General features: G+C 43.5%; 31 protein-coding genes and 3 tRNA genes (1 of these 34 running past the window's edge). 24 read left to right on the top strand and 10 right to left on the bottom strand.

Translation table 11 applies throughout. The features are described 5' to 3' along the window. The 10 genes from C4F40_RS18505 to C4F40_RS18460 all read right to left on the bottom strand — a co-directional run. Window positions 1-848 carry the 5' portion of a SusC/RagA family TonB-linked outer membrane protein gene (locus C4F40_RS18505; RefSeq protein ID WP_231390133.1) on the bottom strand. It extends 2,269 nt beyond the left edge of the window, so only the first 848 of its 3,117 coding nucleotides appear in the window; the start codon lies at window positions 846-848; its stop codon lies off the left edge, out of view. 41 nt (window positions 849-889) lie between these two features. Beyond that, window positions 890-1,891: a DUF4961 domain-containing protein gene (locus C4F40_RS18500; protein ID WP_231390132.1), complete on the bottom strand. Its 1,002-nt coding sequence runs from the start codon at window positions 1,889-1,891 to the stop codon at window positions 890-892. Window positions 1,892-1,896: 5 nt separating this feature from the next. After that, complete coding sequence (locus C4F40_RS18495; RefSeq protein ID WP_196940910.1) at window positions 1,897-2,334, bottom strand: DUF5004 domain-containing protein; 438 nt, start codon at window positions 2,332-2,334, stop codon at window positions 1,897-1,899. An 18-nt stretch (window positions 2,335-2,352) separates the two neighbouring features. Beyond that, the gene (locus C4F40_RS18490) at window positions 2,353-4,080 is read right to left on the bottom strand and encodes a RagB/SusD family nutrient uptake outer membrane protein (protein ID WP_196940909.1); all 1,728 of its coding nucleotides are present in this window, start codon (window positions 4,078-4,080) and stop codon (window positions 2,353-2,355) included. Between the two features lie 249 nt (window positions 4,081-4,329). Beyond that, window positions 4,330-6,600 (bottom strand): GH92 family glycosyl hydrolase, encoded by a 2,271-nt coding sequence (locus C4F40_RS18485; protein WP_196940908.1) that lies wholly within the window; start codon window positions 6,598-6,600, stop codon window positions 4,330-4,332. A 35-nt stretch (window positions 6,601-6,635) separates the two neighbouring features. After that, entirely contained in the window at window positions 6,636-9,689 is a 3,054-nt protein-coding gene (locus C4F40_RS18480; protein WP_231390131.1) for a galactose-binding domain-containing protein, read from the bottom strand. A 9-nt stretch (window positions 9,690-9,698) separates the two neighbouring features. Then, a complete protein-coding gene (locus tag C4F40_RS18475) occupies window positions 9,699-12,032 on the bottom strand; it encodes a GH92 family glycosyl hydrolase (protein WP_196940907.1) in 2,334 nt (777 codons plus the stop codon). 7 nt (window positions 12,033-12,039) lie between these two features. Beyond that, on the bottom strand, window positions 12,040-14,592 hold the full coding sequence (locus C4F40_RS18470) for a glycoside hydrolase family 38 N-terminal domain-containing protein (protein ID WP_196940906.1): 2,553 nt from the start codon (window positions 14,590-14,592) through the stop codon (window positions 12,040-12,042). 16 nt (window positions 14,593-14,608) lie between these two features. Next, the gene (locus tag C4F40_RS18465; RefSeq protein WP_196940905.1) at window positions 14,609-16,003 is read right to left on the bottom strand and encodes an SGNH/GDSL hydrolase family protein; all 1,395 of its coding nucleotides are present in this window, start codon (window positions 16,001-16,003) and stop codon (window positions 14,609-14,611) included. A gap of 432 nt (window positions 16,004-16,435) precedes the next feature. Then, entirely contained in the window at window positions 16,436-18,046 is a 1,611-nt protein-coding gene (locus tag C4F40_RS18460) for a DUF6377 domain-containing protein (protein WP_196940904.1), read from the bottom strand. 200 nt (window positions 18,047-18,246) lie between these two features. On the opposite strand from C4F40_RS18460, the gene C4F40_RS18455 reads away from it, so the two are divergent. The 24 genes from C4F40_RS18455 to C4F40_RS18340 all read left to right on the top strand — a co-directional run bounded on the left by C4F40_RS18455 (window position 18,247) and on the right by C4F40_RS18340 (window position 57,409). Further along, window positions 18,247-20,982: a family 78 glycoside hydrolase catalytic domain gene (locus tag C4F40_RS18455; RefSeq protein ID WP_231390130.1), complete on the top strand. Its 2,736-nt coding sequence runs from the start codon at window positions 18,247-18,249 to the stop codon at window positions 20,980-20,982. Between the two features lie 88 nt (window positions 20,983-21,070). Further along, complete coding sequence (locus tag C4F40_RS18450) at window positions 21,071-21,790, top strand: 3-ketoacyl-ACP reductase (protein WP_196940902.1); 720 nt, start codon at window positions 21,071-21,073, stop codon at window positions 21,788-21,790. A 131-nt stretch (window positions 21,791-21,921) separates the two neighbouring features. Beyond that, window positions 21,922-23,232: an ATP-binding protein gene (locus C4F40_RS18445; RefSeq protein WP_196940901.1), complete on the top strand. Its 1,311-nt coding sequence runs from the start codon at window positions 21,922-21,924 to the stop codon at window positions 23,230-23,232. 161 nt (window positions 23,233-23,393) lie between these two features. After that, window positions 23,394-24,467, top strand: coding sequence for a tRNA wybutosine-synthesizing protein 4 beta-propeller domain-containing protein (locus C4F40_RS18440; protein ID WP_196940900.1), 1,074 nt, complete (start codon window positions 23,394-23,396; stop codon window positions 24,465-24,467). Window positions 24,468-25,109: 642 nt separating this feature from the next. Continuing rightward, window positions 25,110-28,190 carry a SusC/RagA family TonB-linked outer membrane protein gene (locus tag C4F40_RS18435; RefSeq protein ID WP_196940899.1) on the top strand — a complete coding sequence of 1,027 codons (3,081 nt, stop codon included), beginning with the start codon at window positions 25,110-25,112 and terminating at the stop codon, window positions 28,188-28,190. Between the two features lie 4 nt (window positions 28,191-28,194). Beyond that, complete coding sequence (locus C4F40_RS18430; protein ID WP_196940898.1) at window positions 28,195-29,832, top strand: SusD/RagB family nutrient-binding outer membrane lipoprotein; 1,638 nt, start codon at window positions 28,195-28,197, stop codon at window positions 29,830-29,832. Between the two features lie 391 nt (window positions 29,833-30,223). Beyond that, a complete protein-coding gene (locus C4F40_RS18425) occupies window positions 30,224-31,459 on the top strand; it encodes an exo-beta-N-acetylmuramidase NamZ family protein (protein ID WP_231390129.1) in 1,236 nt (411 codons plus the stop codon). Window positions 31,460-31,669: 210 nt separating this feature from the next. Next, on the top strand, window positions 31,670-35,167 hold the full coding sequence (locus tag C4F40_RS18420) for a SusC/RagA family TonB-linked outer membrane protein (protein ID WP_196940897.1): 3,498 nt from the start codon (window positions 31,670-31,672) through the stop codon (window positions 35,165-35,167). A gap of 20 nt (window positions 35,168-35,187) precedes the next feature. Then, window positions 35,188-37,002 carry a RagB/SusD family nutrient uptake outer membrane protein gene (locus C4F40_RS18415; RefSeq protein ID WP_196940896.1) on the top strand — a complete coding sequence of 605 codons (1,815 nt, stop codon included), beginning with the start codon at window positions 35,188-35,190 and terminating at the stop codon, window positions 37,000-37,002. Between the two features lie 29 nt (window positions 37,003-37,031). Then, window positions 37,032-38,489 carry a DUF4623 domain-containing protein gene (locus C4F40_RS18410; protein ID WP_196940895.1) on the top strand — a complete coding sequence of 486 codons (1,458 nt, stop codon included), beginning with the start codon at window positions 37,032-37,034 and terminating at the stop codon, window positions 38,487-38,489. 13 nt (window positions 38,490-38,502) lie between these two features. Further along, on the top strand, window positions 38,503-39,996 hold the full coding sequence (locus tag C4F40_RS18405) for a glycoside hydrolase family 10-like protein (protein WP_196940894.1): 1,494 nt from the start codon (window positions 38,503-38,505) through the stop codon (window positions 39,994-39,996). A 211-nt stretch (window positions 39,997-40,207) separates the two neighbouring features. Then, window positions 40,208-43,357, top strand: a complete 3,150-nt coding sequence (locus tag C4F40_RS18400) for a SusC/RagA family TonB-linked outer membrane protein (protein WP_196940893.1) — start codon at window positions 40,208-40,210, stop codon at window positions 43,355-43,357. Between the two features lie 12 nt (window positions 43,358-43,369). Beyond that, complete coding sequence (locus C4F40_RS18395) at window positions 43,370-45,235, top strand: SusD/RagB family nutrient-binding outer membrane lipoprotein (protein ID WP_196940892.1); 1,866 nt, start codon at window positions 43,370-43,372, stop codon at window positions 45,233-45,235. 31 nt (window positions 45,236-45,266) lie between these two features. Continuing rightward, on the top strand, window positions 45,267-46,133 hold the full coding sequence (locus C4F40_RS18390; RefSeq protein WP_196940891.1) for a hypothetical protein: 867 nt from the start codon (window positions 45,267-45,269) through the stop codon (window positions 46,131-46,133). A 76-nt stretch (window positions 46,134-46,209) separates the two neighbouring features. Next, window positions 46,210-48,048, top strand: a complete 1,839-nt coding sequence (locus C4F40_RS18385; RefSeq protein WP_196940890.1) for an outer membrane protein assembly factor BamB family protein — start codon at window positions 46,210-46,212, stop codon at window positions 48,046-48,048. A gap of 4 nt (window positions 48,049-48,052) precedes the next feature. Further along, window positions 48,053-50,512, top strand: a complete 2,460-nt coding sequence (locus C4F40_RS18380; protein ID WP_196940889.1) for a glycoside hydrolase family 9 protein — start codon at window positions 48,053-48,055, stop codon at window positions 50,510-50,512. An 87-nt stretch (window positions 50,513-50,599) separates the two neighbouring features. Further along, on the top strand, window positions 50,600-51,418 hold the full coding sequence (gene murQ, locus C4F40_RS18375; protein ID WP_196940888.1) for an N-acetylmuramic acid 6-phosphate etherase: 819 nt from the start codon (window positions 50,600-50,602) through the stop codon (window positions 51,416-51,418). Window positions 51,419-51,421: 3 nt separating this feature from the next. After that, entirely contained in the window at window positions 51,422-52,915 is a 1,494-nt protein-coding gene (locus tag C4F40_RS18370) for a sodium:solute symporter (protein ID WP_196940887.1), read from the top strand. 683 nt (window positions 52,916-53,598) lie between these two features. Then, complete coding sequence (locus C4F40_RS18365; protein WP_196940886.1) at window positions 53,599-54,414, top strand: purine-nucleoside phosphorylase; 816 nt, start codon at window positions 53,599-53,601, stop codon at window positions 54,412-54,414. 41 nt (window positions 54,415-54,455) lie between these two features. Beyond that, on the top strand, window positions 54,456-56,438 hold the full coding sequence (locus C4F40_RS18360; RefSeq protein WP_196940885.1) for a putative porin: 1,983 nt from the start codon (window positions 54,456-54,458) through the stop codon (window positions 56,436-56,438). 110 nt (window positions 56,439-56,548) lie between these two features. Then, a tRNA-Val gene (locus C4F40_RS18355) sits at window positions 56,549-56,623 on the top strand. 12 nt (window positions 56,624-56,635) lie between these two features. Further along, a tRNA-Val gene (locus C4F40_RS18350) sits at window positions 56,636-56,710 on the top strand. A 127-nt stretch (window positions 56,711-56,837) separates the two neighbouring features. After that, window positions 56,838-56,912: transfer RNA gene (locus C4F40_RS18345), tRNA-Val, on the top strand. A gap of 131 nt (window positions 56,913-57,043) precedes the next feature. After that, complete coding sequence (locus C4F40_RS18340) at window positions 57,044-57,409, top strand: ISAon1 family transposase N-terminal region protein (RefSeq protein WP_196940884.1); 366 nt, start codon at window positions 57,044-57,046, stop codon at window positions 57,407-57,409. Window positions 57,410-57,671 lie beyond the last annotated feature (262 nt).

Genomic DNA, 57,671 nt, shown 5'->3' with positions numbered 1-57,671 from the left:
AACCCAGTTTGGGCGGAGAATGAGACACGCGGTACCCCCTCTTTACCACGCTTGGTCGTGATCTGTAGCACACCTCGGGAGCTTCGTTGCCCGAGCAGAATCGACGATAACGCATCTTTAGCGACGGTAATCGATTCTATACTTTCGGGATCAATGGAATAAATTTCCCGTTGTACTCCGTCAATTATGGTGATCGGACTTTGTCCACGTAGTTGGAAGGAAATTTCGCTATTGTCATGCAGGCTAGAGCTGTATCTAGTGGCTTCACCAGGCAGAGACCCCGCCAAATCCACATACGAAATCGGTGCAGTTCTAGGTGACCTGAAGCCACTTATCTCCTGCGTATAAAATCCAGAAAGCCTACCCGTCAACGCGTTGAGGTATAAAGGTGTTGGCGTACTCTTTAGCTGGTTGTTATTTACCGTAGACACCGCACCCAAGAGGCTCCTTTTATCCCTTCTTTCGTAAAGCACCTCAATCGTATCAGTGGTTTTTAAATAGTTGGCAACCATCGCGACTATACGGGTCGAACCATACTTTACCGTTTTAGGGTAGTATCCCGGATGCTGCACAAAGATATCCAAATCGGCTACAGAAACGGAGATAATGGCTTCTCCAAATTCATCTGTAGTAGCCAGTAGCTCCTGTTGCCCAGTGTATATTTTAGCTCCTATCAGCGGCTTACCGTATTCATCGACGACCCTGATCGGCTCGTCTTTTTGAAATGCATAACGCAAAGCTGAACCGTCTATTTCAGGAAGGGATCCTGCATAGCCCATATAGGTTCCGGAGCAAAGCAGCAGTAGTCCCAGCGTCCTTAGTTTTATATAGTGATATAACATATTCATAATTTTGATGTGTATTCGATCATCTGTATCCCACACTTGGGCTATTCGCAACGAAATGTATAAGTGAAAGGTTCATCTGTATTTCCATATCCTACCTTTTTTGTACCGGTGGCATCCGTATAGAAATATTCAAGTTTGGCAATTCGCGATTCTTTCTGTATATCGAAATAACCACGGGGCCATAGATCGAGGATGAACTTCTTACCTCCCACGCCTGTGAGCTTCGTTTTATCATCTCGCGTACTTATTTCGTCGAGGAGCTGCCCGGCTGCATCAAATGCCTTTGCACTTAAATATATCTCGTCCATATCATCCAAATCGGTGTGTGTCACTCCTGCATCAAACGTTAAGGTGACGATGTCGTTATCTAGGCTTTTTACGGGCTGTACGGTGCCCAATTGGGGATTAACAAAATCAATCAAGTCGCCCTCTCCGTCGATAATCTCCAATGGATCCGAAAAGGTGAATTTTTTGTAATCGGTGTCTTCAGGCCGTAGGTTCTCGATCGAAGATCCTACGTAGAAGCCCAGGCTGACCAACATATTTTCAGATCCGACATTACATTCCACCTTCACATCGAAGCTCAGATCGGCGGTTTCGTGCTCATTGTTGACAAACGTAAACGATTGTGTGCTCCGGTAGATGATCCATTCGAAATCGTCAATCAGATTTGGTCCAATACCAAACATTTTTTTTGCAGCTTCGTGCCAGCTCAAGCCCGATACCGGTTCAGTTTCCGAATCTGGTATCATGCGTAGGGTTCCATTTCCTTTGGAACTCGTATAGGTGAGCACCGCATTTCTTCGCGCGTTCCAGCTTTTTGGCACCATAATTCCGGCCAGCAACTGCGTGGTATATGTATTCGGCTCCTCGATATTAGGTTCCGCCCCACTGTGCATATAAAATGTTGCGGTCTCATTAGCCTTTGCTTCCTTTGGTACGGTTACCGTCAACGCCGTGAGCCCACAGTGCACCAAGAATAAGGTCATACCTAGTCCAACCAAGAGATATAGGTAAGTCAATTTTTGAAATGGTCGCTTCATAATTTTTAATTTTGTCGTTCAAAATCGAATTGGTACGTATTACTAGAACAGCCTAAACTGAAACTTAAGCTCAATTGCCGTTTGCCTTTGATGATCGGAAACTGGAACTTTACCTGAACCTCGGCAGCATCACCTTGAGGCTGCAATATCAGGCCGAATGGGTATTGCGGATCACTCAACCTATAGGTGCCTATGTCGTTCACGACAAAGGGTAGCTGTTCCGACAGGCTATAGGTGCCGTCTGCTTTAAAACTGATCTGAAAATCATTAAGATCCAATCGTTTGCTGAGGTCTTCCCCATTACGTGTAAGCTTCAGTACCTTCCAGTCGCCCGTCACATCTTTCGCTGTTTCGTCGGTTACTATTTTCGGCGTTTCCTCTTCGCAGGAAGAAAGGGTTATCAGTGAAAGCACTGTAAACACCCAATGTGATAATCGTTTCATGCGCATCGTTATTTTCTTTTAATATCCTGGATTCTGTAATAATTCTACCGATTTAGCCACTTCAGACTGCGGTATAGGCCATAAATACATACGGTTATTGAACACACGCTTCCTAACATCTATCGTGTTATAGGTCGTGCCCGCTGTAGTGCGGACAGGCTCTGTACCGTGCAGTTGACTATTTTCCACGACCTCGGCAATTTTCCAGCGCCGTACATCAAAGAAACGATGTCCTTCAAAGGCCAGTTCTTTCCGCCGCTCATTACGGATGATGGTCCGCATTTCCACCTTCGATAAGTCCGTAGGCAAGACAAAAGGAGAGAGACCTGCGCGCTCCCGAATGGATTCTACGGCATCGTATACCTCATCATCAGGCGAGGCTAGCCTTTCATTACGTGCTTCCGCATAATTCAACAAGATTTCCGCATAACGTATAATCGGCATACAACGTGGTGTCTCCGTGCTAAACCAGTCCGCCCCCACGTCGCGGTGTACCATCTTATACGTGTAGTAGCCTGTGGGTGTACCTCTATAGATAGCGTCCTGACCGGAGGTGACGTTGCTTGGGTTCGTTTTGTCAATGTAAATATTAACAGGCCGTCTCGCCAATCCATCTCTATGAAAGACCAGTGATTGATCCCGAGTAACGGTATTTGCCAAACGAGGATCCCGGTCTTTATAGGGCTGCGCAGGATCATAGCCCGATTGTGGATCGTCAATGGATAGTCCGTTCTTCATGCCAAAGGCGTTCACTGTCTCGAGATAAGGATATGCACCCGGGCTCCCCAGCCCAAAGGTTGGCGGATGCCAGATGCCTTCTAAATCCCTGTTTGCATCCTGCATTCTTGCCAATAGGTATTCTGAATTTTTTCGCAAATGAAAAAGCCGGTAAAATCCATATCCTGGCTCCGTGTTATTGTCAACATGTAAAGCATATTGACCTGATTCCATAATTTGAGCAGCAGCATCTTCAGCCCGTTTCCACCGCGTTTGATCGGCATCAGGGTAGCCTACGATAGCCTGCAATGGTCCAGTCGTTACTAAGCCCTCACCGTTAAACAGCGGACTCGCCGCATAGAGTAGTACACGCGATTTTAAACCGTAACAGGCGGCCTTATTAATCCGGCCATAATTTTCTCCTTCCTGTATCCACGGAAGATCTTCCGCTACCGCGTCACATTCCGAGACAATATAATTTACACAATCTTCGTAGGTGTCGCGTGCAAAAGGAATCTGATCACTGGCCCGGTAGACACTATCACCCATTAAGGGCACTCCTCCATAATGTTCTAGCAGGATAAAATAATAGTATGCTCTTAAAAAACGCGATTCCGCTTTTACCCTCACTTTTATATCGTCCCCAAATTTCGCTTGTGGTAGATTTTTCAGCATAATATTGACTCGTCGGATATTGGTGTAGCTATTCGACCAGGCGTCTTTGGTAATCAAATTCGAATTCACCGTACCGGTCGCAAACTGAATAAACGTATTGATGCTGCCCAGCCCCGCACCTTCGGCTTCGTCCGTACTGGCGTCCAACCCGCCGCCCCCAAATCGCCTTGGCCAGGTCGAAAAGCCAATATCGGCATATATGCTCGACAGAAAGTTGATCGTGTAGACACTATCAGAAAACACGACCTGCTCATTCAAATCGGTGGATTGTGTCCGATCCAGAAAGCCCTGTTTGTCGCAGGACGCGAATACAAGGGTAGCACATGCTACCATGAGTAAATACCTCTTTTTCATCTGTATATAATTTCTCTTTTAAATGTGATGAAGCTATCAGGCTTATTCATCCCCCGTGTGGTTTATTCATTGAATGTCTGTCTTTCATTGGCATTCATGAGCTCACTACGTTCGGTTTGAATAAACCATGATGGTTTCATAACTTGATCTATAATAATGATAATTACAATGGTTTATATTGACAATGTATTAATGTTCAAGCCATTGGCTTTTGCAGTACTAATTTTTTGAATTAAATCCCCATACTTATTAATTTAGTTTACGCAATGAAAACGGCCTCGCTTCTTTAGCAACACCCCGGCTAAGATTAGGCGTGTCGCTCATTACGAATTCCAATTCTCCTCCGTTCATGATATCTCCATATTTAATAAAATTTTTATCGTAAAGCCTTCCATTCAAATGCGCCGAGTGGATATAGACATTTTCCGCGCTATTATTTGCTGCCCGGATAATGAAACGCTTTCCATTTTCTAATGTAACGGTTGCCTTTTCAAACACCGGACTACCGATCACATACTCGTCCGTCCCCGGGCAAACACTATAGAACCCTAAAGCGCTAAGCACGTACCAAGAGGACATCTGACCTTGATCTTCGTCTCCCGGGTAGCCTTTTTCGGTTGCGTTGTATAGATTTGACATAACCAGGCGAACCTGCTTTTGCGATTTCCAGGGCTGTCCGCTATAATTATAGAGGTATGCGACGTGTTGTGTAGGTTGGTTCCCATGGGCATATTGCCCCATTTTTGCCAACAGCATCTCCCGCATTTCATGGATCTCCTGTTTGTAACTTCCATATTTAATCGTCTGTTCCATGGTAAAGAAGGAATCGAGTTTTGCATTAAAGCGTTCTCCGCCTCCAATGAGATCGATCAGTCCGTTTATATCGTGCAAAACAGACCAGGTATATTGCCAGGCGTTAGCTTCAGTAAAGGGGCCACCCCACTCCACGGGATCGAAGTCGGGAAGCCAGTTCCCATCGGCCAATCGTCCTCTCACAAAATTGACGTTCTGATCAAATACGTTTTTATAGTTATACATCTGTCGGGCAAATATATTTTCATAGAATGTATTCCCCGTTAATTTGGCCAATTGATACGCACAAAAATCGTCGTATGCATACTCAAGTGTCTTGGCTGTGCTTTCATGGATGTCGCCGTAAGGGATATACCCCTTCGTAAAATAGTCTTTCCACCCCTCTCTTCCGTTAGAGCCTCCCCAGGGGCCCTTGTTCGTCACTTCATGATAGTAAGCTTCTAGTGCAGTATCCGCATCGAATGTACGGATGCCTTTTACCCAGGCGTCGGTCAATAGCGAGATAGCATGGTTTCCGATCATGACTCCGGACATACCCGGATTAGACCAGGTAGGGAAGAAGCCAGCTTGCTGTTGCGCATCCAACAAGGATTGCATATATCTGCCCTGCATCTCCCGGTGCAGGATATTACTCAGTGGAAACTGCGCCCGGAAGGTATCCCAAAAGCCATTGTCGGTATACATGTATCCGGTATGTACCTTTCCGTCATAAGGGCTGTAGTAATACGGCTCGCCATTTGGATCCATCTCGTGAAATTTTCGCGAGAAGAGATTCGCACGGAATAAACAGGAATAAAAAGTAGCTTTATCCTGTTCTGTACCCCCCTCTACAACCACACGATTCAGCAAGGTATTCCAGATATTGAAGGCTTTGGTCTTGGTAACTTCAAAATCCTTGTTGCCGGCAAGTTCTTGCTCAAAATTCAGTTCGGCCTGAGCAGGGCTGATGTATGATGATGCCAATTTCACCTCCACTTTTACTCCAGGTTTAAATTCCAGATAGGCGCCTATACCTTTACCAGCATTATATGAACTCCCTTGTTTTATTTCTCCATTTACATTTTCCCAAGTTCCGTACGCTTTAAAATCCTGATTGAAAACCAACACAAAATAGTTCCTGAAATTTTCGGGTACAAAGCGGCCGTTATTGACATAACCTACAATTTTACGCTCGTGGGGAATGATTTTTATTTCGCTGTCTTTCAAAAAACCGTCTACTATTAACTGGGCTTTTTCTTTTTTGGGAAAACTGAACCGCATATGCCCACCTCGCTCAACAGGACTGATCTCCGCTATTATACCGTTATCGAATTTTACGGAATAATAATTTGGTTTGGCAATTTCATTGTTATGACTGAACGTCAATGCCCTTGCATCTTCGTTGGTTACTAGATTTCCTATACCCGGCATCAGCGAAAAAACGGCATAGTCGTTCATCCAGGGACTGCATTGATGGACTTGTTGGAACCCCCTTATCGTGTTGTCCTGATACCGATATTTCCAACCATCTCCGTTCTTTCCGGTCTGTGCCGAAAAGAAATGTACTCCGAACGGCAAACCGACTGTAGGGTAGGTGTTTCCATAGGATAATGCCCATTCTGAATCCGTGCCCTGTAACGTATTCACATACTTCACCAAATCGCGCTCTTGCGTATAGCCAAATCCTATCCCCAACAAAACAACAGTCATCCAAATTAAAAATTTCATACGTATCAAATATTATATTTTGTTAGCACCTCGGTTTATTTCGTTTGTATCTCTGCATGCCCGTATTGTTTCCACAACAAGCTAGCATCATCAATATCATCATTTTCTAGACCTTGTACGCTTACGACCTTTTCCTCTCCGGGCATCAATGTAAAATAATTGTCCGAAAAGAGCACCGGTAATATCCGTTCCTGGGTATTTTTGCGCACAAGCCGCAGACGATTTCCAAAAGAAACAGACTGGCCTTCATTCTTCACCAGGATCTTTTTTACGCCATTGTCCCCTTTATCTAAACGGGTAAAAGATAACTGCGCGTTAGGCAATTCATTCAGCGCAGTATAGTTCAGGTCAATCCGCCCGTTTCTCCAATAAAAGTTTTCCGAAAGTAGCTTGCCCAAGCTATCTTTCAATTCGAGTTTTACAAAATGGAGCGGAGTAAGTTCGGGATCGTGTCTTTCTTTACCATATACTTCTAACTCGAAAATGGAGAATCCGAATTCGGTCGCGCGTTTTGTTCCAACGACCTTAACATAACGTGCTTTTACACCTCCCATATGAATCTCCTCGGTTCCGCCCTGTGTATTTGTAGCCCGTTCAACGGTTTTCCAAGTCTTCCCGTCGTTAGAAATCTGTACATCGTAAGAAGCGGCATGAGCATCTTCCCATTTAATCACCACTGTCTGCACCGTCTGACGTTTCTCCAGATCAACATAAATCCATTCCTGATCCGTCATATCGCTCTCCCATCTTGTCCCTGCGGCTCCGTCTGTGGCAAAAAAAGCATGTCTTTCATTTGCTTCAGATGAAGAATAGGCCCGTTTTCCAAACGCCAAATTGAAGGGATTAAAGTTTAACCGGTACACCTCTTCCATATTACTGGCCGACACGTCAACTCGTTTACTAATACCATATCTAGGCAATTCTTTTCCTTCGAGATTGAAAATCCGCGTCACAGCTACAGCTCCTTTGAGATTGTCCGATGTCGTGTTAATTGCTTTCACACTATTATTCGACGAATTCCACTGTATATGCACGGGCTCGCAGGCATATTTTGCTCCCCAATAGGCCCCTGTCGCGTCGTAATAATAATCATAGGTTTGCCACACGAAAGAAGGATAGGCAGATTGGCTCATCCAAATCAATAAGCCCGATGCATCCTCCCACATCTTGTCGTTCCACGCTTCATATATCCCTTTCATGGTTTCTATATTGAGATACTGTGCTTTTTCGCAAAAGGATTCGAGGTTATCGGACTCACCAAATTGAGTATTGACGGCTCTTTTGTAATTAATGGGGTTTGCGTTCGACGCTTCTTTTCCAAAATAGTGTTTGTTCCACACGTTGTCATCGTCTTTTTCCAATTGCTCATCCGTCGGTAAGGGCCATAATTTATCTGCCGGAATAAATTCTTTCACACTTTCATAGTTAGGAAAGGTCGCCATACCGATTTCGGTCCGTAGTCCGTAACCGCGATCCGCGCCATAAGGATAGGGCGGGTCATTCCACGCTAGGTTACTACCCGAATTCTCAAAATGATGTTTTGGCGGTTGATTTCCCCACCATCCACTACCGGAAAGACCGTCCTGATTTGAGCTGGATTTATACATCCGGTCATTATGGTCTTCCAGGGCGATAATAGAACGGAGGTAATTGTCCAATTCTGGTTTGGGATGCGTCTCATTCGCCCCGCACCACAGCGCAATACTGGGGTGGTTTCTGAGCCTTTTGACCTTGTCGAGCGCATTTGCTTTGAAATCTTCATCATTTGCCACATCATTGTATGCGACATAGAGCCAAAAATCATCCCAAATCATCATACCGTGACGATCGCAGTAATCATAGAAGGCGTCATCCGTAACACAACCTGTCCACAAACGGATCATGTTATAATTCATGTCTTTGTGCAGCTTGATCTTTGTTTCATATTCCTGTCCCTGACATCGTAACAGATATTCGCTCATACCCCAATTGCCTCCCTTTAGAAATATCTTCTGCCCATTGATTAAAAAAGTAAGAACGGGCCAACCTGCTTTGTTTCTTACAAATTGATACTCGTATTTACGGATTCCAAAGTTCACCTCCTTTTTGTCGGCTAGCTCACCCGCTATACTGGTGGTCAAAGAGCAGGTATAAAGATGCGGATCGCCGTAGCCATTTGGCCACCACAATTTAGGTTGATGAATAATAAAATCCTTTACATCACTTCGATCGAGATATACTTTTAACGAGCTATTCCCCTCGATATTTACTTTTTTGGAAAATTCGATGTTTCCCGGCTGGATGGTACCGGAAAGTACCACTTCTTTTCGCACATTGGATGAGTTTCGGAGTGTTGTGGATACAAACAAGTAGGCGATATCGTTTGACTCCAATTCTGATCTAATCCACGGGTCTTCCATTGTGACCTCTCCGGTGATGTTTAACGAAACGTTACCAGTAATACCCGCCAGTCGTCCGGGTACATAGGGCATCCAATCCCAGCTTGCTGCGGATAAATAGGTCGGACTTGCAACTACTCCAAACGGATCCTTGCCGCCTCTTATTTTGGTTTGATCTGCATCGGTAATCAGTACAGCTACGGCATTTTCCTGATCAACGTTGACCAAATGGCTAATTTCATATTTCGTACGAAGCATATGGCCACTGATATCTTTCGTTGATTCGGCTGTCCCTGAAAGCTTGACGCCATTCACGTAGAAATCCGCATACCGGTTTGTATTGTCAAACTGGAGCCAAACCCGTTGTCCGGTTTTGAAATCCGACGGTAGACGAAAAGTTGTCCTGTACCAAAATGGCCGGTTGAAATACGATTCATCGATTTTGTGTATATTATCAGCATAGTTGGGATCTGGAACAATTCCGGCGTCGACATAGGCTGTGAATACGATACCCGGCACCACACCTTTGACGGAGCTATTCATCTGAAATCCCGACTCCGAAATTTCAATGCCGGAGGCAGACACCTCAGCCTGCGGCTTTACTTGCCAGATGATATCCTCCGAACTATTCAACGATATGCTTCTAAGTTGTCCGAGACATCCCAGCGTTAATAAGACCAGATTTATAATTAAAATGATTATCCTCATCATATGTACGCTTTAATTGTTTTTACCCCACTCTGGATTGGGCTCTTTGCCCATAAACAGTTCGAGTTTGCTGCCTGATACGATATCCTGAAAATCTAAATAACATTTATCATGTGGTTTTCCATTCAACAATGCTTTTTGTATGTATATATTTTCGGTTGAATTGTTGTGCGCCTTGACCGTAAAAGGTTTTCCAGAAAAATAATGTGGGTCTGTTCTGAACGTTATTTCGTCGAAAAGCGGGCTGGTTATTTCGTAGCGCGTACTTCCGGGGCAGGAGGGATGTATCCCTGCAGAAGCCAATACATACCAAGCCGACATTTGCCCTACATCTTCATTTCCGACAATTCCTTCCACCGAATTTTTATAAGCCGTTTCGCAGATATGGCGCGTCCACTTCTGGGTCATCCATGTCGCATCGAGGTGATTAAAGAGGAAAGGAACTAGATGTACCGGTTCATTGGCGTGGTTATAATAATCGTTCCACCGCATATGTTCAGGAGTCTTTTCGAAAAAATTCGTCAAATCTGCTAAGGTCTTGTCACGACCACCCATGAGCGCAATCATTCCCTGAATATCGTGCGGTACAAACCATCCCTGTTGGTAGGGGTTTGATTCGATAGCGCCGTACCACTCCTTCGTTCGCCCCTGTTCAGGCCAGGCTTCCCACGAGCCATCGTTCATTTTCGGACGAAACCACCCTTTTTCATGATCGAAAATGTTTTGGTACGCCAGTCCCTTCTTACGGAAAAGCGCGGCCTCCTGTTTCTTTCCGAGACCCTCGGCCAATTGTGAAATACACCAGTCCGTATAAGCATATTCTAAGGTATTGGAAATACTAAATGGCGGCCCTGTGTATCCCAGCTCATCGTTGCCAAATTTCTTAGATGTCTGTACAGCATATTGATACGCTTTTTCCAAGTCATAGTCGCGAATGCCTTTCACATAAGCATCGGCCAGTACCGATAGCGCAGGGTTGCCTATCATACATCCGGAATAAGCATTTAGCAGTTCCCAACGTTCATAGTACCCTCTTCCAGACTCGTCTGCAAGCGTAATCAGGGAATTTAACTGATCGCTCACCAACCTTGGGTTTATAATTGTCTGCAAGGGAAACTGACTTCGGAAAACATCCCATCCGCTGAATATTGTTCGTTTTGTAAAATGTGCATTTTTTCGTATTTGCTTGTCGCCACCCACGTAACGTCCGTCCACATCGGTGAACGATCGGGGGTCGATCATAGTATGGTAGAGGGCTGTATAAAAAATAGTCTTTTGCTCTTCCGTACCTCCTTGTATCTTAATCCGGCTCAACTCCTGATTCCATAATGCGGTAGCTTCTGCTTTCACGGCGTCAAATTCCTTACCGGCCAATTCACTTTTAAAGTTCTTTTCTGCTCCTTCCATATCTACGAAAGAAATACCGACCTGTAAGGTAACCTCCTCATCAGTTTGTGTCTCAAACCCAGAAAAGAACCCCAAATGCTTGCCTTCTAACTCCGTTTGTCCCGTCACGATGTTTGCTTCTTCTACCTTCATTAAATAAGGAATACTAACAATGTCATCTCGTTTGCGACTCCAGTCCTCGTTAATATCAGCGCTCCAAAAACCGTAATTATCCAGCGGCTTACTGAAACGAGCATAAAAATATACTGTATAATCGGCGTTGCCTTCACCATCTCCCCAGCCGCCTCCTTCGGGTGTACACTGCATCCATCCCTGGATAGAGTGGCTATCTGCTTTGCGTATGTACTGTTTGGTGGATGTACCACCAACACGGCGTGCCAAATCGATTTGTATGCGCGATTCCTTATTTTGCGGGAAGGTGAATCGAATCATGCCGCTATGTGGAGCAGCCGTGGTCTCGACTTTTATATGGTAATCGGTCAAATTTACGGCATAATAACCTGCTTGCGCAACTTCCGTACTTTTGCTGTAATGCGAGCGATAGCCTGCTATACTTCCATCTTCTTTTCCAGCTACTGTTTTCAATTTTCCCGTGGTAGGCATTACCAGAAAGTTACCCAGATCACCAGACCAGCCCACACCGCTCATTTGGGTAAACGCAAAGCCTTCGATCGTTTGATGTTCATCGCTATATCCCGAGCCATTATCACCGCCAGTAATCGTATTTGGGCTCACTTGCACCATTCCATAGGGCGTAGTGGCACCGGGAAACGTCTTGCCTAGTCCATGGTAAACTCCGGCGGCCCCCACACTGGTACTTGCCCCGATAAATGGGTTGACATACTGTGCAGGTAAGAAATCAGGCTTTTTTGGGTTAGAGCAGCCGCTCAACCAAAACCCGAAAAAGATGAGGCTACAGAATACAATTTTGTGTGTCATTATATTATTAATTGTCTAATTTTTGTATGGACAGGGTTTTTATTCCGAAACGCGGCATACTGATGGATACCGTAGAGCGATCCCCGTGCTGTTCGAAAGGTACCTGCTGTACTATTTGTTCATTTAATAAGACTTCTTGAATGCGTGATACGGGAAAGTGCAATGTTATCCGTTGCGGTTTGTGATTGCCGGTGGAATTGAACAGACGAAGCAAGATGTTGTCTTTCTCCACTTTCATTGTGCTTATTTCAAAACCCGATTCATGCGTATCGACAAATGTTCTGTCTTTCATGGCTACATTGATGTGGTACCCCGCTAGCAGGGGTTCGTTCCAAGAGGCGCTTTCGAGCGGGATATTGGCCTCATCCCATTTCCCGGTGTGCGGTACCAGTGCAAATTTCATATGCAACGCCTCCGTTATACCATAATTTACACCCCACAGTCCGATACCCGAATATTGCGCAGTAAGGCTTAATGGGTATTCGGGGCCATAAACGTACGAGGTTGTATGATCAGACAATACTGTCAATCCATATTCATTATCTTCCTCCGTTAAGTCAATCCAGTTCAGGATAACGTTATGCTTTATTTCATCCCACTTTCCAAAGAATGTACTGTCCAGTCTACTTTCACATACATCAAAGGGTGCATTCTTATATAGCGTAGGTGAATTTAAGCTATTGGGAAACATGATTTTTAACTTATACCGATCATCGGTATACGCTCTTCTGTTGTCGGTCCAGTTGTGTTCCTGTTTGTACTCTCCGATCCCTACATTACCTTCCCAATCGATTTTCAAGTCAAAGTCTATACGCTTTTGACCGGCTTCAAGCGTTATTATTTGCGTAAAAGGATGTGAGGCGATATAGCCTTCCACTTTCACCTGAGACAAAAAAGCGTTGTCTTGGAGTACCGTAATACGCGCCTCCTGTTGTTTCGACGAATAAAACCGCTGTTCATCGTAAAAGTGACCTGCTATTTCACCCAGGCGATACATGGTGTCCTGATTTGCAAATTCTTTGTTGTTAGCGTGTTTAACAACAAGACTTTTGATCGTACCACCTTTAGCTTTGTCAAGCGTAATCTGATACATGTCATTCGCTATAATACAATCCCCTTGTGCATCGAATCTTACCCCCGCGCGACTGCCATCACGTTGCTTTTTTTCACGCAAGGCATATGTGGAATAACCAAAACCTGACACCGTTGGTTTAAATGTGAGAAACAAGCTTCCATCTTCTTGCCGCACTACACTCGGGATGGGTTCATTCTTGCTGTCGAACAGACTGATTGGCACTGCACTGTACCGCTGCGGTATTTTCACACGCACCACTTCCGCTCTATTTGCGCCAACGGTGTTAAAAACCCGAATAAAGCCTAGTTTATCGGTGCTGCGATGCGTATCATGATAGCTGCTCATGGCCTCTGCTACGATATCGTCCGATAGCTTGTTCGTATGGTCGGTCCATTGGCTTATTGCCTGTTCCCAAGTCTGATCTTTATCTAATTTATTGTAGGGCACAATCCAGGAATCGTGGTGCTGTGCCATCATAAGGGTACGCCACGCGTCATCCATACGATCTGCCGCCGGAATGTATTGGTTGTCGATGTTTGCCATAGCACTTACTTTCTCGGCCATCAGGATCTTATTTTCAGATTTGCGCACCGCTTGGCCAATCCGCTGTAAGGCTTGACTGCCCCACATCAGATTAACTAAAATATCTTCCTGAGATAAACGCCAGCTGTCGTCCGTTTTTCCGGTAGAGATCTGTTCGATATATTCCTTCCATGTCACGTAGATAGATTTATTTTTGATATGGTCGCCGTGCCCTAGCCAAGGACCATTTCGCCAACCGGCATCCTGATAACACATTCCTACAGGATTCACTATTCCTTGCGCAGCACTCGCTTGCAGAAAAGACAAGGAATTGTTCCAGGCCGTTGTCTGCCAGGTGGAATTCTCTTCCAATGCCTCACTGCTGTAGCGCGGCACCGTGAGTATCGCGGAGCCGTCTGGTCCGGTCCAGTTTACTAACTGACCACCGTGTGCCCTCATATATCCTCCCCAACAGGTATTCGGCGTTTTTAAAACCGCATATTTGAACCCAAACTGTTTTAATATCTGGGGTAAACTACTGGTAAAACAAGGCTCCTCAACAGCATATGTTGTATAATTTACTTCAGGGAAATGCTCCTGCATTTTTTTGATCCCATAAGTAAACTGCCGGATAATACTTTCTCCGGAAATGTTGTAACAGTACGGCTGCGCATAGGTCGGGTTTGTAAATTCAATTCGCTGATCAGTTACAATCCGTTTAAAATCACGGTAGGCTTCAGGCGTATTGCGCTGCACGCTGTCCCATGTTTCGGGCTCTATTTCCAAGCCTAATTTCCATTCGGGATGTTTTGCGAGTTTGTCGAGCATAAACTGCGTCACCCACAAGGGATAGTGCCCGTAGATTCCGCCGTGATATCCGTCTACAAAGTAGGGTTGTTGCGGATAGGCTTTGGCTAACAGCAGCAGCGTGGTAAAAAGCGTAATACTTATAATTTTTATCATCGTATTCTTCGATCCGTTACTTTACGCGTACGAGACTAAGTGTTCTCTTTTTCGGTGTGTTTACATCTTTGATGGCATCCAGTAACAAGTCCATTTGCCCCTGCCATGCATCTCTAACTTCAGGAAACATCGCTTTTGCATATAAATCCCGCTTGGCCCTCAGCCATCCGTCCGTACTTATATGTTGATCTAATACCTCGATTGCTTTTCGATTATTTGCATCGAGCAGTCCGCGGGGCTGAAAGAAGTTATATTGTACCCAAGCGTAATCCCGAAACTGCCGCTCAATCTCCCAACGCGCTTCATTCAAATGCATAACGCGTAGCGCCTGTTGATACTGCGGCGTATTGGTTAGCGTTGCCAGGTTAATACCTTTGGCAAAGTCGGCGGCCGACCACACACCTATCACTTCGTCGTCTATCAACAATTTGTGATTTCCATTGAGCCCCGTCACAGTCAATAGCTCTTGGTTCATCTCTTCTATGAAAGGAACGACTTTTATGGCGTCAGACTGACTTTTTTTGCTGCCCCATCCCCTTGGAATAGTGTCTAACGGATAGGGTAAAGCATTCGCTTGGTAATCAAAACTGATTCTGGTCGCATTTTTTTTGATGTCGGATAATGTACAGTTAGCAGAAGAGACTATGCGCTTCTTGGAAGCATCAATGGCTATTTCTGCTACTTTTTTTCCAGCGAATCCCTGCGCTTTTAGGAAGAGATAGGCCATCACCATATGCCCGTCGGTGTCGGGATGTACGCGGTCATTTCCGCATATCGTGAAGCTGGCGTCCGTTTTCTGAAACCTTCGATTGATATCGGTCATAGATTGGTTGAAATCAAAAAACTCCCAATTATTTTGGTCGGCCGATGCTCTTTGAAAATCGACAATACGCAGCATCGCTTTATTCTTGTCTTTGAGTGCAGTATTATCTTGGATGACAGCCTCCTCGTCGTAAGGGGAACTTCCCAATAGTACTATTTTTGTATCCGGAAGCCCTTGAAAGCGCTTTTCCATCTGTTTGAAAGCCTCAAAAGATTCCTTGACTTTGCTGTTTGCGAATTTTTCAGGTTCCGGACCATTGTATTCGAGATAGCCCGAATCATTCATGCCAAATGTCGTGATAAGTACCGTTGGTTGTTTGCTGAACACATCGCCGTCTAAACGCTTTAGCATTTCGATCACGCGATCGCCTCCTATACCTGCATTCTGTATCAACAGGTTCATCTGGGGGTAACGTGTCATATAGTACAGCCAGATATAGGCGTGGTAATGCCCGCCGTCTGTAATACTGTTGCCGAGGAATACCACGCGATCATCTTCTTTGAAGGGTGTGATTTGTTGTGCATAAGCACGTATCCCCATCGATAGAAAAAGGGGAAATAAACATGCTGTGGCTAAGGATCTTTTCATCTATAATTCGTATTCGTTATCGTTTATTATCGGTTCTCGCACACATCATGTGCTTATTGGATATCGCATATGCCGGTCATCATATCCAAACTGTATTATTCGAATTTAAAGTCGGTCGTTTTTAACGGTACTCATGATACTTCGTGGTCATTCGTACACACGCGTATAACTCGTGGATATCTTCATATATGGTTTATAAATAATTCATAAAAGGATGCAAGTTATACAGGGCAGACACCCAAAATACGTTTCCGTGCTTCGAGTCACAAGACCTGTATGCTTTGCACAAACAAATGTATAAAGCAAAATGCCCATCTGTAGCAGCAGGTAGGCATCTAAGTAAACGATTTTAAATGGGTTAAAACGATATAGTATTGATTTTGAAATAATTAAGCGTAAGTAAAGAAGTCGAATTGGTAGGTCGAATAGAATTTATTTGGCTTCAAAACCGCCTATTTTCTTCACTTTGTCTTCAAAATTATCACTATCGGCAAGTACTTTTCCCTTTACTTTGCTCTTATAGTTATAGATGGTTTGTATAGAATAACGAAGAAATATGGCAATTTGGTTGACATCGGTTATCCCTAAACGGATGAGCGCAAAAATACGTAGTTCGGTATTCAGCTGATCTTTCTTGAGTTGATACCGCTCTTCTTCTCGTAAAAGGGCATTGAACTCCTCTACAAAGTTGGGATACACTTCGAAGAATGTGCTATCAAAATGTTCATAAAGCTCTTGTGCATCTTTTTCAAGCGTCCGTGTGGAGGAAGTCAGCTTTTGCAGATCGTCAATCTGTCCGGCTTTGATTTTGCGATTCACTTGCTTTCGGTAATCATCCAGCTTGTCGAGATATACCGCGCATTGGTTAATATAATATCCAATGTATCGCTCACGTATCAGATTAGCCTCGTCTAATTTTTGATTTACGGAAATCAATTGAGTGTTGATCTGTTTCAGGTTTTTTCGCGCTCTTGATACGATCTTCACCTGCTTATATAAAAAGTAAAGCGTAAAGATCAAGATGATCACAAAAACACTTAACGTGAGCGCATACAACCGTAGATTCTTTTTCTGCTCTTCGATTTTGGCTAAATATGTAGCCTCAATAATAGGCTGGGTGCGGGAGATCACCGCGTTCCTGAAACGGGAATTGTAAAAATTTGCATCTTCTAATGAAGCTTGTATATAATTATAAGCCCTATTTACGTCCCCATTTTTATGCAGATGGATCGCTAGCGTTAGCAAGGATTCATTTTCTTTAACGGCTAGTTTAACATCGGTAATAGCTGCTAGAAGGAGATACATTACTTCCAGATCCGTATTTTTAAGCGCTCGGTTTATCATGGATAACGCCATTGCCGACATGCCATAACTATGCGAGCCAGGTTCTTCCTGTTTAAACAATGCCGTCAGTATCTGAGCCGATTCCGCATACGCTCCTTCTCCTTTTAATTTGAACGACTTTTCTTTCAGATACATATCTGTATCTTTTCCAAGCATATGCATTAAACTGTCCCGATACCGTTGGTTCTCTTTTACATAAATATGTTCGTACGTTGGGTTGTCCGTGTATTTGAGCAGATTTTCATTATAGCGAATGTAATCCCAGCAATACAAAGCCTTTAAATACTGTGGTAATTTGTGGTATTCTATCCTATCAAACACCTCCCGCGCTTGCGTAAATAGGCCTGATAGCGACAGCACGAATGCGAGTTTTAGCTTGCTCTCCGCTAAATAAATATCATTCTTCAATACCTTGGCAATCGCTATATTTCGATCGATATAGACGAGTGCAGAATCACATATAAAGGATTGGTACTCTTCAATAATTTTTTTGTGCAGATGAAATTGCTCGTCGAGCGAACTTTGCGTTGTAAGCACTTTTTTAATGTCATCTATCTTTTGCTCCTTAATCGATGTATACAACTTACGATCTGCAATAGTCTTATCAAGCTCCTTCAATAAGGAGTCTATCTCCGTGCTAGCGTACACGACAAGGCAAGAAGATAACAGGCCGATAAGGGTTAATAAAATTCTTTTCACTTTCAACACGGGCATCTATAATTTTTGGTCCTTTCCCTACAAACCTACGAAATATACTTCTATTATCTGTTCTCCGCCCGTATTTGAGCTTTACCAATAATGTATTGGCGGTAGGTTGTAATGAGTTGATTTTTAGTTTTTTGTGTATTTTTTGAAAAAGAAAGATTTACCAACGGCACGTTGTCAAGATAAAAAGCCTAATGTTCATCCATATATTTGCGTCATCCAATCTGTATACCATGATTATTTTATATCCGGAACATCGATCGTATAGCATACGGTATATTCTTCTTTTCCTCGCCCTCGTCGCGTTGACAGGTAGCGCAAGCAGCGTAAGCCCTTCAGCGATATCTGTGTCCGATCTACGATGTGAGAATTTGATTCGGCCACATGCGATAGATAACCTTCGCCCGCACTTCAGTTGGAAGACGACCTATAGCAAAGGGCAGATGCAACAGGTTTATTATGAAGTTCAGGTTGCATCGGACAGCTTAAGTTTACGTAAGAATGCCTTGGCGGATCTATGGGGTTCTGGAAAAGTGAAATCAGGCGCTTCGGTGATGATCCCTTATGCCGGAAAACCGCTGACTTCACGTAGCCTCTGCTATTGGCGCGTGCGTGTGTGGAATGCAAAAGGTGAGGTATCGGCGTGGAGCGATATTGAACGCTTTGGTGTGGGGATCATCGACAACGAAAGTATCCAAGGCGATTACATTGGACTCGCTACGGTCCAAAGCCCTTTGCTCCGCAAAGGCTTTTTTCTCGATCAATTGAAGACCTCTTTTTTACACATCAATTCACTGGGATATTACGAGGTATATATTAACGGTACGAAGGTGGGCGATGATGTCCTATCTCCGGCCGTTTCGCATTTGGATAAACGATCAATCATCACCACCTACGATATCAGTACATATCTTCGTCAAGGTGAGAACGAAATCGTGCTTTGGTTGGGGACAGGGTGGTATAAGCCGACAACCGGATTTGATGTTAAATTTGATGGGGCACTCGTAAAAGCACAGCTTGATGTGCTTGAAAAAAATAAGCGCTGGACTACACTTCTCACGACCGATGCTTCCTGGCAAGGATCGGCCAGCGGCTACAGCGATACAGGTACATGGCGGGCACTTCAGTTTGGTGGCGAGCGGGTAGAAGCGGGCCTTAATCCCGTTGATATGAAGAAGGGTACGCTAGATAGCAGATCATGGCAAGGAGTGCAAGTCGTCGAAATACCGCCGCATATCGCTTCTCCTCAGATGACGGAACCGAATAAAATTCAGCAGACCTTCACGCCTAAAGCGATCAAGCAACTCAATGACAGCACTTGGCTTGTAGACATGGGTAAGGCGCTCAATGGCTGGTTTGAAATAGCGCTGAGCGGCCTGAAGGAGAAGCAGGAAGTCGTGTTAGCATATAGCGACTTTCTCGATCAAGAGGGAAACTTTCTGGATCAAGGCCAGCAGGATATCTACATTGCTGCCGGACGGAATGCCGAAGTGTTCCGAAACCGGTTCAACCATCACGCCTTTCAGTATGTTCGGGTTTCGAACCTGTCTACGGCGCCCAAAGCGGAAGATATCAAAGCTTATCTCATTCATACCGATTTTAAGACGACGTCATCCTTTTCATGTTCCGATCCCGATCTAAATGCGATACACGATATGATTCAGTATACCATGCGCTGTCTCAGTTTTAGCGGTTATATGGTAGACTGCCCGCATCTGGAACGGGCAGGCTATGGTGGAGATGGTATTTCGTCGACGAATACATTACAGACCATGTATGCTGTCTCACCACTTTATACCAATTGGCTACAGGCCTGGGCCGATACCATGCGGGAAGGCGGAAGTCTGCCTCATGTGGCACCAAATCCCGGGGCCGGCGGCGGCGGTCCTTATTGGTGTAGCTTTATGATCATGGCCTCTTGGCGTACTTATGTTAATTATAATGACCCACGCCTTATACAGCGTTATTATCCGCAGATGAAACAATGGCTTTCGTATGTTGACGAATATACCGTAGAGGGCCTCCTACAGCGATGGCCAGATACGAAATACCGGGATTGGTTTCTGGGCGACTGGCTAGCACCAGCGGGTGTCGACTCCGGCAACCCGTCTTCCATTAGCTTGGTAAATAACTGCACCGTGAGTGAATGTTTCGCAACCATGGAAAAAATTGCGGCAACGCTGGGTGAGACCCAAGATGCAAAGATGTTTGCGGAGCGTAGGGATCAGCTGAATGAACTCTTACATCACCGCTTTTTTGATGCAGTTGAAAACACCTACTCGACCGGATCGCAGCTCGACATGACCTATCCCATGTTGGTTGGTGTAACGCCCTCTGACCGCTTTGAACAAGTAAAAAACAAGCTTTATAGCACTACTGCCGAAAAGCATCAGAATCACATCGCTGTAGGGCTAGTGGGGGTGCCGATATTAACGCAATGGGCGATAGAAAACGGAGCGGCGGACTTTATGTATACCATGTTGAAGCAACGTGATTATCCGGGTTATTTACATATGATTGATCAGGGTGCCTCCACCACCTGGGAATACTGGAACGGAGAACGTAGTCGTATACATAACTGTTATAACGGTATTGGAACCTGGTTTTATCAAGCATTAGGCGGTATACGTGTCGATGAAAAAAAACCGGGCTATCAGCACGTGCGCATCTCGCCGCAAATACCGAAGGGCGTGACCTGGGTAAAATCGACTATTGATAGCCCTTATGGCCCCGTCGGCGTTGACTGGACATTGGAACAAGATAAGCTCCGGATGCAAGTTGCTATACCAGTGGGCAGTAGCGCGACCGTTGTCGCGCCGGACAATATGCAACTTTCAAAAGTTAATGGCACAGTACGTCACGGGCAATCCATTAAAATTGAAAATGGTATACACAATATCGAGATGTCAGTTCATTCGGAAAATCATTAACCGCATTAAGATTACATAACGTTAACATTGTAATAGCTGCCGTTTCTTATTTTTGGGTTTGTCTATTACAAATTCATAAAATAAAACTATGATTACTACATTGAAAGGAAAAAAAGCAATAGTTACCGGAGGGGGTAGGGGTCTAGGGAAAGCTGTTGCTTCGTATCTTGCCAGAGAAGGGGTGCATGTCGGAATTACAGGTCGCAATGAAGAGAACTTGAAAGCTACACTCGCCGAGCTACACGATATCGGAGTCAATGCGGCCTATGCTGTGTTTGATGTAGCCAACGAAGTAGCAGTTCAAGAGGGTGTCAAGAAGTTAGCGGAAAAGCTAGGCGGTGTAGATATACTGATCAATAATGCCGGTGTAGGCGATTTTGGTAAGATCGCAGACATGTCTTCTAAACAGTGGGAGGATGTGATTCGCGTAAATCTTTTTGGCGTCTATTATGCAGCAAAAGCAGTCTATCCTTTTTTGAAAGAGAAAGGCGAAGGTGACATCGTTAATGTGGCTTCTACCGCAGGCTTGAAAGGAGGCGGTAACATGTCGGCCTATGCCGCTTCAAAAGCTGCCGTTATTTCCCTCTCGCAATCGATGATGGCCGAATGGCGTAAGGAAAACATCCGCGTCATTACATTAACACCAAGTACCATTGCTTCCGATATGAGTATCCAGGGCGGGCTTACAGATGGCAATCCGGAAAGCGTCTTACAGCCAGAAGACTTTGCGCAATGGGTATGTGATATGCTTAAAATGAATAGAAGAGCGTTAGTGGCCAATGCCTCCATATTTTCGAACAATCCTTAATACGCTTCGGAACCAATCTCTTTTTCCGAATAAATGATAACTTGATTCGTTAGTTTATATAATATAATCTATTTTTGTAATGGCGGTTAAGTTAATCGTTGTTAAATTAATTTTTGTTAATTAAATTAGGAATGAAGTTTTACAATAGACATACAGAACTGGCACTGTTGGAGAATATACTCAAGCAGTCCGGTGAAATTGCTCGTTTCCAAGCAATCATTGGTCGAAGGCGAGTTGGCAAGACTTCATTATTGATTGAATCCGTTAAGGGGGAGAAATATCTCTATCTTTTTGTATCCCGAAAAAATGAGCATTTGTTGTGTCAACAATTTCAGAACGATGCCGAACAGATGCTTGGACTCCGGATATTTGGCACTATAAACTACTTCAGAGATTTGTTTGAACAGCTTTTGTTATTTGCCCTGCAAGAGCATTTTACACTTATAATAGATGAGTTTCAAGAATTCGAAAATGTAAACCCTTCTGTATTTAGCGATATTCAAAACTTATGGGATCAATATAAAGACAGGGCTAAGATCAATCTTATCGTCTGTGGATCCGTATACTCATTAATGACCAAAATATTTGAGCACAATAAAGAACCCTTGTTTGGTCGGTTGACGTCGAAAATGATTCTTCAGCCATTTAAGGTGAATGTAGTAAAAGAGATATTAAAGGATTACAATCCAGATTTCGAGCCTGAAGACCTTCTTTGTCTATATATGATTTCAGGAGGAGTAGCTAAGTATATTGAGCTCCTGATGGATGCAGGAGCAGTCACTAAAAACCAAATGTTGGATATGATAACACGGTCGGACTCTCCATTCTTAGGTGAAGGAAAGGATATTTTGATCACTGAATTTGGTAAGGAATACGGTACTTACTTCTCCATACTCCAATTGATTGCTTCGGGCAAAAATACACAGCGTGAAATTGATTCTATTATTGAAAAAAACACGGGATCTTATCTGAACAACTTAGAGCAGCACTATTCTTTGATTATACGGAACAAGCCTATTTTTTCTAAACCTAACAGTCGAAAAGGCAGATGGCGCCTTAAGGATCATTATCTGAGTTTTTGGTTTAGATTCATATACCCGCATCAAGCACTTATTGAAATAGGACGGTTAGATCTCCTCCGTGAATTTATCGAGAAAGGATACGAACAGTATAGCGGACTGGTCCTTGAACAATATTTTCGAGAAAAGATAAGCTTGGAGGAGCGTGTGACAGAAATGGGTAACTTTTGGGACAGTAAAGGGCAAAATGAAATTGATATTGTCGCCTTGAACCATCTGGATAAGACGGCGACGCTAGCTGAAGTGAAAAGGAATCCAAAAAAAATAGATTTACGCATATTAGAACAAAAAGCCGGAGCGCTACAGAAAGAGCTTGCTCAATTTCAGATCAAGTTTCTCGGCCTGTCTTTGGAAGATATGTAAGCATACTGCTGCATTAAATATGGTTTCTCCATAGATATATGCGTATCCAAAAATATATCCAAAAGGTTCCCTCAGCTAGTTAAACCATTTGCATTTTCGATTCTCTTTTTTTTCGTGCTGATAGCGATTCCATATTCAGGTCCCCCCAGGACGTTTACTCAATGAAAGAGCTCTTTGACGCGGTCAAGATACTCCTCCACTCATTACCGAAAATGCGTCGGGATCAAATGGGTAACATTGTATTGGAAAAAGAAAGGAGTTACTACATGAATGACAGGATAAATAGCAACAAGATACTAGGACTTTCGCATTACGTAATGGTCTTTCTGGTCGCTTTAATTGTTAGTTGCAGCAAGGATAAAGATCCTTCCCCTGTGCACAATATTGATCCCGATGCGATATCCGTTTCACTTACCAAGATCTACGCACCCGAAACAGGTGTCCGCGTAGACTATTCGCATGTCTTTTTCTCTATGATTGGCAAAACCATTTACTATGGTGCTACGTCAATTTCCGATGGGAAACCACGATTTTTGTCCTATAACACCGCGAGTAACAGCTATTCTGCAGCACTTGCCGTTACGGACGACCTGTGTGCTTGCGGATATAGCGGCAAATTAGTGAATGATGGCAAAAAAATGTACTTGTTTGCCAATGGAAGCGCAGCTTACGACGTGACGGCCAATACATGGACTGCATTAAACTACCCGAATTCTGCTAGGGACGGCGAAGTAGGTACGGCTATATATAGTGGTAATATTTATTCGCTAGGCGGACGATCGCGTCCGAAAGAATTCCGGTATTACAGTATAAAAGACAATACTTGGCTCGGATTGCCCGACTACCTATATCCTACATCCCATTCAGGCGTAGCGGGAGTTGACAATAAAATTTACGTACTGGGCGGTAGGAGTGCCGATAAAAAATTCAGTGTTTTCGACCTATCAACACGCAGTTGGGAGGCGCTGCCCGATCTGCCATTTAATTACAGTTCAGCTCCTACCATGAGCACGGTAGTGGTGTACAAAGACCTGATCTGGCTGCTGGACTGGCAAACCATGAAGCTACACATCTATAACCCGTCCATGCAGAAATGGAAAGCTCAACCGCTTACTACCGGCGTTACTTCGTCCTTCTCGGTTTCACTGTTAACGAATGGCGACAAATTGTATATTGCCAAAGCGTTAATGAACTCGGCTACGGTGGAGTATCACGAGGTGACTGTTTCTTATTAAAATAGATGTTATCGCAACCTGCATTACGGTAATTTGGGTTGCGATAATTGGGATATGAAATTTACAGCCAAAAGATCATCAGAAAAATCTGTAGGCTGGAACCACTTATATGTCTTGCTCTTGTTTTCATTATTACTATACCTTTGTTTCTAGATACGGTTACTTAATTAGTGCCGATTGTCTAAAACAAAGGTATAGCACATATCAACCCTCGACTTGTCCAGTCCCGATTTCTTGATTTACAGGGTTTGGAAGTTAAAGAGAAAGGTGTGCCAGTATCCCTCGTAGCGGTATTCGGTTTAGATTTAAATGGTGGTTCAATCGGTTTTTGCATTAACTGGCTGATAATAATGGAAAGAAGCTAGGTGTCTGTTACAAAGAAGGTCTTCTGAATAAATACGGTCTTAGTCAATTTGCGGATAAAAATTAAAAAGAAGCATAATCACGTTGTTAAAAGTGATTTTTAAGCAGATATAGTTTGTAATTGTTCCAAATATTCTATTAATTTTAAATAATCTTGCAAAATAACGCATGATTATTTTTTTTTCTGTAGTATTGTAAGCGCTAAGCTTATGATAAATCCGGTTATTTCGATTGTAGCAGTACAAATAATTATTTTTTAACAAACAAACTATCAAACGTATGAAACAAAAATTACTCTTAGTTTTTATCGGGTTGTTTATGATGACAACCTGTTTGATGGCCCAGCAAAAAGCGGTTTCAGGGCGCGTTAGTTCTGCAGCTGGCGAAGGATTGGGAAGCGTAACGGTGACAGTGCAAGGAACGACACGTTCCACGCAAACTACCGCAGACGGTTCATTTTCCATTCAGGCTGCGCCAGGTGAAGTCTTGGTCTTCCGGGCCATCGGCTCCGAAGAAAAAAGACAAACTGTCGGTGATGGTAGCGTGTATAATGTGTCGCTGATATCTACGGAAGAAGCATTGGACGAAGTGGTTGTAACGGCATTGGGAATCAAACGTGAAAAGAAAGCCTTGGGCTATGCTGTGCAGGATATCAACGCCGAGGAATTGATGAAGAATAAAAATCCGAATGTAATCAACTCGCTAAATGGGAAGATTGCGGGTGTGAATGTGACAAATTCAGGTGGTGCTCCCGGTGCTTCGGCTAATATCGTTATCCGTGGAGGTACTTCCTTGGAAAGAGATAATCAGCCGCTATTCGTCATCGACGGCATTCCGATGGATAACTCAACTGGGCAGGGCGATAACTCGGCTTTTGATGGTAGTACGAATATCTCGACCACTAACGGCAACAGGGCGTTGGATATCAATCCAGAAGATATAGAGTCGATGTCGGTACTGAAGGGTCCTGCTGCTGCTGCCTTATATGGTCTACGCGCTGCCGCTGGTGCGATCGTCATCACAACAAAGAAGGGTGTTGATGGTGCAACTCAGGTAGGTGTTAATTCAAGATTTGGCGTTAACTGGGTAAATAAGCTTCCTGAGCAGCAAGCAACCTATAAACAAGGTTCTTATTATAATAATAAATATGTAGCGCAGACTTTTGAATCTTGGGGTGATCCATTTGCGGAAGACGAAACTCGGTTTGATAACATGAAGGACTTTTATGAGGTCGCCAATATGTACGATAATTCCTTCAATATCTCAGGAGGATCGGCAAAAGGAAACTTTTTCCTGTCGGGTTCTAATGTGTACCAGACCGGAGTAGTTCCCACGACTGATTTCAATCGGTCGACCGTACGCTTTAACGGGGAGCAGAAATTGGGCAAATTCACTTTTGGCGCCAACGCCTCCTATTCCATGAGCGATACCCGAAAAACGCTTACGGGTTCTGGCCTTTGGGGGTCTTCGGGTAACGGATATATGGAATCTGTGTTGATCTGGCCTGGTAATAATGATATGAAGAACTACCTGACTCCGGATGGCCAAAATAACCTGTTATTACCGCAGATCGCCTTGGAAAATAATACGGACAATCCGTATTGGCTAATCAACCGGAACCCACAATCCGACAAAACGGATCGGATACTCGGAAATGTATATACGAATATCAATGTCACCGATTGGTTCGATATTACGTATCGCTTGGGTGTCGATAATTACACATCACAGTTTAATACGCTGGTAGCCCCAGGGTCGAGCGTGAAGCTGGCCTGGCAAAATGGAATGATGTCCAATACGGATAAGAAATATCAATACTTAAATAGTAATTTGATGTTGAATTTCAAAAAGCAGATCAACGACTGGGATTTCAATTTGTTGGTGGGTAATAACGCGGAAGATACCAAAATAAAATCTTCTTCGATGCGTGGAGAAAGTTTTGAGCTTGCTGGTTTTGAAAGTATGGAAAATTTTAGCCAAGACAACAAATACTATACGCAGGTTTTTAACAACAGGAGAATTGTAGGCGTTTACGGTGATTTTAGAGTGGGATATAAAGGGATTGCCTACCTTAATGCAACTGGACGGAACGACTGGTCTTCGACGTTGCCTAAACAGAACAGTTCTTTTTTCTACCCCTCGATTTCGGGCTCTTTAATCTTTACCGAATTGTTTGAACAGAATGATATCTTGTCTTTTGGTAAGATCCGCTCGTCGTGGGCTTCGGTGGGTAAGGACGCACCGGCATATGTCACCTCGACGGCTTTATTTGGCCCTGAACTTACCATTGGAGGTGGCTTTAGAAACCACTGGACCAGAGGTAACGACATGTTAAAGCCGGAAACAACGAACTCGTTTGAAATTGGTACCGATTTGCGTTTCTTGCGGAACCGTATTGGTCTCGAATTTACCTATTATAAAACCAATTCAGTAGATCAGATACTTCAGCCTCGGGTTTCTAATGCGACAGGTTATATCTTAACATACTATAATATTGGCGAACTGAACAACGAAGGATTTGAATTTTCGTTGAATGCAACCCCGGTTAAGAAGGGCGATTTTACGTGGAATACGATGTTGAATTTCTCCCATAATAATGGAAAGGTTGCGGAGTTGATAGGTGGCTTAGATATTTTGTATGTTACTGACGTACAGGTTGGAACTGGAAAGGCGGCCTCGTATAATAACGGTGACTTTATGGGAATTAGCGGTTCGATATGGCAGAGAGACGATGCGGGGAATTTACTTTTGGACTGGAAAACCGGAATGCCGCTGACTTCTTCATCTACGACTACTTACGTGGGTAACAGGGAGCCGGATTTTATAGGAGGTTGGAATAACTCATTTACCTATAAAAATTGGGATCTATCGTTCTTGTTTGATTTTAGAAAGGGTGGAGATATCTACAACGCGTCTGAATATTGGATGACGATCTATGGTACAAGTAAAAATACAGAAAACCGGGGCGAAACGATTGCATTTTCAGGCATGGCATTAAACCCGGATACAAAGCAATACGAGTCAGTATCTCGGGAAGTCGTTGCCAACGAAGCATATTATAAGGATGTGTACGCGAAACATACTCCCCATTTTATAGAGAAGGTAAACTGGTTTAGGTTACGTTCGGTGTCATTGAGCTATTCATTGCCACAGGATCTGTTGGCGAAATCGAAATTTATCAAGGGAGCGACCTTCAATGCCATGGGATCTAATCTTTGGTTGTTAACGAATTATTCCGGTGTTGATCCGGAAACTTCCGCCGCTGGTGCAGGGGTAGTTGGATCAGGGTCTGTAGGTATCGACTATGCTGGAGTGCCAGCTACTGCAGGAGTTACATTTGGTGTTAATTTAAAATTCTAATCCGATGAAAAAAATAATATTTATACTAGGGGCGGTAGCGACATTATCCTTTTCTTCTTGTGATAAATGGCTTGATGTAAATGATAATCCCAATAGTGGTACTGCTGAGAAGCCAAGGGCGGAGCAAAGGTTGCCTTCGATCTTGGCGCAGTTTGCAGATGGATATGAAAGTGCGGGTACCAGGGCGGTACATGTTACGCATCAGCTTGCGAATACATACGGCGCTTCGACCAGAAATTACCTGCTTACACGCTGGTACTCCGACGCGGCGGCGGCCAATTGGCCGTGGCAGGCGTGGTATGTGAATACGGCCGTAAATCTAGCGCCCATGATCACGGCAGCCGAAGAGGTAGGGGCCCATCACTATGTCGGTGTTGGCAAAATAATCAGGGCTTGGGGTTTCGGTTATTTGGCCGATTACTACGGGGTGCTTCCTTTTCAGGAGTTCGATAACAAAGATATATTGACCCCTAAATTTGATGACGCCGAATACGTGTATTCCGAAATTTTAAAATTATTGGACGAGGCAATCGTCGATTTGCAGAAGGAGCAGGCTGAATTTGCGCCCGCCTTAGCGCTGGGTGATACCTACAACAAGGGTAATGTCGAGAATTGGATCAAGCTTGCCTACGGGCTGAAAGCACGCTTTTTGTCGCACCTGAACAAAAAGTCAACATACGATCCTGACGCAATTTTAGCAGCGTTGGAAAATGCGCCACAGACTGCTGCAGAGTCTACTATTTACCAATATGTAGATCAAAGTTCAACGACGACGTCAACGGCGCAATCTGCCCTGCAGTATGTGAATACTTCTGCAGCTACGCGTGTATCGAAATTGTACATCGATTACATCTTAAATAGATATACTGGCGCTCCTAGCGGTGCGAATAATATGCAAGATCCCCGCTTCGCGTTATTAGTTCCTCACTCGCAGGAAGGCGACGGCACAATGCGTGCGAGTGTAGGAGTGGATTTTTCGAGTGAGAAGGTGCTTACGGGGCCGTCTGCTTATGCATATGATGCCAAAACAAATAAGTTCGATAGTGCGGATTCTGTATATGTGCAGTTACGTGAAGCAAAGGCAGCTAACGGTCGGATATTGTCTACCGGTACCTGGTATAATCACAAGAATTCCAAAGGTCTATTGTTAACTGGGTCGGAAATGAAGTTTATTGAAGCTGAAGTAAGGTTAAGAAAGAATCAGAATGATTTGGCTTGGACAGCGTATAAAGACGGCATCAAAATTCATATGGAGATTATGGGGATTCCTGCAAATACCATTAGTGCTTTTCTAGCGAGTACTTCGGTTGTACAGAGTGCGGGCACATTAACCATGAGCCATGTTATGATTCAAAAATATATCGCGCTTTCTTACTCACCCGAGCAGTGGGTGGATATGCGGAGGATGAATTATAGTGCGGATGAGAATGGTAATTATAATGAGACTACCGGGATTTATAAGGGGTATAAGCGGCCAGCTCATGTGTACGAACAATCCTATCCTAGTGCAACAGATTGGCCGAGAAGGTTTGCAATGGCTTCTTATGAGCTGAACTTTAATAGTGCCCAGTTGCGTTTAGCGGCGCCAAATTACGACTTGCCGACTTATATCAACGAGCCGGTATGGTGGGATAAACCATAATTAGTAGTTTTAATTGTTGAAAAAGGTCTGGACAAACGTTCAGACCTTTTTTGTTACGTCCGTATCTATCAGGGTATATTTGCAACTAGAATATTACAAAATTGTGTACTTGGTACACGAAGGTATTCGTGAGTGTGGCCATAAAAATGGCTTTCCATCGTTTTAATGCATGGTTCTGATAGATTTATCACATTTTTTAACAAGATGTGCGCTGGTCTCGTCTTGCGCTTTGTTGCGAGGGTTTGTGCAGATTGTTACAAAAAACAAGAATTATTATGCTGTATTGTGCATGATTTGTTTTATTTTTATTTCAGATTATTCTTAAGACCATGAAATAGTAAGGCGTAACCTTTTCTATTTAAGAGAGTAAACTTAATGTAAATCAGAAATTATGAATACACGCATTGCCACATTATTACTGTTAGGTTTGGTAACCTTCGCTTCATGCACGAGTAGACAACTGTCTAAAGACGCTTCTAGTGCCATGTCCCAAAAAGATACGAGTGCAGGCCACAAAGGAATTATTCCCGCAGCTGACCGTCTTTCTGTTTATTTACCTTTATTAAAGGGTAAGAAAGTAGGGCTTATGGGCAATCAGACCTCTATTGTAGGCGCTGAAAAGGAACACTTGGTCGATGTATTATTGCGCGAAAAGGTGGATTTGAGGTTTGGCTTTGCGCCCGAGCATGGTTTTAGAGGCACGGTAGAACGTGGTGAAAAAGTAAGTAACGACGTTGACGCTAAAACGGGACTGCCGTTGTATACCTTGTATGGCGGAAATGAGAAACAAGACTCCATCGTACAATCTATCGATGTCATGATATTTGACCTACAGGATGTCGGCGCACGCTTTTATACCTATATCACTTCCATGCATCGCGTCATGGAATTATGTGTAAAGCACAATAAAGAGCTAATCGTGTTCGACAGACCGAATCCATGTGGTGATCAGGTAGACGGGCCGGTACGTAAAGACGATAAATTTAAATCCAATGTCTCGTTCCATAAAATAGCTATGGTACATGGTCTGACTGTTGGTGAATTGGCAAAGATGATTAATGGAGAAAAATGGTTGGAGAATGGGAAGCAATGTAAATTGACAGTGGTTCCTGTCGAGAATTATACGCATGCATCGCTATATGAATTACCAGTTGTTCCATCACCAAGTCTACCTAATCATTTGTCGGTGCGGTTGTATGCGTCACTTTGCCTGTTTGAAGGAACGGATATATCCGTAGGACGCGGTACAGATTGGCCGTTTCAGGTAGTGGGCCATAATGATCCGATCTATGGTGATTTCTCTTATACGCCAGGGGAGAAAGCCGGCATGGCAAAACATGTGGAAGGGAAAGGTCAGAAATTGTATGGCGTGGATTTAAGAGGATTGGATGCAGATAGTCAGCAGTTCACACTGAAATACGTGCTCGATTTTTATAACAAGATGCCAGATAAATCCAAGTTTTTTGCACGGGCAGAATTTTTCGATAAGCTGGCGGGAACAGATGAACTCCGCAAGCAGATTTTAGCGGGCAAAACGGAAGCTGAAATTAAGGTCTCGTGGAAACCCGAATTGACCGCATACAAACAGATGCGTAAAAAGTATCTGCTCTATCCGGATTTTGAATAGGGAAGTGAATCAATACTGTGCTTAATTATGCGTTTTTATACGGTATAAAATTTAAAAGGCGATAAAAAGTGCATAATAAATTTAGTTTTTAACATTTATTAACTAATTTAGATTCAGTTTTAAGCGGTTTGTTTGAAAGAAGGTAAATAATACCGCATTTCTTAAAACCAAATTATGATAGAAGTCAAACATTATTTTAACAAACTAACAATGAGAAGATCTTTACTATTTTCTGTTGCATTAGGTATAGCAATTGCTTCGCCTTCGGGCTTTTTGGTCGCCAAGGGGAGCGTGTATATAGCTAATTCAACATCTTTCAAGAAGGGAAAAGACACCCAACAGACCATACGGGGTAAGGTGTCGGATAGCAATGGCCCAGTTCTTGGCGTGACGGTGCAGGTTGTCGGAAGCGCTACGATTACGAGTACCGATGCATCGGGAAACTTTACTGTTTCAGCTCCCGAAGGCGCTGTTCTTAGATTTTCGAGTGTGGGGTATAAAACTCAGGACATCCGACCCAATAGCGACAATATAACCGTGGTGCTGGAACACGATGAGAATTCCTTGGAACAAGTTGTCGTAGTCGGGTATGGTACGCAGAAAAGAGCGAACCTTACAGGCGCAGTCTCTTCGGTCAACGCGGATGAGGTATTTCATAACCGTCCGATTCCAGATGTCGCACGTGGGTTGCAGGGTGTTATTCCCGGTTTAAATATTAGAGTACCTTCGGGAGAAGTTGGCTCGGATCCGCTCTTGCGTGTCAGGGGACAGGTGGCCTCGCCAAATGGCGGCGCAGCACCATTGGTTTTAGTCGATAATGTGGAGGTGCCAAGTTTACAGTATGTTAATCCAAATGATGTCGAAACGGTAACGGTGTTGAAAGATGCGGCCTCCACTTCTATTTATGGTGCAAAAGCCGCATTTGGTGTTGTATTGATTACCACCAAAAAAGGTTCGAAATCCGAGAAGGATGAATTTATTTATTCCAATAACTTTATTGTACAGTCACCTTTTAAGGATATTGAAATGGCTGGTATTGACGGAGCGCAGTATACTTATGATGCGCATCGCAATATGAAAGGTGTTGGGCCTGCGGGTGGATTTTGGGGGATTGATGAAAATAGTTTGCGGTTGATGCGCGAATGGGAGGAAAAGTATGGAGGATCTGTATCTTATGATGACCCTGTAAAGTACGGTAGGGATTGGTATTGGGACGGGGCGTTGAATAGAAAATTTGGAGTGCGTAATTACGACCCGGCCAAGGTTATGGTCAAAGACAATGCCTTTTCGCATATGCATAATCTGAGCCTAAATGGAAGACGGGGGGCTACAGCCTATAATGTTGGTCTAGGTTTTATCCAGCAAAATGGTATGATGAAACCCGCCAATCATGATGATTACATGCGTCTCAACCCCTCGATTCGCTTATCTACCAAGGTGAATGACTTTTTAACCATACGCGGAGGTGTGATGTTTTCGGAAGGGCGTAAAAGAACTCCAACGTCCTTAAATGCAAATGGTTATGTTTCTGATCCCTGGTTGTACGCATTCAGATGGAGTAGATTATTCCCTATAGGCGTTCAGGATAATGGTGAGGACTTGATTGATCCGGCGTTTTCTGCACGATCAGCACCTGATGCGGTGACGACTAATCGTTTTACTAATCTGAATTTGGGAACGACGGTGGACTTTACAAAAAATTGGAATTTACAGGTGGATTATTCTTACAATGCGGAGGATCGGTTACAAACTTCTGCCGTGCCTTATGTGCGTGGTAGGGAGCATTGGTACGGTGTAGAGCCTCGGATGGATGCAGAAGGCCGTTTTGTCTTTGTCGATGAAAACGGTGATCGAACATACGACGGCGGTATCCCAGCCTACCAATTTCCTATGGTTGACCATACGACGAAAGATAATACGTATGTCAGTCGGAGTTCACGAAGAGATAAGCGGCATACTTTTAACGCTTTTTCAACATATGATTGGAATGTAGATGAGAATCATAATGTTAAGATGATGGTAGGTACAAATATCGTTGCTTCTGACGACATTAGCCATAGCTCTCGACGTAGCCAGTTTCTGTTGCATACCGATAATCCGCAGTTTCAATATGCTTTGGGAGAGCAATTGGTCGAAGGGGAGAATGCGTGGCAATCTCAGGCAGGTTTCTTTGGCCGTTTAAATTATGCTTTTCAGGACAAATACCTTGTCGAGGCAAATCTGCGTTATGACGGATCTTCAAAGTTTCCTGCGCACCTAAAATGGCGCTGGTTTCCGTCTTTTTCAGCAGGATGGGTGCTTTCCAATGAGCGCTTTATGGAAGGGCTAAGACCTGTACTAAGTTTTGCTAAATTTAGAGGGTCTTGGGGTAGAATAGGCGACCAATCGGTCGCAAATAATTGGTATATACCACGAATGGTCATACCTAATAGTCCGGCATGGATAGGCGCAGGCAGTATATTACGCCAGGTAAACGCACCGGCGTCTTTTCAGGGAGATATTCTCTGGCAAGATATTGAACATTTAAATTTTGGCGCTGATTTACGCTTTTTCAATAATAAGCTGGGCGTTACAGCAGATTGGTTTGAGCGTAATACGAAGAATATGCTTATCCCGGGTGAAACTTTGCCGGCTACTTTTGGAACGGGTGCGCCAACGGGTAATTATGGCGATCTTAGGACAAGAGGCTGGGAAATTGCCGTGGATTACGCGCATCAGTTTGATAATGGATTACGCTTATCCATTAATGCAAATATATCTGATGCAGTAAGCGTTACAACAAGAGGTGCGGATCATAATACGCCTTGGGAAAATAGAGGGATTCCTTTGGGGCATAGCACAACTTCACCTTCTCAGTTTTCGACAGGTCGGACATATGGAGATGTCTACGGTTTTGTGACCGACCGTTTGTATCAGAAGGAGGATTTTCTATACGATAGTAACGGAGATTTTGTAACGACGACCATTATTAGAAATGGTTCCGCCAGAACAGTTAATGTACTAGCAGGAGAAAATCCAGTCTATCAAACCTATTTTCAAGATGGTGGACCGGTAATGATGATCAGTCCAGGCGATGTCAAATTTGCCGATCTGAATGGAGATGGTTTTATTGATAATGGTAATGGTACAAATGGTAATCCCGGAGATGTGACCGTAATCGGAAATATCACACCAAGGTACGAGTATGGATTTAGATTGGGAGCGGATTTCAAAGGCTTTGATTTGGCTGTATTTTTTCAAGGGGTGGGCAAACGAAGTATATGGGGCGAGGGGCCATTGGCTACTCCGGGTTATCATGTCAGAGATGGGGCGATGTCCCAGGTTATTGCTGAGGATTACTGGCGTGAGGATCGTACGGATGCATTTTATCCCAGAGCGTGGCATATGAATGGATCCAGTTCCAATTGGGTCATGCGCCCGCAATCCCGTTATATGTTGGATATGTCTTATCTTAAAATTAAAAACATTACGGTAGGATACAATTTACCCGCCAACATAGCGAATCGCGTAAAGTTCAAGAGTGCTAGGGTGTATGTGTCACTAGAAAACTTTATCACATTTGATAATTTGAGAGGGTTGCCTATTGATCCGGAGGCTATATCGGGAGTTACGTCACTGACGGCCTCGAGTAATTATAATCTCGGTAGGACAGGATTGGGTAATCCATCGTTTCGATCTGCTTCTGCAGGGGTGCAAATAGGATTTTAATTTAAAAAAAAGGATGAGTTATGAAATTAATATATAAAATACTACCGTTAGTCCTGCTTTTCGTTGTTACCGGTTGTGACAAATTTTTGGATAGACCTGACCTTACCGTCGAAAATGACCAAACATATTGGAGAAGTGAGGACAATATCCGACTATATGCCAACCAGTATTATCCTGTATTCTTCTCGGGATATGGTCGACTTAATAATAGTCAGGATGCGGCGCCACTATTAAGTTTTACGAATAGCGACGACGTGTTGTCCTTAGGCAATCAAGCTAATGTCACTTTAGTTGTGCCGAATAGCGGCATTTGGAACTATGAACACATCCGTTCGACAAACATTATGATAGACAGAGTCAGTACCCGTATGGATGGAATTTTGAGCGAGGAAGCTAAAAATCATTGGGTTGGTATCGGACGATTTTTGCGTGCTTACCGTTATTCCGAATTGGTACTAGCTTACGGAGATATCCCGTATTATGATAGGGAGGTTCTGTCTAATGAAAGAGAAGAATTGTACAAAGATCGTACGGATCGGGATATTGTCATGGACGGCGTATATGACGATCTGGTCTATGCAATGGCAAACACACGTCTGAACGATGGTGCGCAATTTATCAATCGCTATGTCGTAGCGGGATTTGCTTCGCGCATCGCCTTGTTTGAAGGCTCTTGGCAAAAGTATTATTACAATAACAATGAACGGGCGAAGAAATTCTTTGACTTAGCGATTACTGCCGGTGATCTGGTCATACAAAGTGCCAAATACGGGATTACCATGGATTACAAGGCTCAGTTTACCTCCAACAACCTTGCAAGTACAGGAAGTAAAGATGTGCTGCTGTATCGGGAGTATAACGCTGCCTTAGGTATTACTCATGCTATCGTATCGGCTAGTAATCTTGTGGAGAGTCTGAATATAGGGCCGACTACAGATTTGTTGAAAGCTTACATCTGTACGGATGGAAAGCCATGGGAAATGTCGCAGGTTAGTGGAGCGAACGATTTCGACGTGCAGGATTTGGTGCGTACAAGGGATTCGCGTCTAGAGGCAACGTTCTTAAGTCAGCCATATGCCCGCAACAATGCCTCTTTGGTTTACGTGACGAAATTTTTGCCACGTGATGGCGAGGCACATATTATGGGGGGCGGGGCAGATCAATTGACACAGTATAGGTCAACCAATAATGAAACCGATTATCCGGTGCTTCGCTATGCAGAAGTACTGTTGAATTGGATTGAAGCCAAGGCCGAAGCAGCAACCGTAGGTGGTTCAGCTGTTACGCAGGAAGATTTGACTGCTTCGGTAAATGTAATTCGTAATCGGCCATTGGCTGCCGAGGCGGTAGCCCGTGGTGTCAGCAAGACGAGCCCGTTAATGCTAGCTAATATACCCGCAGATCCAAATAAAGATGGTGATGTATCTGATCTGATCTGGGAGATACGTCGGGAGAGAAGGATGGAATTTACGTTTGAATATTCCCGTCTAGTCGATTTGAGAAGATGGGGTAAAATACAGTATTTAGATACGGAGGCTAATTCTGACCTGCTTTCGGGTGGTTGGGTCAACTTTCCAGTGGATCTGCAGAGTTTTCTAAGTGGCGACAGAGCCGGCACCTTTATGGTTGCCGATTTAGATGGAGATTTGACGACGTATGATGGTGGTAACAATTCTTCGATGCGCGGATTTTATCGCAATACGAGGAATGAAGGACGACGTCCTTTTTTGAATCAACCGAATCTAAATCCTTATCTGCAACCCGTTGGCATTAATCAAATCAATGAGTATAAGGCACAGGGCTATACCTTGTCGCAAACCGAAGGCTGGCAATAATAGATATTTATTTTTTAAAGAAATGAATTATGAATTTTATTAACAATATATTGAAAAAGCAGATATTTCCAATCCTAGGAATTCTTTTCTTTGGCGGGTTATTATCCTGTTCAGATGAACTTCCTGATGCGATGGACACGAGTAGTAAACATACCGATATTCGTTCTATTCGGATTGTCAATGCAGGTGAAAATGGAGATGAGGTACTGGACGGAGTTATTAACGAAAACACGAAAATGATTACGTTTCCTCCGATTAACCCGCTGACTGATTTTACGCGTTTACAGCTGGAAGCTGAATTGGCTGAGGGCGCGTCTCTTGAGCAGAGTGTGTATAATGTAGTTTACCCAGAAAGAGTTTATACAGCAACTGCCTTGCTTAAAATCAACAACGCTCCTAGGACGAAAGAGTACTTTATTACGTTCGAGCAGATTGCTCCACCAGATGGTGCTAATTTTGTAGATTTTCAAATACATGACTTTTCTTCCAATCCACTTGGAGCTGATCGGTATTCCGCCTTTGTTGGAGGTAATACGAGAAGTGTAGGATTCGACGGTGAGAATGTATTAATAGTTCCTAATTCTGGTGCAGGACAGCCTCATGTTTTAAAGATGGAAGATTTAAGAAACGGCAATACTGTGCCTATGAACTTAAATACGACTGGAGTTGCTGGTGGTGGAATTTTTCACTGGATGACAGGTTACATGGTAGATGGTCATATACTGTTGGGTAATTTAACGTCAGGTTCTGCGCTTAAGCTATACCATTACGAAAGTCCAGCAGCAGCTCCACAAACCATACTGGACTTGCCAGTTGCGAATGTACCTGGTGTGTCAGGTGCTTTTAGGGCAGGAGATTTGATGTCGGCAAGTTTGACCAGTACTGGAAACGGCTTCGTTTATTTTGCGGATAATGGTAATGCAGTCACTAACAATAGATCATTGATTCGTGTCAGTGTATCTAACTTTACCAATGCCTCTAGTCCAACGTTGATATCCCCGGCAGTGGGATACGGGGTAATTTGGGATTATTTTAACAGGGTAGGCACCTCTTCGAGTTACCTTTACACAACTCACGCCAATCCAATTGTTGTCGTAGATGCTAACGGCGCAACATTGTACGCCATGCCTGCTAATGTGTTACCCGCAACGGCAAGTGACCCTAAAATCATCGAGTTCAATAATTCGAGATACCTGCTTTTTGCGACTGCTCCTGTGGATCAGGGATCTACGGTATTCATGTATGATATTACTGCGGGAGACGACGTCGTTTCTGCAATTCGGGCATTAAGTACCGCGGAAGTAATTAGTCCGGTGTTCCAACATTCATTGGGAACCAATTCCAACAACGGTGCTCCTGTTGCTCAAACCAGCTTCCATGTGGAAAAGGATGAGGATGGTAATGATCTAAAGCTTTCGGTCGTCGCTGCGGCTGCAAATAATGGATTTGCTGTGTTCGAGTTTAACAAAAAAGAGATAGGTGATTAAAAATATAAAGCGCATGAAAAATATTCTAAAGAATGTACTGTATTTGTTTTTGGCTACAACTGTTTTGTACAGTTGTAGTAAGAAGGACATCGGTACGGGTGGTCCCGATGTAGGGGGTGTTGAAGAATCAACAGGTTTAATTTTACCCCAAAAAGAGCTGCGTGCCGTATGGATCGCTACGGTTTGGAACATAGACTGGCCCCGTACGACAAATTTTTCTGACCCCCTATATGAGGCTGAAGGTCAAAAGGCCAGTTATCGGGCCATGCTTGACCACTATGTGTCGCTGGGATTCAATGCTGTTTTTGTGCAGGTTCGTAGTCAAGGCGATGCGTTTTATGAGTCGCCTTATGAGCCATGGAGCGCTTTTCTCACCAACACACGTGGGAAAAATCCCGGCTATGATGTGCTAGGTTTTTTGGTTGAAGAAGCGCATGCCAGAGGATTGGAATTCCACGCTTGGATTAATCCTTTTCGTATCACAACACGTACTGCAGCAACTGCTACATTTCCCGCATTACATCCATCCATTGATCCCGAGTGGATCGTGGAACATGAGAAACTTCAGATGTACAATCCTGCAATAGCAGGCGCAAGGAAACGGTTGGCGGATGTGGCGAAAGATATTATCACCAAGTATGACGTAGATGGTCTGCATATGGACGATTATTTTTATCCCGATCCAACATCGGTAGGGGCGTTGACATCTGATCAGGAGTTGTACGAACAACTTGGAAGCGGCTTTGCAACAATCGAAGATTGGCGCCGCGATAACGTCGACAAAACTATTGAGCTCATGTATGAAACGGTCGTAGCGAATAGACCTGAAATCGTGTTTTCTGTATCGCCGGCACCCAATAGAGACTATAACCGCAATGTACTGTATGCGGATGTGGTGAAATGGTGTAAAGAAGGCTGGGTTGATTTGTTGATTCCGCAGCTATACCAGGAAATTGGAAATGCTTCCAATGATTTTCACTTTAACTTGGCGATTTGGTCGCAATACGCTTACAAAGCCAAGTTGGCTGTAGGCTATGCGATGTATAAATTTGGTAACAGTGCCGAAATAAATGCTACCTCGCCTTTTCACTCGACACAGGAATTGGTTCGACAATTTAACATGGTGGATAAATACAGAAAAGTGGAAGGTAGTGTAATGTATAATGCGACGGCGGTATATAGCAACAGAATTGGGATTACGGATCAATTGGCAGAATTGTATAACCATAAGGCGATTATGCCGTTTATGGGAAGGGAAATTGTTGCGCCCACTGAAACTCCGATTAACCTTGCTGTTGCCGGAAATAAATTAAGTTGGTCGGCAGTACCTGGTGACGATGTCCGGTATGCGATATACCATTTTACAGATTTGAAAAAGAAAGGAAAGTTAGTTGATGTTGTTACATCTACTGAGTTGCCTGTAGAAGAAGTTGGTTATTACAGTGTGACATCGCTAAATGCAGATAATTTAGAAAGTGACCCGAGCGATACGGTTGAGAAAAGATAAACTAGCGTTGCGGCATCGATATTAAAAACACGCCTTTGTGCGTGTTTTTTTTTATCCTGAATAAACAAGAAAAAAAATGCATAAATTTTGGTTTTGTGTTTCGTTTATGGTTATATTAGTGCAGGTTTTAGCTTCTTTGTTTTCCAATTGAAATAAATTACGTGCTGGATACTGAATTATGGAATCATCATTTACTTTAAACTAACTAACAATGAGAAAATCACTATTATTTTCTTTTGCTTTGGGAGTGGTTCTTTCTGCGGACTTTGACTGTCTAAAGGCAGAAGTTTACCTACATCCTTCAGTGGTACTGTTCTATCACCCCGATGGAATTAAGCAAGAAGTAATCAGCGGAGTGGTCACCGACGTCAATGGTCCGGTTTCTGGAATTACCGTCAGTCTAGTTGGTAGCTCTTCCTCGACGCAAACTGATACGGACGGACGTTTTAGCATTAATGCACAGCTGGGGAGTACCCTTCGCTTCAGCGGCGTTGGATACCGCACTAAAGAGATTCGGGTAAGTTCTACCACGGCTAATGTGCTGCTGGAAGCTCAAGAAGGTACCTTGGACGAGGTGCTTGTAACAGCGGAATTTGGTATGAAGCGCGCTAGTAGAGCCGTGGGATCATCCGTTCAACAGATTGATGGGCCAACAATCACGGAATCAGGGAGGGAAAGCTTCATCTCAGCGCTTGCTGGTCGCGTTCCCGGTCTGAATGTAACCTCGACAAGCGGAACACCTGGATCTTCTACTACTGTTGTTTTGCGAAATATTACTTCAATTTCGGGTAATAACCAACCGCTGTATGTTGTAGATGGTGTGCCGATGAATAATTCATCTTTTGATCCCCTGGGTGGTATGGCCGGAGGTGGAGGAGACACCTATTCAGTTAGAAATTTAGATTTTGCTTCTCGCGGAAATGACTTTAATCCAGAGGACATCGAATCGTTAACGGTATTAAAAGGTGCCGCTGCAGCAGCTTTATATGGTTCGGATGCTTCCAATGGTGCTATTATCATCACAACTAAGAAAGGTCAAGCCGGCAAAGGAAGAGTTAATTATAGCAATTATTTTAAGTGGGATAAGGCTTATGGTTATCCCGATATGCAAACCAAGTATGCGAATGGCAACTACGGGACGACCAATTATTATAATACGGCTCGGTTTGGGGGGCTATATCCAGACGGAATGGAGCTTTATGACAATATAGGCGCGATCCTTCAGACGGGCTATCAGAACAGACATAATGCATCTATCGAAGGGGGGTCGGAAAAGGCGACAATTCGTGCGGGATTTTCGCATTTAGCACAAGATGGGGTGTTAAAGACGACGGACTACGGGAGAACAAATCTGAGTCTTGCCGGTCAAGCCCAAGTAACGGATTGGCTGAAGTTTGATGGATCCTTGCAATATGTAAAAACCGGTAATAATAAAGTTTTGAGGGGTACAGACGGACCGTTATACCGAGCTATGCTATGGCCGATTGTAGATAATATGGCCGAGTACTTAGCCGCAGACGGCAGCCATATGAAAATTCCTAATTATTACGTTGATGAAGATTTGTTAAATCCGCTATTCGCGATGAATAGAAATAAATTCTATGATAAATCGGACCGTTTCTTGAGTAATGTAGCCTTGAATATCACGCCGATGAAGAACACCTTCGTAAGAGCGCAGGTGGGTTGGGATGTTGGTATGCAAACTTTCGAGACGTCAACACATCCATACTACTTTAATAGGAATGCTGGAGAAGGACAGTATAATCTTGTACAAGCTAATTTCTCCGACCCCACAATAAATATTTTGGGAGGATACAATGATAAATTTTTTAACGACAAGTTTTCATTTTCTGGACAAGTTGGGTATCATCAACTGGAAAATGCTGTTACTCGGTCAGCTTTAAATGGAACTGGATTTATTGTTCCGGACTTTCAGTCCATCAATACGACAGATCCGGCAACTCAAACGGGAAGCCAGAGAAACGTAAAGAGAAGAATACAAGCCCTGTCGGGGCAATTTGAGTTAGGTTACAATAATATTGCGTTTCTAACCTTAAGGGGTCGAAATGACTGGTCTTCCACTTTACCAACCAGTAATAACAGCTATTTTTATCCGGCGATAGAAGGCTCATTTATTTTATCGGATTTGAAATTCATGAAGAATATCGCGTTGTTTGATTATATCAAATTACGTGGATCGATCGCTCAAGTCGGTAAGGATGCAGGACCGCTTGAAATAGATCCGCAGCTGCAGCCGACCGAACTTTCAGGAGGTGGTTTTATGTACGGAACGACCGGTCCCAATCCGAACCTTCGGCCGGAAATGACCACAGCCCATGAAGCGGGTATTGATTTGCGAATGTTAAAGAATAGATTAAATGCTAGCTTTACCTATTTCGGCACGCGGAATGAAGATCAAATTGTCAAAGGATTTCGTTTAAGCTATGCTACAGGATTTGTCTTAAACAATATGAACGTTGGCTCATTTAAAACGTGGGGCTGGGAAGGACATATTGATGGAGATATCATAAAGAATCCAAATGGTTTAACTTGGAATTTGGGTGTTAATGCTTCGAAGGGCGGGTCAGAAGTTCTTTATCTACCTGAAAATGTCACCGAATATTACAATGCTTATACTTGGAATTCTGGAAATATTCGAAATGGTATTATGGTCGGAAATCCTATTACGTCTTTAACAGGTAGGGCTTATGAACGAAACGATAACGGAGATATATTAATAAGTCCTACAACAGGCATGCCGATCGTTAAAGCTGACTGGTCAGTGATCGGGGATCGAGAACCAAAGTTACGCTTTGGTGTCGTATCGAGCCTAACGTATAAAAGCTTGCGTCTATCTACCTTGTTAGCTGGACGTTTCGGTGCTACAGTTGTCAATGGAACAAAACGTGCTATGATGACAAATGGTACAAGCTGGGAATCAGTGGCTTTACGTGAGAGCGGCCCTTATGTCTTAAACGGGGTTTTGAGGGACGGAAACGAAAATACAGATAATCCGACCAAAAACACCATAGGGTTGGACTACAATATTTATGGAGCTACCATATACGGCGGCGGAGATGAAGATTGGTTGGAGAAGAAAGTGAATTATTTGCGTATGCAAGAGTTACGACTCTCATATCGAATACCCACGAGCATGTTGAGCCGAACGAAGATAGTTTCTGCTTTAGATGTGTATTTCGTAGGGAATGATTTATTTACTTGGACGAACTATTCGGGAATCGATGCTGTAGGAAATACTGTTTCTGCAGCCGCCGGTGGTACTGGGGGAGAGGGTTACGATGTTTGGTCGATCCCCAACCCTCGAGGATTTTCAGTTGGCGTTAGTTTAACATTGAATTAAGAATAGATAGCGATGAAAAAGAACTTAATATATTTACTTCCTTTGCTGATTATGCTGGGGGGCTGTAAAAAATACCTAGATGTTAACAAAAATATAGATGCGCCTGCTTATGTAGATGCTCATCTATATCTTGCAAATATTACACAACAATATCAAGGTATTTATTTCGACATACGGGCAATTGGTCCTTTGACGCAAATGATGGGTACCACTGTTGACGCTTATACTAACTTTGCAAACCACTTTTATCCGGTAGGAAGCGACGCTGGTGGAGAGATTTGGAGAGTGGTTTATTGGACGCAAGGTATGAACCTCGAAAATCTAATTAATCAATCTTTAGCAGCAGAAGATTGGACCCTTGCTGGTATCGGATACGCAATGAAGGCGTTTAGTTGGGATCAATTAACGAAAGTTCACGGCGAATTGCCTATGAATGACGCTTTCGTGCCGGAGCTACTTTCCCATAACTACGATTATCAAAAGGATGTTTATGCACAAGTAAGGGAATGGGCATATACTGCGATCGAATTGCTTGAACGTGCGGATAACCATAATTACGGAAGCAGAATTAGCGATAATGACTTTATCTACAGCGGGGACAAGGATAAGTGGATAAAGTTCGCTTATGGGGTGATCGTTCGTAATCTTTCTTCTTTAACGAACAAAGCAAATTTCTCTGAAGCCTATGCCCAAGAGCTTATCACAGCAGCGGGTAAGTCGTTTCAGAGTGCTGATGATGATGCGACGGTGAAAGTAAATGGTGGGTCCCAATCAGCACCTTATGATGCCTACAATAATTTTTGGGGGACTGCACGTCCTAACTTGACGTACAATTATTTCCAGCATGAATATGCTGTACAGGTTTTTACTGGAACTGTTCCTGCTTACGATGAATCTACCGGCGACAAAATCCGTCTAGACACAAATCCATATCACCCTTTTAAGCTTGCGGAAAGACAGATTATTACAGATACATTGTTGAACATAGCTGGGCATTTTGATCCCCGCGTGTCTGTAAAATTGTCTACAACAAGTAATCCGACTTACCTAAACTTAGGTAACGCGGACAACGTAAAGTCTTATAATTATTACGGAGGAAACTTCACAAGTAAAGTCGGCTCTATTGGGACTGCGCCGTCCTTTTACGGAAGAAACATAGCCTCCACTTTTACAGGCACGGTGCATGATGGAACTGGTCGGTGGATTTATAGAGATGATGCGCCGTACATCTTGACCACCTATTCAGAAATACAATTTTGCTTAGCCGAAACCTATTTTAAGATAGGTCAAACTTCAGAGGCGTTTGAAGCGTTTAAGCGCGCAGTTGCCGCAGACATGCAAACTACATCACGGTATATTTTTCCTGGTAAGGAAGGAAGCGCTACCGGAGGCGATAAAATCACAAAAGAACTTTTTAATACACTTTCGACACAGTATGTAGATGGTCCGTTCGTTAATGGTTTGACAGATTTCACGCTTTCACATATTATGATGCAAAAATGGGTTGCATTATATCCTTGGGGTGCACCTGAAGCGTGGGTGGATATGCGTAAATATCACTACGATATTGATTATAATGGTGACTACCCTAGTAATGGAAATGGATGGATCCAGGCACTGATCGATCAAAAATGGGATTCAAATCCATCAAAAGTATATAAAGGGCTTTATTTGAATCCGGCGCAGGTACAAGGCAGAAAGGGGGCATACGACGTTCGGAACGAAGGTTCTCCAAGCTATAGATTAAGACCTCGTTACAACTCGGAATATATGTGGAATTTAAAATCATTAGAAACACTAAAGCCTATACCGGGAACGGCAGACAACTATCAAACGTCAATACCATGGTTTGCTTATCCAGGCGAGATGCCACAATAATTTTATATTAATAATAGTAAATATACATAATATGAAAAATTTAGATAGATTATTATTATTACTAAGCTGTCTCTTGTTTAATGTAGCTTGTGATAAAAATGTCGTCGAATATGATGCTACTGCGATCAGTGATGAGACGACAACCCAATTTCAACTGCATTATATGGTCCCGATCCCGACCGGAACGGCGAATAATATTAACAAAGTAGAATTAAATGGTCGGCTACTAACAAACGAAACTGCACCATTAGCCGTATACAATTTTATACCGAGTGGAGCAGTGGGAAAATTTTTTGCTACAGAGCCAGGAACTGTTAATTTAAAACTTTATCGCGGAGCGGTGTCTAGCTTAGCTTTAGCATATGACCAAAGCTTTGAATTGCCAGCAGGAAAGTACAATGTAATTGTACATGATTTTGCAAAGCCGCCAATCATTGTAAAAAATGAAGTGCCTTACCCGAAGGTTACGACGGAATTTACCGGTACGACGGCATGGGTCAAGTTTTATAATGTGCTTTATGAAACCGCGGGTGTGCCAACACCTTTGAAGCTACAATACCAGTTCCAATACACTACTGATAATGATACAGGAACGAAAAGCGAGTGGATGAATCTAGGAAGTCCCGTCGCATTTGGCGAATCCACTGGCTGGGAGCCCGTTACTGTAAACAAAACAGTGGAAGTATCATCCGGTACGGCAAGAATAGATTACCGAATCAGAATGATTGGTCAGGATGGCTCGGATCAGGGTAGCTTGGTAGTACGCAACACTGCCGGGAATATGGTCAACTACGCTGACTGGTGGAATGCAGTTATAGGTCGGGTATATCACCATATGTTGGCAGGTTATCGTGCTGCGACGCCAGTTTCCGGCGTAAGGGTCGCTACCGCGCTATAATTTTTTTTTGCGCAGGTGAGCTTATTAATTTTAATGGGAGGTCAATTAATGACCTCCTATAAACCTTGTCTTTAATATGAAGTATTTCTTCAGATTGCTCATAGTTTTTGGATGTTGTCAATCCTTATCCTTTGCCCAATCCTTTAAATTCGCCCAAGTAACCGATACGCATGTAGGCGGTGGTACCGGCGCGGACGACCTGAGAAGGACCGTAAAGGATCTGAATCAACTAAAGGATATCGACTTTGTGATCCTATCCGGCGATGTCACCGAGTTCGGATCGGACGAAGAATTGGCGATAGCGAAACGGATCTTAGACAGTCTTAATTTACCCCTGTACGTTATTCCCGGCAACCACGATAGCAATTGGTCCGAAAGCGGCGCAAATAGTTTTCGAAAGGTATTTGGCGCTGAGTCTTTCTTCTTCGAACATAAAGGTGTCCAATTTATCGGTACGACTTCAGGCCCTAATATGCGGATGAGCCCCGGACAGATTCCACGTGAAAATCTCGTGTGGATGGATTCGGTATTCAAAGCAAATCCAGATAAAGAAACACCACTGATTGCCATTAACCATTATCCACTCGACTCTTCCTTAAACAACTGGTTTGAAAAAATAGACCGATTGAAACAACGAAATATTCAAGTGGCAACATGTGGTCATGGTCATCAAAATAGGCTGTACGACTGGGAAGGTATCCCCGGTGTCATGGTGCGTTCGAATCTTCGTGCAAAGGAGAAAGTGGGAGGTTACAATATTATAACGATACAACCGGACTCCATTTTTTTCCAAACGCGTAGACCATTGCTGTCCACAGAAGATTATTGGTTAAAGCTGCCACTGAAAAAATTCCAAGATGTTTCGGGGCAGGCAGTAAAACGTCCGGATTATTCGGTAAATAGTAAGAGTAAAGCAAAATTGCTATGGGAATACCAAGACCATGGCGATATCGGCGCGGGTATTACTTCCGATGGTAAGTTGCTGTTTACCGCTAATACAGTCGGCGAGGTATATGCGCTCAGTTTAGCCGACGGAAAAAAGATCTGGTCGTATAAAACGGGCGGTAAGGTCTATTCCACCCCTGCGGTAGAAAAAGGAATCGTAGTTGTGGGCTCCTCAGACCATTTTATCTATGGATTGGATGCCAAAACGGGTACTGTGCGTTGGAAAACAGAAACGTCGAAAGCGGTATTGGGTTCTCCACAGCTCTACAAAGGAAAAGCTTATATCGGCGGATCGGACGGATTTTTCCGTTGCCTTGATCTGCTTACTGGAAACGAAGTCTGGAAATTCGAAGGCGTAAAGGGCTATGTATCTACCCTGCCCACGATTGCGGATAATAAAGTGATTTTTGGAAGCTGGGGGAATGGTTTTTATGCGCTCGATGTAAATACGGGTCAGCTCGTGTGGGAATGGAATAACGGACACGGCAATCGGATGTTGTCTGCCGCAGCATGTTATCCCGTGGTGGTGAATAACCGGATGTTTATAGTTGCACCAGATCGTTATATGACTGCACTCGACTTAAAAACAGGGAAACAGATCTGGAGAGCAAAACAAGAGCAGCATCGTGTGCGGGAATCGATGGGTCTTTCGCGCGATAAAAGAAATATATATGTCAAAACGATGGACGGCGAACTGTTGGGGGTATCGGCAAAAGCCGATACCATGGTAATCGACTGGAAATCATCCCTACAGTTGCCGTACGACATTGTACCTACGGCTATTTATAGCTCTCCGACACTAGCGTTCGTGCCGAGTAATTCCGGCCTGTTATCCGCTGTACAACATACGTCCGGCGAAGTAGCCTGGCAATATAAAATTTCAAACGCAATGATAAATCCGCCTTTGGTGCTTAAAAATAAAGTAGCGGTAAGTACGATGGACGGTAAGATCGTTTTACTGCAATACTAAAGGCATGAAGAAGATCCTATTTCTATCGATTTTTGTCGGACTGTTCCTCCTCGGAAAAGGGCAGGAAAATACGTGGATACGGATTAATCAACTGGGCTACCTCCCCGAATCTAAAAAGGTCGCGGTATGGGTTTCCAAGGGAAATGAAGCGATAACCGCATTCGAAATCATCGATAGCAAATCCAATAAAACGGTATTCAAAGGGACAGCTGGACAGGCTTTTGGCCGTTACGGACCTTTTACATCGGGTTACCGGTTGGATTTCTCAGATTGGAAGCAGGCCGGAACCTACTACCTACGCGTTAAAGATGTAAAATCCACTGTTTTTAAAATTAACAACGACGTATACCAAGGCACAGCGGATTTTACGCTGCGCTATATGCGGCAGCAACGCACTTTGTTCAATCCCTTTCTGCAAGACAGCTGCCATACGCACGATGGTTTTACGCTATATGCACAACCTGTCGGTTTGCCGGATAGTACCCATGTAGATGTAGGGGGCGGTTGGCACGACGCATCGGATTACTTGCAATATGCGACAACATCAGCCAATGCCACCTATCACCTGCTGGCAGCTTATCGTGATTTTCCGGAAGTATTTTCGGATCAAAAGCAAGCCAATGGGCTGGATGGACACAACGGACTGGCGGATGTCTTAGACGAAGCCAAGTGGGGATTAGATTGGCTGTTGAAGATGCACCCCAAATCGAATATCATGTTTAACCAGATCGCCGACGACAGGGACCATACCAAATTGCGGATGCCCGGTGAAGATCCGTATTACGGTAGGGGATTTGAACGGCCGGTTTATTTTATCGACGGTAATCCGCAGCAAAGGGGCAAATTTCTGAATAATACAACCGGTACGAGCTCCACAGCAGCTAAGTTTGTAAGTGCTTTTGCATTGGGACATCGTTTATTCCACGGCTTCAATTCGACCTATAGCAGGCAGCTAAAGTCAAAGGCGCGGACCGCTTATGCGTACAGCCACATCAAACCGGGAGTAACACAGACTGTTTCGGTTAAGTCACCGTATATCTATGCCGAAGATAATTGGGTAGATGATATGGAACTGGCGGAAATTGAAATGCATACGCTTTTTGGTGACAAAAAACATGTGAATGCGGCGTTGTCGTACGCTAAGCAGGAAAAGATAACGCCGTGGATGATACGGGATACCGCCAATCATTATCAATATTATCCGTTTATCAATTTGGGGCATCATGAGCTTGCTAAAAAGCTGGAGGGAGAAGCCCGAGCCGAAGTGCTTTCTTATTACAAAGCTGGAATTGATGCGGTTTGGGAACGTGCACAACAGAATATGTTTTTCAGGGGCGTACCTTTCATCTGGTGCAGCAATAACCTGACCACTTCCTTTGCTATTCAATGCCTTTGGTACCGTACGGTTTCGGGCGATGAGCGCTACGATGAATTGGAGCAGGCGAATTTGGACTGGCTCTTTGGTGTAAATCCGTGGGGTACTTCTATGGTATACGGATTACCCGCCTGGGGAGATACACCTGTCGATCCCCATTCGGCATTTACGCACCTCCAACAGTATCCTATTGACGGAGGCTTGGTAGATGGCCCGGTATATACCGCTACCTACAACAGCCTAATCGGTATTAAATTATTAGAAGAAGATGAATACGCCGAATTTCAGAGTGATCTGGTGGTGTATCACGACGATTTTGGCGATTACAGTACCAACGAGCCCACCATGGATGGCACGGCTTCGCTAATCTATCTGCTCGCTGCGCAGGAAAGTAAAAGGCAGTCGTCGAAAATAAAAGATAAATATGGCGCGATTGTGCAGGGCGATACGAGCAAAAAGCAGATAAGCTTGGTCTTTACCGGGCATGAATTTCGCGATGGTATTGCTGAGGTTGAAAAAGCGCTGGACAAAAATCAGGTAAAAGGTTCTTTTTTTGTTACAGGAGAATTTGTTAAAAAAAATACCAAAATACTAAAACGGTTGTTTAAAAAGGGGAATTATATAGGGCCTCATTCGGATGCACATCTGCTCTACAGTCCTTGGGAAAATAGGGATAGTTTGCTGGTTAACGAAGCCGATTTTAAAAAGGACTTACAGCTAAATGTAGATCGATTGGCAAAAATTGGTATTACACCGGTTGATCACTTTATTCCGCCTTATGAGTGGTATAACGAGCAGATAGTAGGCTGGGCAAATAAGATGGGCATACAAACCTATAATTTTACACCTGGGATACGAACAGCTGCGGATTATACGTATCCTCAAATGGAGTCCCGCTATGTCACGTCGGAAGCGATTATTAATCAGATATATGCTGTAGAAGCGCAGAAAGGACTAAATGGAAGTATTATGCTGATTCATCTCGGTACGGATAAGAGAAGAAAGGATAAACTATACCAACATCTTGACGAATTAATACGCGAATTAAAGCTAAAAAATTATAATTTCGTGCTACTGAAAAAAATGTAGAATAGTTGTGCGTGTTTTTGCATGTTTTATAATTATTTTGCATATTTACGAAATATTACTACTACAGTAATCAGAATCTCTAATAACATGATAAATACGACAGAGAAAGATTCGAATTACCAAGATCTGGACAAGATGTCTGTTCTTGAGTTATTGACGAATATAAATAAGGAGGATACTACGGTTCCGTTGGCGGTTGAAAAGTCGATTCCTCAGATAGAGCCTTTGGTGAAAATCGCGGTTGAAAAAATGCAATCTGGCGGAAGGCTGTTCTATATCGGCGCGGGTACTAGCGGACGATTGGGAATATTGGATGCATCGGAATGTCCTCCGACCTATGGCGTACCCTTTGATTGGGTGGTCGGACTGATAGCAGGTGGAGATATTGCGATTCGTAAAGCGGTCGAATTTGCGGAAGATGATATGGAGCAGGCGTGGAAAGATCTGGAGGAGTTTGCCATTAATTCAGATGATGTCGTGATCGGTATTGCAGCGTCGGGTACGACTCCGTACGTAATAGGTGGACTCCGGAAAGCAAATGAAAGTGGCGTGGTAACGGGTTGTATCGTTTGTAACGGCAATTCACCTATCGCCAAAGAGGCGCAATTTCCGGTAGAAGTGATTGTAGGGCCTGAATTCGTAACGGGATCTACCCGAATGAAAGCCGGTACAGCACAAAAATTGGTTTTAAACATGATCAGTACCTCCGTAATGATCCAATTGGGCCGTGTAAAAGGTAATAAAATGGTAGATATGCAGCTTTCTAATCATAAACTGGTAGGTCGTGGTGTGCGGATGGTAATGGCCGAAACGGGAGTGGATGAGGAGACTGCCACAGCCTTGATCGAGGAATTCGGAAATGTACGCAAGGCCATAGAAAATCACCAACACCTTACTAAACACTAGCATATGTCTCCTCTAACTCTTCTCGCTTTCTTGGTTGTTTACTTTGCTGTGCTGTTAAGCGTATCTCATTTTACAGCTAAAAAATCATCCGACAACTCCACTTTTTTCGTCGCAAATAAGAATTCCAAATGGTACATGGTCGCCTTCGGGATGATAGGGACAGCACTATCGGGAGTAACCTTTATCTCCGTACCGGGAGCAGTGGGTCTCTCCAATTTTAGCTATTTTCAGTTCGTCTTGGGAAATGCGCTGGGTTTTCTAGTGATAGCATACGTTTTGCTACCCCTGTATTACCGCATGAATCTGACGTCTATTTACACCTACTTAGAGGAAAGACTTGGGCACAGGAGTTATAAAACAGGAGCAATGATCTTTTTGGTATCTCGTACCATCGGGTCCGCATTTCGCTTATACCTTGTCGCGATCATCCTGCAAAAATTCATTTTTGATGCATGGAATGTTCCTTTCGCGGTAACAGTCGCTGTTTGCCTTTTGTTGATATGGCTTTATACAAATAAGGGCGGATTAAAGACCATCATCATTACCGACATGCTGCAGACGTTCTGCCTGTTGCTCGCTGTGGTGCTTTCGATCTTTTTCATGGCAGATGGCTTAGGGGTTTCGGTATTTGAAGCGTTTGAAAAAGTAAAAGATAGTACCTACTCACAGATTTTTATTTGGGAGAACCTGTTGGGCGATAAAAACCACTTTTGGAAACATATGATCGGTGGAGCCTTTGTTACCATCGCGATGACAGGGTTGGATCAGGATTTGATGCAGAAAAATTTAAGCATGAAAACAATCGGTGAAGCACAAAAGAACATGTTGACCTTCACCAGTATTTTCGTCGTCATTAATCTATTTTTCTTAGCAGTAGGCGCATTGCTGTACATTTATGTGGGCGAGAAAGGCATTGATATCAGTGCATTGCGCACACCGGATTACCTGTATCCCGAGATTGCATTGAATAACTTGACTGTAGTGGCCGGCATTGTATTCATGATGGGGCTAACAGCAGCCACTTTTGCAACAACAGATTCGGCACTTACGGCCCTCACAACCTCATTCTGTATAGATTTTCTCAATTTCAATAAAAAAGCAGACCCCAATGCTCCGGCATTGGTGCGTTCTAGAAATATAGTACACCTGGTCTTCTCCGTAATCATGTTGCTCGTGATATTGGTGTTCCGGTTAATAAACAACGATTCGGTGGTTACGGCAATATTTACAGCCGCTAGTTATACCTATGGTCCGCTGCTTGGGTTGTTTGCTTTTGGTATTTTAACCAAGTTGCAGGTAAATGATAAACTGGTGCCTTATTTTTGTGTGCTTTCTCCTGTTGTGTTGTTTTTATTGAACACCTATTACGTCGTGCCTTATACCACATACCGTATCGGTTTCGAATTGATCGTGTACAATGGCTTGATAACATGCTTGTTGTTATTGGTAACGTCTCCGGGGCGCATGTCGCAAGAAAAACAAGCTTCTCTTCGGTAGGAGAAACGTTAAGTTTCTCCTCATAATACCATTAAGTAAAACAAAGGAAGGTTTTTCTTAGTCAATTTTTATGCGCCTCTGTCGCCGGCGCAGGGGCGACTTCTTTTTTTATAAAAAGAAGAAAAAAATCGTCGCTGTACCGGCTCGACACCACGGTTCACCATGCCTGCTATTGTCGACCCGCTAAGGCGACATTTGTCGGGTATGTAAGGAAGTGCTGTGGTAAACGATACTATTACAGTTCAGCTGAGATGAAAAGAAAACGGCCTTAGCGGATTTGGACGAGTAGGCAGCAGATGATGTGTTGCAGTAACGTGTACCTAGCACTTCACCAAGCAGGTCTCAGCCTTTGGGATGGGCTATGCGTTGGAGGCCTAAGAGCTGCGCGTTGCATCATCGCGTAGCCGAAACGACAAATACGGTATCAGCCTTGACTTTTTTTGCTTCGTTTTTTTTGTCAAGAAAAAAAATGAAGGCCCTGTCGTGGCAGCGACGGAGAGGTGGTGAAATGGGAAATTTCAACTGTTTAAAATAAACCTTCATTTCCCCCTTCACTTATTTCCCTTAAGAATAAAAGTAGGTTAAAGACATACATTGATGAATAAGCCGCTTTTTATTTCCCGAATTATAGTTGTATACGTAAGCAACTTTCTCTAAGTTTGATTCTAAGTTTTTTTGCACGCATGTATCATCTAATAAACGAAACAATAACTTCTATTCGCCGTAAAATAGGCGACTTTACACCCGAATTTGGGATTATATTGGGTACCGGTCTAGGTAAGCTGGTCGATGAAATTAAAGTAGCGCATCAACTCATGTATGCGAATATCCCCAACTTCCCAATTTCCACGGTCGAATTTCATTCCGGCAGGCTTATTTTTGGTACGTTAAACGGCCGAAATGTGGTGGCTATGCAAGGCCGTCTTCATTATTATGAAGGATACGATATGCAAGAAATCACCTTTCCCGTACGGATCATGAAGGCCCTAGGTGTGCAAAAGCTATTTGTGTCGAATGCGTCAGGATCCTTAAACCCAGCCATTCAGAAAGGACATATCGGGATTATTGACGATCATATTAATCTTTTACCCGATAATCCACTCCGCGGATCCAACGACGATGATTTTGGCCCCCGGTTTCCCGATATGAGTGAGCCGTACGACAGAGACATGTTGCAGCGGGGCTTAGAAATCGCCAAAAAGTTGAACATCACCGCACATAAAGTCGTTTATGTTGCTACACCCGGACCTAATCTGGAAACGAGAGCAGAATACCGATACATGCGTATTATCGGTGGAGATATCGTGGGCATGAGTACGGTGCCCGAAGTAATTGTAGCGAATCATATGGGACTTCCCGTTTTCGCCATATCCGTCGTTACCGATGAGGGGTACCATACGGATTTAAAGCCCGTATCATTGGCCGAAATTGTTGCAGTGGCCGCCGAGGCCGAGCCAAAGCTCACTGCTATATTAAAGGAGTTAATCGCTTGCATATAAACGGCAAGTTATCTAAGTTTGCTGGATAATAAATAGATTACATGAAGTATTTGATACGCATTCTTTTTAGTGTCGTCATGTTGGCGGGCGTAACTTCACGAGGTTATGCGCAGGAAGAGGAGGAGTTTAGCAGTGCGTTGGATTCGGCACGTGCGCTGGAGGATAATAAGAAGGATTCGGTTATCTTTAATGCAAAATACGTTCGGTATGCAACACTGAATATGTTAAAGAATGCATCGCATACCAAGCAGATCGATACCACACATTACAATTTTCAATATTACAACCCGCAGAATCATCCCTGGAACCCAAGTATACATTTGGGGTCTTATGGATTAGCAACGAGAGATTTACTTTTTAACCCCAATAAATCCATCGGATTTCAACCCGGTTTCCATTCACTCGAAAGATATTTGTTGACGTCCGATTCGGTTATCTATTATAGAGCCAGGGCGCGGTATTCAGAACTCTATGCCGTTGGATTCTTTTTCGACGATCAGGTATTTAAAGCAAAAATTGCACAGAATATTAACCCACATTGGAACATTGGAGCACAATACGAAGCAACGAACACGGATGGGTATTATTTTAACCAAGCCTATGCAGATCGTAAAGGATCCGTTTTTTCGTGGTACGAATCCCCCAGTCGGCGGTATAATATGTTGGTAAATGCGGCTTTTAATAAGATCGATGCCACGGAGAACGGTTCAGTTACCAACGACAGTATTTTCAGAGATAATAACGTGACCTCTTTGTACGGCGTAACGACTCGCTTAAAAGGACAGCAGGCCAATAGACCCTATAATAAATGGTTGGATAACGGACTTTTTCTACGTCAGTCGTTCTATATCGGTAGGTTGGATACGCTAAATGCAGGTTTGCCTGAAATGGAAATCCATCCGACCAACGCGTTTGCACACAATTCGTCCATTCGGCAGCGAAAGTATATTTTCTTTAAAAATGAAGAAGATCTGTTTGGCGCTTTTCCCTTTGGAAATTCGAGTATGACGCACGATACAACCAATATTACAACGATATCCAATGAGTTCACCTATTCCTTTTATTTAAGAAACAAATCGTTGTTAAAAAATGAAGCCAAATTAAATCTTGGTTTTCAAAATGACTTGATCTGGTACGAAGATAGCCTGTCGAGCGAATTCTTTCAAAATAGCGCCGTTAAAGGAGATGTAAGCTACCAATTCAGCAACAAGGTAAATTTGAAATTGGCGGTCAATCAAATCGTACTTGGAAGAAATGTAGGCGATTTTCTATATGAAGCCAACGCCGACGTGTTTGTGGGCGATAAAATAGGCCGGGTTTCCATTGGTGCGTATTCGCAAAATAAATCACCTGAAATGGCATTTTCCCGGATGAACTACACCTACCATACCTGGTCGAGTAGCCTCGATAAGGAAAAGACACAGAATCTCTCGTTCAAGTACCAAAACGATAAAATCGGATTCTCCGGGAAAGCGGAATATTTTTTAATCAGTAATTACCTCTACTTTAGGGAGGTGGATAATCCCAGTAATAATGAGCGATTGGAGAAGTTGATTGAACCTGCGCAGTTCAGTAATCTTAACCTGCTGAAATTAAGTGTAGGGCAGAACTTTAGATTTGGTAATTTCGGCCTGAAAAACCTGGTAGTGTATCAGAAATCGGATGCCATGGATATACTCGCGACACCCGAACTATACACCTGGCATAGCTTTTATTACGGTGATGTAGCGTATAAAGTGCTGGATTTCAGAATAGGGTTGGATGGGAAGTTTAATACCCCTTTTACAACACCGTCTTATGCAATCAATGCCGGCCAGTTTTATAATGATAATGTAGGGCTGGAGTTTTCCACGTATCCTATTGTGGATGTTTGGGCTACGGCAAATATTAAGCGGGTGAATTTGTTTATCAGTTATAACTTTGTCAACCAACATATCTATCCCAAAGGGTATTATTCTGTACGGCGATATCCCATGAATCCGGCTAACTTGCGTTTCGGTGTTTCGTGGAAGTTTTATGACTAAAGTTTATGTAATTGTATTTTAGTTGATTGTGTGATAACTGTTAAAAAATGTTGGTAAAATATTTTGAAACTAAAAATTAAGACCTATATTTGCACACGCAATTAGCGAAAGGAGAATTAGCTCAGCTGGTTCAGAGCACCTGCCTTACAAGCAGGGGGTCACTGGTTCGAACCCAGTATTCTCCACAAACAGCACTCGGGAGATTAGCTCAGCTGGTTCAGAGCACCTGCCTTACAAGCAGGGGGTCACTGGTTCGAACCCAGTATCTCCCACACAAAGCATCCAACGGGGTGCTTTTTTTCTGAAAGTGTTTGTTGCTCATGGCCATCAAGAACCTTTACCGTATTTTTGTAACGGTTACTGTTAAGAGAAAAGGAGCCATTTGGGTTTTTATAAAACGGGGGTTTAGCTCAGCTGGTTTAGAGCACTACCTCGACAAGGTAGGGGTCACTGGTTCGAACCCAGTAATCCCCACGTGCAAAAAGAGTTTCCGCAAGGGAACTCTTTTTGTTTATAAAGCTTTTTTCTATAAAACAGGGATCATGTACAAAAGTTGTGGAGGGGATAAAAAATAATTAGATATTTGTGCTTTGATATTTATACAGATGCACGATTCGTTTAACGCTTTAATGCCCTTAATTATTCCCGAAGGAGTTTCCGATTATTTTGAGATGACCCACTATTCCAAAGAAGAAAAAAGACTGGATATCTTTTTGGAAGAACTTAACAGCACACCTGAAGAATATCAGGGACAAAAATTGGTTTCCAAGGGATTTTTCGAACCTATTACTCTTCAAGATTTTCCGATCCGTGGCATGCAGGTCTATCTTCATGTCAAGCGCCGCAGATGGCTCAATCAGGATAGCGACAAAGTCGTTTACAGAAATTGGGAGTTAGTAGCAAAAGGAACACGTATCACACAGGATTTCGCGGCTTTTTTAAAAGGAATCAGCGGACAGTCAGGCATATAGCATCCAGACCATCAGTTCATTCTATGGGATATCGGCCAGTAAATTAAGGAGGTACTACCGCAATAAACTGAGCGGGTTCCAGGATTGGGAGCATCGCGAAAATGCAAGGGATGGATTGATCTTCCCACAGAATATCAGCGGCCATCTTTCCATTGACGAAACCTGCCTATCCCATGGCGAGCTCTATACCGTGGTCACCAACAAAGAAGCAAACGGAAAAAAAGGAACCAGTGAGGACAGACTGAACGGAAAAAAACACAGA

Source organism: Sphingobacterium pedocola (assembly GCF_015209965.1).
GTDB lineage: Bacteria > Bacteroidota > Bacteroidia > Sphingobacteriales > Sphingobacteriaceae > Sphingobacterium > Sphingobacterium pedocola.
Note: the sequence above shows the minus strand (reverse complement) of the source record. Positions and strands in the feature narration are given on the sequence as shown.

What these genes read in the sequence shown, in the direction of transcription:
- C4F40_RS18410 (WP_196940895.1), top strand. Translation starts at nt 37,032, where the DNA reads ATGAATTTTATTAACAATATATTGAAAAAGCAGATATTTCCAATCCTA.
- C4F40_RS18425 (WP_231390129.1), top strand. Translation starts at nt 30,224, where the DNA reads ATGAATACACGCATTGCCACATTATTACTGTTAGGTTTGGTAACCTTC.
- C4F40_RS18455 (WP_231390130.1), top strand. Translation starts at nt 18,247, where the DNA reads ATGTTCATCCATATATTTGCGTCATCCAATCTGTATACCATGATTATT.
- C4F40_RS18485 (WP_196940908.1), bottom strand. Translation starts at nt 6,600, where the DNA reads ATGAAATTTTTAATTTGGATGACTGTTGTTTTGTTGGGGATAGGATTT.
- C4F40_RS18380 (WP_196940889.1), top strand. Translation starts at nt 48,053, where the DNA reads ATGAAGAAGATCCTATTTCTATCGATTTTTGTCGGACTGTTCCTCCTC.
- C4F40_RS18360 (WP_196940885.1), top strand. Translation starts at nt 54,456, where the DNA reads ATGAAGTATTTGATACGCATTCTTTTTAGTGTCGTCATGTTGGCGGGC.
- C4F40_RS18465 (WP_196940905.1), bottom strand. Translation starts at nt 16,003, where the DNA reads ATGAAAAGATCCTTAGCCACAGCATGTTTATTTCCCCTTTTTCTATCG.
- C4F40_RS18400 (WP_196940893.1), top strand. Translation starts at nt 40,208, where the DNA reads ATGAGAAAATCACTATTATTTTCTTTTGCTTTGGGAGTGGTTCTTTCT.
- C4F40_RS18340 (WP_196940884.1), top strand. Translation starts at nt 57,044, where the DNA reads ATGCACGATTCGTTTAACGCTTTAATGCCCTTAATTATTCCCGAAGGA.
- C4F40_RS18370 (WP_196940887.1), top strand. Translation starts at nt 51,422, where the DNA reads ATGTCTCCTCTAACTCTTCTCGCTTTCTTGGTTGTTTACTTTGCTGTG.
- C4F40_RS18420 (WP_196940897.1), top strand. Translation starts at nt 31,670, where the DNA reads ATGAGAAGATCTTTACTATTTTCTGTTGCATTAGGTATAGCAATTGCT.
- C4F40_RS18475 (WP_196940907.1), bottom strand. Translation starts at nt 12,032, where the DNA reads ATGACACACAAAATTGTATTCTGTAGCCTCATCTTTTTCGGGTTTTGG.
- C4F40_RS18415 (WP_196940896.1), top strand. Translation starts at nt 35,188, where the DNA reads ATGAAATTAATATATAAAATACTACCGTTAGTCCTGCTTTTCGTTGTT.
- C4F40_RS18430 (WP_196940898.1), top strand. Translation starts at nt 28,195, where the DNA reads ATGAAAAAAATAATATTTATACTAGGGGCGGTAGCGACATTATCCTTT.
- C4F40_RS18490 (WP_196940909.1), bottom strand. Translation starts at nt 4,080, where the DNA reads ATGAAAAAGAGGTATTTACTCATGGTAGCATGTGCTACCCTTGTATTC.
- C4F40_RS18390 (WP_196940891.1), top strand. Translation starts at nt 45,267, where the DNA reads ATGAAAAATTTAGATAGATTATTATTATTACTAAGCTGTCTCTTGTTT.
- murQ (WP_196940888.1), top strand. Translation starts at nt 50,600, where the DNA reads ATGATAAATACGACAGAGAAAGATTCGAATTACCAAGATCTGGACAAG.
- C4F40_RS18480 (WP_231390131.1), bottom strand. Translation starts at nt 9,689, where the DNA reads ATGATGAGGATAATCATTTTAATTATAAATCTGGTCTTATTAACGCTG.
- C4F40_RS18405 (WP_196940894.1), top strand. Translation starts at nt 38,503, where the DNA reads ATGAAAAATATTCTAAAGAATGTACTGTATTTGTTTTTGGCTACAACT.
- C4F40_RS18500 (WP_231390132.1), bottom strand. Translation starts at nt 1,891, where the DNA reads ATGAAGCGACCATTTCAAAAATTGACTTACCTATATCTCTTGGTTGGA.
- C4F40_RS18450 (WP_196940902.1), top strand. Translation starts at nt 21,071, where the DNA reads ATGATTACTACATTGAAAGGAAAAAAAGCAATAGTTACCGGAGGGGGT.
- C4F40_RS18495 (WP_196940910.1), bottom strand. Translation starts at nt 2,334, where the DNA reads ATGAAACGATTATCACATTGGGTGTTTACAGTGCTTTCACTGATAACC.
- C4F40_RS18470 (WP_196940906.1), bottom strand. Translation starts at nt 14,592, where the DNA reads ATGATAAAAATTATAAGTATTACGCTTTTTACCACGCTGCTGCTGTTA.
- C4F40_RS18445 (WP_196940901.1), top strand. Translation starts at nt 21,922, where the DNA reads ATGAAGTTTTACAATAGACATACAGAACTGGCACTGTTGGAGAATATA.
- C4F40_RS18395 (WP_196940892.1), top strand. Translation starts at nt 43,370, where the DNA reads ATGAAAAAGAACTTAATATATTTACTTCCTTTGCTGATTATGCTGGGG.
- C4F40_RS18365 (WP_196940886.1), top strand. Translation starts at nt 53,599, where the DNA reads ATGTATCATCTAATAAACGAAACAATAACTTCTATTCGCCGTAAAATA.
- C4F40_RS18435 (WP_196940899.1), top strand. Translation starts at nt 25,110, where the DNA reads ATGAAACAAAAATTACTCTTAGTTTTTATCGGGTTGTTTATGATGACA.
- C4F40_RS18440 (WP_196940900.1), top strand. Translation starts at nt 23,394, where the DNA reads ATGAAAGAGCTCTTTGACGCGGTCAAGATACTCCTCCACTCATTACCG.
- C4F40_RS18385 (WP_196940890.1), top strand. Translation starts at nt 46,210, where the DNA reads ATGAAGTATTTCTTCAGATTGCTCATAGTTTTTGGATGTTGTCAATCC.